Origin of the sequence: Kluyvera sp. NPDC087067 (genome assembly GCF_044745165.1) — a bacterium.
Classification (GTDB): Bacteria; Pseudomonadota; Gammaproteobacteria; order Enterobacterales; family Enterobacteriaceae; genus Kluyvera.
Genome location: NZ_JBIUZS010000010.1, coordinates 1 through 57,671 on the forward strand (window position 1 = coordinate 1; position 57,671 = coordinate 57,671).

Sequence of the window (57,671 nt, forward strand, 5' to 3'; positions counted from 1 at the left end):
TATGAACCTAAGGCCTGATACGGCATGCGGACTGCTGGCAGGGAGAACTGGCCGGTCCTCTCTGCACAGGAAGGATAATACAAGGCCTGATAAGCGAAGCGCCATCAGGCGGAGATTAAACGCCGTAGCCCATCATCTTCAGCAGATTTTGCGCATGCTGCACCGCATCCTGACGATGCGCCACGCCGAGCTTCTGATACAGATTACGGATGTGGGTTTTGATGGTGGTTGCCGCCACGTCCAGCTCTCCGGCAATCTGCTCGTTGCTGTAGCCCGAGTAGATAAGCCCCAACACCTGCCATTCGCGCTGAGTGAGCGGACTGGTGCGGATGAGTTCAGGAACTTCCGGGTGATTAAGCAGACGCTCGACAAAGCTCTCGTCGAAATGGGCAAATTTATGGCGGTGATGCTGGTTAATCTCACGCAAAATGCGCTGGGCGCGGTGTTGTTCAAGTTCCGGCAGCGTATTTAACTGAATCAACTGGCGCAACTGCTGCGCCATGGCCTCACCTTCAATGACAAAGTGGCTGATAAAACCGGTTCGATTAGCCAACTGCAGGGCTTCCAGCAACACGCGCTGGGCCTGATTTTTGTTGCCTGACTGCCAATAAAGCTGGTTTAACAACAGAAGGTTGCGGTTGAGATCGCTCATCAGGCGCAAAGAGCGAGCGTTTTCGTTTAGCTCCTCAAGCACCATCTCAGCGGAGTCAAACTCACCGAGTAAAATCTGCACCCGGGCAATATTACGCCACTGGCCTTGCAGGAAATGGTTGTTGGCAAATTCGGGTTTCGGCGTATGACGCAGCCAGTTGGCGGCCGATTTTTTGTCGCCGACCATCTGCCAGTAAATCACCCGAACCTTATCCGCGTTGGACACCCAATCGCTATGATAAGCGCCGTTGCCGAGTAAATTCTCCAGACGATTCAAGTGATTCCGCGCGTTATCTAAATCGCCGCGCGCTAACGAACACTGTACCAGCAAACTTAAACATTGCAGCTGCTGCTGCGGCTGGAAGGTGCGCAAAACCTCAATACCGGTACGCGCCGCGGTTTCGGCTTCGTCCAGACGCGCCCAGGCCCACAGCAACTGTGAACGAATACGCAGTAAAAATTCGTGCATAGGCAGCTGTTCAAGATGCTGCTCGTGGATCAGTTGGAAGCCTTTTTCCTGGCATTCCCAGGCGGCCTGCAAGAAGCCCTGGGCAAACAGAATCTCGCTTTGCTGGATGAGGCTCCACAGCGCGTAGTGCCAGATATCATGGCGACGCGCCATCTGTTCTGTCTGCTGCATCACGGCGATAGACTGGCCCAGCAATCCTTTACAGTGCAGTACTTCGCCATGCACCGACGTGGCAACGATACGGCTGTAGAAATTCGCCAGCGGCAGCTCTTCAAGCGCCACGTTGGACAGCCGTTCAGCTTCTTCCTGATCGCCATCGTTGATAGCAACCTGCGCACGCAGGGCATTGAAATCACCGTGCAACGAGGCGTCCATTTCTGAGGTCATCTCTTGTTCGGCGCGAGCCAGCAGCGTATTCACTTCGCTGTAACGGTGTTGGCTTTGCATCAACCACGCCTGCAACAAGACCAGACGTGGGTTTTCCAGCAGGCTTTCCCACGGCAGGGCCGAGAGCGACTCTTCGAGCAGCGCCAGCTCGCTGTGGTGGAACAGTCCCCACGCGTGATTTAACAAGATATCACGCAGCATTTTCGGATCGCCCGCGGCCAGCGCGTGATGAATAGCTTCGCTTGGGAAGCCTTGCGCCATCCAGCTTTCGGCGGCTGCGCGATGGATATTCGGCAGTTCAGCCGCCAGTTCCCACTGGCAGCGCTGGCGCAGGAAGCTGCAAAACAGTGGGTGGTAGTTAAACCACTCGCCGGAGTTGTCCATGCGCTGAATAAATAGACCCTGGCGCTCAATCTCTTCAAGCCGCATCTGACCATTCTCTTCGCCGGTGACGCGAGCGATAAGTGAGTCGTTCATGGAGCGCAGCAGGGAGCTTTTCAGCAAGAAATTGCGGGTGTCCTGGTCAACGTTATCGAGGACTTCATCCACCAGATAATCGGACAGGTGGCTGGCATTAATGCCCGCCAGACGACGCGCAGAGTGCTGCGTAGCGTTATTACGCTGACGTGCAGATAAGGCAATTAACTGCAACGCCGTGGCCCAGCCCGCAACGTCGTCGCACAGACGGCTGCTTTCCGCCGCTTCAATCGGCGACGCTAAGCGGCAGTCAAAAAATTGTTTGGTTTCCGCATGGGTAAAGGAGAGCTGTTGGCTGCCCACCTCAAGAAGCTGATCGCGTACGCGAAGATTAGCGATGCCCAGTTGCGGCAGATTGCGCGACAGCACAACCAGTGTCAGATTCTCCGGCTGATGGCGCAGGAAAAAGCGCATCGCATCGTGAATAACGGGATTGGTTATCAGATGGTAATCATCAATGACTAAATACAGCGGGCGCTGCCATTCGCTAAGTTCGATGAAAAGCTGCGAGAAAAGCGAACTCAGGCTCGCGTACTGGCGCTTTTGCACCATATTTTCGCTGGCCTCACAATGTCCGCCGGTGGCCTGCTGGATAGCGGCTATCAGATAGCTGGCAAAACGCTCTTGCTGGTTATCGCCCTCATCAAGCGAGTACCAACCAAGATCTTTCATCCCTGCCGCCCATTGCGAAACGAGCGTTGTTTTTCCATATCCAGCCGGACTGGTTATCAGCGCCAGACGATAATTGTTCGCGCCGGAAAGTTTCGCCAATAGTCTCTCACGAACAACGGTGTGCTCGAGACGGACTGGTCGACTTAATTTTGACGGAATCAACATAGCTAATCACTTCACTGTGAGGATTGGGAAAAGGGATTTTTTCGCGCTTCGTAATTAATGCATACAAAGGTCGGTCAAATGGCTATGTATTGCAAGTTATGTCCTGTTTGGATGCTTGCGAATTTGCTATATGTCACAATTCTAAATATTTACTACCAACATCGTAGAAAGTCTCTCAGTACGCGGAAATTCAGGTTTCCGTAACTGCTTGTCATGATAGGTGAAATCAATTTTTTTCGACTATTGTGAATAGAGTGACTAAGAACTTACTGTATCTAAGATAATTTCCGCAGAAACAATGCGTATTAATTTGTTGCTTATTTTAGCCTCGCAATAGTTTCCTTATTTACATATATATCGCAAAACACCATTTCATTTCATGAGCGACTGCGAAGATTTTTTTAGCGCAATCTCCGACACTGAATGGGAAGACTGGGGCGGTTGTGAGGATTAAAAAACAACCACTTCTACCGCTGATGAGCTAAGTTATAGTGGCGTTGATCACACTTTTCGCTCATCCCTGCGACTCCTCCCCGGCTAATCCGGGACAGGATGAGGAAGTCGCGTAAGCGCCCCGGCACACTAGCGCTAATGTTTATGTAAAAAGGATTCTAATTCGCTATGTCACAGCCTACTTTCAATCACGATTCATTCCAGGCTGCCCTGACGCGTCAGTGGCAGCGATTTGGCCTGCAAGCCGCATCCGAAATGACGTCTCACCAGTGGTGGCAGGCTGTGAGCGGCGCGCTGGCGGAACAGCTTTCTGCGCAGCCGGTGGCGAAGCCGGAAAAAGGCCAGCGCCATGTGAACTACATCTCGATGGAGTTTTTGATTGGCCGTCTGACCGGCAACAATCTGCTCAACCTCGGCTGGTATGAAGGGGTTAGCGAAGCGCTGAAAGGCTACAACATCAACCTGACCGACCTGCTGGAAGAAGAGACTGACCCGGCGCTGGGTAACGGCGGTCTGGGCCGACTGGCGGCGTGCTTCCTGGACTCAATGGCGACCGTCGGCCAGTCTGCTACCGGTTATGGTCTGAACTACCAGTACGGCCTGTTCCGTCAGTCCTTTGACGACGGTCACCAGATGGAAGCACCGGACGACTGGAAGCGCGGCAGCTATCCGTGGTTCCGCCATAACGCGGCGCTGGATGTGCAGGTTGGCATCGGCGGCAAAGTCGTGAAAGGGGAATGGCAACCGGCCTTTACCATTATCGGTGAAGCCTGGGATCTGCCGGTGCTCGGCTACCGCAACGGCGTCGCACAGCCGCTGCGTCTGTGGCAGGCCACCCATGCGCATCCGTTCAATCTGACCAAATTCAACGACGGCGATTTCCTGCGTGCGGAACAGCAGGGCATCGACGCCGAAAAACTGACAAAAGTGCTCTATCCGAACGACAACCATACGGCAGGTAAAAAACTGCGCCTGATGCAGCAATACTTCCAGTGTGCGTGCTCGGTGGCGGATATTCTGCGTCGTCACCATCTGGCAGGCCGTAAGCTGCATGAGCTGGCTGACTTTGAAGTCATTCAGCTAAACGATACTCACCCAACTATTGCCATCCCAGAACTGCTGCGCGTGCTGATTGACGAGCACCAGATGAGCTGGGACGATGCCTGGGCTATTACTAGCAAAACCTTCGCCTACACCAACCACACTCTGATGCCAGAGGCGCTGGAGTGCTGGGATGAGAAGCTGGTCAAAGCGCTGCTGCCGCGCCACATGCAGATCATTAAAGAAATTAACGATCGCTTTAAGAAACTGGTCGATAAAACCTGGCCGGGTGATGAAGCGGTTTGGGCGAAGCTGGCTGTAGTACACAGCAAGCAGGTGCGTATGGCGAACATGTGCGTCGTCAGCGGTTTTGCCGTCAACGGCGTGGCCGCGCTGCACTCGGATTTGGTCGTGAAAGACTTGTTCCCGGAATATCATCAGCTTTGGCCGAACAAATTCCACAACGTCACCAACGGCATTACGCCGCGCCGCTGGATCAAACAGTGCAATCCTCTGCTTGCCGCGCTGCTGGATAAAACGCTCAAGAAAGAGTGGGCGAACGATCTGGACCAGTTGATCCATCTGGAAAAATACGCTGACGACGCCAAATTCCGGCAGAAATACCGCGATATTAAGCTGGCGAACAAACAACGTCTGGTCAGCTTTATCAAGGCGCGTACCGGTATTGAAATCACCACCGACGCTATTTTTGATATCCAGATCAAGCGTTTGCACGAATACAAACGTCAGCACCTGAACCTGCTGCACATTGTGGCGCTGTATCAGGAAATTCTTCAGAACCCGCAGGCTGACCGCGTACCGCGCGTGTTCCTGTTTGGCGCGAAAGCGGCACCGGGCTACTACCTGGCGAAGAACATTATCTTTGCTATCAATAAAGTGGCTGAGATTATCAATAACGATCCTGCGATTGGCGATAAGCTGAAAGTGGTCTTCCTGCCGGATTACTGCGTATCGGCAGCGGAAATGTTGATCCCGGCCGCCGATGTGTCTGAGCAGATTTCTACCGCGGGTAAAGAGGCCTCCGGCACCGGTAATATGAAGCTGGCGCTAAACGGCGCGCTCACCGTCGGGACGCTGGACGGCGCGAACGTCGAAATCGCCGAGCAGGTGGGCGACGAGAATATCTTCATCTTCGGTCATACTGTAGAGCAGGTGAAGGAGCTGAAGGCAAAAGGCTACGATCCGCTGAAATGGCGTAAAGCGGATAAACAGCTGGATGCGGTATTGAAAGCGCTGGAAAGCGGGAAGTTTAGCGACGGCGACAAACATGCATTCGACCAGATGCTGCACAGCATCGGCAAACAAGGCGGCGACCCGTATCTGGTGCTGGCTGACTTTGCGGCCTATGTGGAAGCGCAGAAGCAGGTTGATGTGCTGTACCGCGATCAGGAAGCCTGGACGCGTGCCGCTATCCTGAACACCGCGCGCTGCGGCATGTTCAGCTCCGATCGCTCTATCCGCGATTATCAGAAACGTATCTGGCAGGCAAAACGCTAAGGACAGGCCATGGAGAGCAAACGCCTCGATAATGCCGCGCTAGCGGCAGGGATTAGCCCGAACTATATCAATGCCCACGGTAAGCCGCAGTCTATCGGTGCCGACACCAAACGGCGTTTGCTTGACGCTATGCATCACGGTGCCGACACCTCTGTAGCGGCGATGCCGGTACCTAACGTGATGGTCTGGACTTACGGTAAGAAAATGGCGCTGCCGGTGGCGGGAAAAGGCGAGTTTAGCTGGATCCTCACCACCGAAGAGGGCAAGCAGCATCAAGGACGCGTGGCGGGCGGGAAAAACCTCAACCTGCCAACTCGCCTGCCGGAAGGGTATCACTCATTAACGCTGACGCAGAATGATGAGCGTTGGCACTGTCGGGTGATTATCGCCCCCGAACGTTGCTATGAACCGCAGCCGCTGAAAGAGGCGAAAAAGCTGTGGGGAGCTTGCGTGCAGCTTTATACCCTGCGCTCAGACAATAACTGGGGCATCGGTGATTTCGGTGACCTGAAGGCGATGCTGCCTGAAGTTGCTAAGCGCGGCGGCGCGTTTATCGGCCTCAACCCGATTCACGCGCTCTATCCGGCGAACCCGGAAAGCGCTAGCCCTTACAGCCCGTCGTCGCGTCGTTGGATGAACGTTATCTATATCGACGTCAACGCGGTTGAAGATTTTGCGAAAAGTGAAGAGGCGCAGGCGTGGTGGAAGCTGCCGGCAACGCAGGAGAAACTCAGCGCCGCGCGCGAAGTGGCGCAGGTGGATTACACGGCGGTTACAGAGCTGAAAATGACCGCGCTGCGGCTGGCATGGAAGCGCTTTGCCAAACGCACCGATGAGCTGATGACGACTTTCCGCTACTTTGTCGACAAAGAAGGCGAGAGTCTCTACTGGCAGGCGGCGTATGACGCGCTGCACGCCCATCACGTGAAAGAAGATCCGATGCGTTGGGGCTGGCCGGCATGGCCGGAGGCGTATCAGACGATTGAAAGCCCGGAAGTGCACGCATTTTGTCAAAAGCATGCTGACGAAGTCGATTTCTACCTGTGGCTACAATGGCTGGCGTACACCCAGTTTGCCGAATGTTGGGCAATCTGTCAGCGCGATGAGATGCCGATTGGCCTCTATCGTGACCTGGCGGTGGGCGTGGCGGAAGGCGGCTCGGAAACCTGGTGCGACCGTGAGCTTTACTGTCTGAAAGCTTCCGTCGGTGCGCCGCCGGATATTCTCGGGCCGTTGGGGCAAAACTGGGGACTGCCGCCGATGGATCCGCATATCATCACCGCGCGGGCCTATGAACCGTTTATTGATCTGCTGCGCGCCAACATGAAAAACTGCGGCGCGCTGCGTATCGATCATGTGATGTCGGTACTGCGTTTGTGGTGGATCCCTTACGGTGAAACGGCTGACCACGGCGCTTATGTGCAGTACCCGGTCGACGATCTGCTGTCGATTCTGGCGCTGGAAAGCAAGCGCAACAATTGCATGGTGATAGGCGAAGATCTGGGCACGGTGCCGGTTGAGATCGTCAGCAAGCTGCGTAAAAGCGGCGTCTACTCATACAAGGTGCTCTATTTTGAGAGCGACCAGGAGAAAAACTTCCGTGCGCCGAAAGCGTACCCGGAACAGTCGATGGCCGTGGCGACCACGCATGACCTGCCGACGCTGCGCGGCTACTGGGAAAGCGGTGATCTGATATTGGGAGAGGCGCTGGGTCTGTATCCCGATCCCGATGTGCTGACCGGTTTGTTTAAAGACCGTGAACTGGCTAAGCAAGGGTTGCTGGACGCTTTACATAAATATGGCACGCTGCCAAAACGCGCGGGTCACAAGGCGTCATTAATGTCGATGACGGGGACGTTGAGCCGAGGTATGCAGCGTTATATCGCCGACAGCAACAGCGCGCTATTAGGTTTACAGCCGGAGGATTGGTTGCAGATGGCCGCGCCGGTGAATATTCCAGGCACCAGCGTTTCGTATCCTAACTGGCGGCGTAAGCTCACCTCCTCACTGGAGGCGATGTTTGCCGATGATGGCGTCAATAAGTTGATTAAAGATTTGGATAAGCGCCGTAAAGCGGCAAGCAAGAAGAAGTAATTCATACCCCGGCGTCACAGCGCCGGGATACGTATAACGTATTGATTGTTTTTGTAGGCCGGGTAAGGCGAAGCCGCCACCCGGCAAAACGGCGAACACAATCGCAAAAAAGGTTTGTCATCAATCATAATGCCGGGACAAGCCCGGCATTATGCTATTCAGAATCGGTGGCGTTAAACCACCATCCCCAGCAGTAAACAACCCACCAGACCACATACCGAAATAATGGTTTCCAGCATCGACCACGACTTGATGGTCTCACCGATGGTCAGGTTAAAGTACTCTTTGAACAGCCAGAAGCCTGGATCGTTCACGTGGGAGAAGATAACGGAGCCGGAACCGACCGCGATAACCATCAGTTCAGGGCTCACACCAGTGGTGGCAATCAGCGGTGCCGCGATGCCGCCTGCGGTGATTGCCGCAACGGTCGCTGAACCTAGCGCAATACGCAGAACGGCGGCGATAGACCAGGCCATAAACAGCGGAGACACGTTGGATTCGTGCATGATAGAGGCGATGTATTTGTCGACGCCGCTATCAACCAGAACCTGTTTGAACGCACCGCCACCACCGATAATCAGCAGCATCATGGCGATGATTTTAATGGAGGAGATCAGCGTATCGTTGATGTCATCCATTGAACGGCCACGGTTCAGACCGAAGGTGAAGATAGCAATCAGTACCGCAATCAGTGTCGCCATTACCGGGTCGCCGAAGAATTCAGCGGCAGGCAGCAGGGCGTGACCTTTTGGCAGCACCATTTCAGCCACGGCGCGCAGCGCCATCAGAATAACCGGAACCAGAGAAGTCCAGACGCTCACGCCGAAGGACGGCATTTCAGCATCGGTGAAGGTTTTCGGGTTGTGCAGACCTTCAGGAATTGGTTTGTCGATCCCTTTCAGGCAGCGCGCATACACCGGGCCTGCCAGAATGACCGTAGGGATAGCCAGCAGCGTTCCGTACAGCAGGGTTTTACCCATATCCGCGTGGAAGATGGTGGCAATCGCAGTTGGGCCCGGGTGCGGCGGCAGGAAGCCGTGGGTCACGGAGAGCGCAGCGGCCATTGGCACACCAACGTACAGCAGCGGAATACGTGCGTTTGCAGCGATGGTAAAGACCAGCGGCAGCAACAAGACGAAGCCCACTTCATAAAACAGCGCAAAGCCGACGGTGAAACCGGTCAGAACGACGGCCCACTGGATATGCTTGCGACCAAATTTTTCGATGAGCGTGGTGGCAATGCGTTGTGCGCCACCGCAGTCGGCGAGCATTTTGCCGAGCATGGCGCCGAAGCCCATAATCAGCGCCAGACTGCCGAGGGTACCGCCGACGCCGTTTTTAATGGAGACGATCACTTTGTCCAGCGGCATGCCCTGCATTAATCCAACGGCGAGTGCCACCAGAACCAGTGCGATGAAGCCGTTCATTTTGAAACGGATCATCAACAGTAATAAGAGGATAACCCCGATTGCTACGATGATTAATGGCATAATTTTTCCAGCCTTTAATTTGTTATGGGTAACGTCACTGTTGTTGCGACAATGTCCAATTGTCCCTACAGAGGGAATTAGTATTAATTGCTTCGCACCATCGTCATGTTGTATCGCCTGGACAAAGCGTCGCTGGCTATTATTTAACACGATGGCGTATGGCGGGATGATACGGGTAACATGCCGGTCTTGAGAATATCCCCGTGTGTACAAATGTTAATTATGCGACGTTAGTCAAACTATTGGCTGGAGTTTTGCAGGTTTGCGGAAAGATAAAAGTGAGGAATGTTGCGCGGTAACATGGGAAATGGGGGGGCTGAGCTGCCCCGGCGTCACTGCGTTCGGCCGGGCTACATAAGGCAACCCCGGGGTCGGCATAAATGCCTCGCCCGGGCTACGATCACATGTAGCCCGTCCAAGCGTAGCGCCGCCGGGACGAGCGCGGCGCTAACTTAGTAGTAAGAGTGCTCGCCGCGCTGGTGTTCGGTGAGATCGCGCACGCCTTTCAGTTCCGGGAACTCAGCCAGCAGTTGCTTCTCAATACCGTCTTTCAGGGTGACATCAATCATCGAGCAACCGTTACAGCCGCCGCCAAATTGCAGAATGGCATAGCCATCGTCGGTGATTTCCATCAGCGACACGCGGCCACCGTGACCGGCCAACTGTGGGTTTACCTGCGATTGCAGCATGTACTCAACGCGTTCCATCAGCGGCGCATCGTCGTTTACTTTGCGCATTTTGGCGTTTGGTGCCTTCAGCGTCAGCTGAGAACCTAACTGGTCGGTGACGAAATCAATTTCCGCATCTTCCAGATACGGAGCGCTCAGCTCATCGACATAGGCGGTGAGTTGTTCAAATTTCAGTTCGGTATCGCTTGCTTCCACCGCATCCGGCGGGCAATAAGAAACGCCGCATTCTGCATTAGGCGTACCTGGGTTAATCACGAATACACGGATCTGAGTCCCTTCTTCCTGATTAAGCAGAAGTTTGGCAAAGTGCGCTTGCGCAGTATCGGAAATACGGATCATAGCTTTGACCTAATAGTTGACTACTTTAGTTGGTTATAATACGCCCATCGCAGGGGGTCTACAAGGTGCGACACAGACACCATACCTGAACGCTCGCCGCGCCATTTCGCAAAAGCAGGCGGCAAATTTCGGCCACGGTGCTGCCTGTCGTGACCACATCATCCACAATAACCATATGGCGACCCTCCACCGGCAATTCAAGCCGGAAGGCATTTTTCAGGTTGTGTTTACGAAGCCTGGCGCTCAACTGATGCTGGGCGGCGGTGGGGCGCACACGCGTGATCGCCTCGGGCTGATACGCCGTCGGCAACCATTTTGCCAGCGCCTGGCAAAGCAATTCGCTTTGGTTATAGCCCCGTCGCCAGTGGCGTCGTTGCCATAGTGGCACGCTAATCAGCCGCTCGGGCGCAGGCAGCCCTGCGTGTTGGCGAACGGCCAGTAACAGCAGGCGCGACAGCGCAGGAGCCAGCTCGGCTTTACCGCTAAATTTGAAGTGATGAATCAGTTGGCTAAGCGGTGGCAGATAATCATTAATGGCCACCAGCCGCTGCCATGGCGGCGGCTTTTGCAGGCAGCGTCCGCAAGGAGAACGAGCGCTTGCCGAGGGCAATCCGCACCGTGGGCAAACGCACATCTTGCTAAATAGCGTTGTCGAACAGCGCGAACAAATCCCCCATGCGGGTATCGCCAGCGGCATTTTACATAGCCAGCACAAGCCGTGCACTGTTAGCATTATCTCTCCTTGATGTGAAAAAAGAGAACAATAGCGGATGAAAGACATTTGGTGGCAGACCATTGGCGAAGGGAATTGTCATCTTGTGCTGCTGCACGGATGGGGGCTGAATGCCGAGGTCTGGGATTGCATAACGCCGGAACTTAGCGCGCACTTTACCGTGCATCTGGTCGACCTGCCGGGCTATGGCCGCAGCGTGGGGTTCGGTGCACTTTCACTTGAGGAGATGGCGGAGCAGCTTCTGGCTCACGCGCCACCGAAAGCTATCTGGCTGGGCTGGAGTCTGGGCGGGCTGGTGGCCAGTCAGATGGCGTTACGCCATCCTGAGCGCGTGATGGCACTCGTCACCGTGGCATCGTCACCGTGTTTTAGCGCCGATGCAGACTGGCCGGGCATCAAACCGGAAGTGCTGAGCGGTTTTCAGCAGCAATTGAGCGACGATTTCCAGCGCACCGTCGAACGTTTCCTGGCGCTGCAAACTATGGGTACCGAAAGCGCTCGTCAGGATGCGCGCGCGCTGAAAAAAACGGTACTGTCGCTGCCAATGCCTTCCACAGAAGTGCTTAACGGCGGGCTGGAGATTTTGAAAACCGCTGACCTGCGTCAGCCGTTGACTACGTTGTCTGCGCCTTTCCTGCGGCTTTATGGGCGTCTTGATGGTCTGGTGCCGCGTAAAATTGTGCCCATGCTGGATGCATTATGGCCGGCCAGCGAGTCGGTAGTATTTGAGAAGGCTGCCCATGCGCCGTTCATCTCGCATCCACAGGATTTTTGCGCTGCCTTGATGACATTGAAGCAACGGTTAAATAATTAATTTTAATGGATCATGGCAAAACAGGGTTTCCTGGCAATACTTAAGTGGTTGCGATAGGTGATTAACTCACCTGGACGCCGCAATCATAAAAACAACACTTATGGAGAGTAGAAGCTATGAAACTTGTTACAGGTATTGTTACATCTCTGGTGATTGGCTCCCTGTCGTTTGGTGTATTCGCAGCGCAGGAAATTACCAAAGAAGACGTTGCCAAGATGAATCTGACGAAAATCGGCGATATCACGACGTCGAAAACCACGTCACCAAGCGATGCGAAAGCGGATTTATCGAAAAAGGCAGATGAGCTGGGCGGGAAGTACTACGTCATCATCGCCGGTGAGAAAAACGAGAAAACCGTTCACGGCAACGCAGACGTTTACAAATAGTGTCGAACATTTTCTCCCCGGCGTTATGCCGGGGAGATCGCTTAACGTAATGCCCACCACTGACGCAAACAGGCTTTTCCTTCCGGGCAACTTTTACAACTGCCAGTCAGGCAACCATCCGGTTCTTCGTCAATTTTGACCACTTTTCCCATCGCTTCCAGGCGGCTTAACATGGCGTCGACCAGCGCCTGCGGCGTATGCAGTTGCGCGCTGAGCTGTGAAGCCTCCATGCGTCCTTGCAGTGCCAACATATCGCGTACTTCGATCAATGACGCCATTTTGCCTCCTAGTGGCAATCGCCAGACGGGCTGGCACAGCATGAAGTCGGCGTTTTACGCGCCGTCAGCAGGGAAACTTCCACGCGGCTGCGGGCGCGACGTAACAGGCCCAGCAGTACCACGTTGAACAGAATCACCGCCAGAATACAGACCAGGCTGTAACGTGGATGCTGACTAAAGCTCACTGTCTGGTAGTACAGCGTTGAGAGCGAATAGGCGATATTCAGACCCCAGAGAATGGAGAATGTCATCCAGCCACGGCTCGACTCGCGGGCAATCGCCCCCATCACCGAAATGCACGGTACATACAGCAGCACGAAAATCAGGTAGCTGTATGCCGCGGCAGCGCTGCCAAACTTACTGCTCATCACGCCCATGGCCCCGGTTTCCATCACGCCATCGCCTTTGCTGGCTTCGATTGGGTTCGCCAGTACGCTCAGGCTAAAGGTGTCTTTCAGCCCCTGCCAGGTTTCATCTGCCGCTTCTAACAGTTCTTCACCGAGATTGAATTCCTGTGGGTTAAACGCTTCATTCTGGATGTTTTCGGCGGTGTAGAGGGTATTGAGCGTACCGACAACCACCTCTTTCGCCATCGCCCCGGTAAACAGCCCCACGGTGGCCTGCCAGTTATCGTCATGGACGCCGATAGGTTTAAAGACCGGCGTAATCGCCCGGCTGACGGAAGCCAGCGCGGAGTCGTTAATGTTGTCAACAATCTTGCCGCTAAACGAGAAGCTGTTCAGCGCGCTCAGGAAAATACTGACGATAACGATAACTTTACCCGCGCGCAGCACGAAGCCTTTCAGGCGTTGCCAGGTCTGGATAATCAGGCTCTTTACGTGCGGCACGTGGTATACCGGCAGCTCCATAACAAACGGCGAGGCTTCGCCACGCATAATGGTGTATTTGAGCATCAGGCCGGTCAGGATAGCGATAGCGATACCCAGCACGTACAGCGAGAATACGACCAATGCGCCGCCCTGGCCGAAGAAAGCCGCGGCGAAGACGGCGAAAATAGCCAGACGCGCGCCGCAGGACATAAACGGCGCCATCATGATGGTCATCAGACGCTCACGCGGAGCATCCAGGGTACGGGCGCCCATCACCGACGGGACGTTACAGCCAAAGCCGACAATCAGCGGAACGAAAGATTTGCCCGGCAGACCCAGCGACTGCATCAAACGGTCCATAACGAACGCCGCACGTGCCATGTAGCCGGAATCCTCCAGGAAGGAGAGGAACAGATACATCATGCCGATTTGCGGCACGAGTGGCAGCACGGTGTTAATACCGCCGCCAATCCCCTGGGCGAGGAATACGGTGAGCCAATCAGGGAAGTGCAGGGTGTAGCCAATCCACTGAATACCATGGATAAACAGGGCAACCGAGCCACCATCAAAGATAGGCTGTAGCGCGCCGCCGATGTTAATCGCCAGTAAGAACATCAGATACATGACGAACAGGAAAATCGGTAATCCCAGCACGCGGTTGAGGACGATTTTGTCCAGCGCGGCGGTAAAACGGCTAGGTTCGGCGGTGAGGGTGTTACTCACGGCGTCACAAATCGCGGCAATGCTCTGATAACGCGCATCGGCGATATGCAGCGCCGGGTCGTCGAGTTCCTCACTCAGGTTAGCGAGTGAGATGTCCAGTTTGTGTGCGGCGTCACCTGCATAGGCGCGGCTATAAATATCGCCTTCCAGCATTTGCAATCCGAGCCACTGGCGCTGACGTTCCGGGATATCTTGCGCCATCTCGCGGGCCAGATTATCGGCTTCACGCAGCAGCGGCTTTGGATAGTGCACCAGCTCCAGCGAGACATTTTCCTGATGGCGATCGATGGCTATTTTCAGCGCTTCCAGGCCGCGACCACGGGTTGAGACCAGCGGGATAACCGGGCAACCCAGACGAGCGGAGAGGGCGTCGACGTCGATGCGGATTTGTTGCTTCTCGGCAATATCCAACATGTTTAGCGCAACCACGCAGGGGATCCCCAGCTCAAGCAGTTGTAATGTCAGATAAAGATTTCGTTCCAGGTTGGAGGCGTCGACCACGTTTATCAACAGGTCGGCATCGCCGCTCAGAATGTAATGGCAGGCGATTTGTTCATCCAGCGAGGTTTGTGAGGAGATAGTGGTGAGCGAATAGGTGCCTGGCAGGTCCACCAGCGTGGCCTGATGGTCAGTCGTTGTAAAAGCCCCTTCTTTGCGTTCAACCGTTACCCCCGCCCAGTTGCCCACACGCTGGCGCGCGCCGGTTAACTGATTAAATAGGGTGGTCTTGCCGGAATTAGGATTGCCAATTAAACCAATGGTTATTTTTTTCATATTTCAGACTCTTAGTACCGGGCTAGGGTTATTGCGTGACGGCTTCTAATTCAATAAGCGCGAGATCTTTCTTTCGCAATACCAGGCTTACGCGACGGGTTTCAATATGAATAGGGTCGCCGAGTGGTGCAACGCGAACCACATTAAAGGACGATCCCGGCAGCATGCCCAGGGACAGCAGTTTCTGACGATAAGCTGGGCTAATTTCGCGGGAGAAACCGACAATCTTCCACGCAGTATCAGGTGTAAATTGCATATAACCTACTTGTGTGTCGCTAGCTGAACGAGGGGAGCACCGCGCGCTGCCAGGCGGCAACCGGGGCGTCGTCAACGAATATAGAGATAAAGCCTACTGGAAGTGATGATAATGAGAATGGTTTTTATCATCAATACATATTATGCGATCGGTGAGGATTTCGAGTGAAATTTGCACTTTTTTTGATATGACGCAAGCAACCCATTGTAGCTGTAAATGAATTAAATATTATTTTCTTCGCTTAATGTTTAATTAAGGTTTCATTGGTTAATAAAATAAAACGCGATGGAGCTTATTATTAAAAGCCTATAAAAAAATGAATTGTAGGATGAGATATATTGCGGTAGCCCGGGCGAGGCGTTTTAACGCCGACCCCGGGGAGGCTCTGGAGCGTTTCCCGGCGTCGCTACGCTCGGCCGGGCTACTTGATACTATTTAGTCGTTGTAGGCCGGATAAGGCGCAGCCGCCATCCGGCAATCCGTATTGCCCGATGGCGCTACGCTCATCGGGCCTAAAAGGGTTAGCGTTTTTTACCCATCGCGGCGGCAAGTGCATCCATCATCGCGCTATTACCGGCAGGCTGTGCTTCACGACCGCGTGGTTTAGCGGCTTTTGCGGCCGGACGATTATTGCCCTGGCTGCGTTCGTTACCGCCTGCGCTGCGACGGGCATTGGTTTCGCCCGGCTGCTCGTCCAGACGCATAGTCAGTGCGATGCGCTTACGTTGCAGATCAACTTCCAGCACTTTCACTTTGACGATATCGCCCGCTTTTACCACGGTATGGGGATCTTCAACGAACTTATCCGCCAGCGATGAAATGTGTACCAGACCATCCTGATGCACGCCGATATCAACAAACGCGCCAAAGTTGGTCACGTTGGTCACGGCACCTTCCAGTACCATTCCCGGCAGCAGATCGTTCATGGTTTCCACGCCATCGGCGAACTTCGCGGTTTTAAACTCAGGACGCGGATCGCGACCTGGTTTTTCCAGCTCTTTGATGATGTCGGTGACGGTGGGCACACCAAAACGCTCGTCGGTAAACTCGGAGGCTTTCAGGCCGCGCAGTTCGTCGCTGTTACCCATCAGATCTTTGAGCGCCTGCTGGGTGGCGGCCAGAATGCGTTCGACCACCGGATACGCTTCCGGGTGAACGGTTGAGGCATCCAGCGGGTTATCGCCGTGGTTGATACGCAAGAAGCCGGCGCACTGCTCAAAGGCTTTCGGCCCTAGGCGGCTGACCTTCAGCAACTGCTGACGGTTCTGGAACTGACCGTTCTCGTCACGCCAGGCGACAATATTCTGCGCCATCATGCGGGTTAAGCCCGCCACGCGGGTGAGCAGCGGTACGGAGGCGGTATTGAGGTCAACGCCTACGGCGTTCACACAGTCTTCCACTACCGCGTCCAGCTTACGTGCCAGTTGAGTCTGGCTGACGTCGTGCTGATACTGGCCAACGCCGATCGATTTCGGATCGATTTTCACAAGCTCCGCCAGCGGATCCTGCAAACGACGGGCGATAGACACCGCGCCACGCAGGGAAACGTCAAGGTCAGGGAACTCCTGTGCAGCCAGTTCAGAGGCAGAATAGACGGACGCGCCCGCTTCGCTGACGATCACCTTCTGAGCGGTGACTTTCGGGAACTGCTGCTGGACATCGAGGTAGAAGCGTTCGGTTTCGCGTGAAGCGGTGCCGTTACCGATAGCCACCAGTTCCACGTTATGCTTTTCGCACAGCGCGGCGACGACCATTGCGGCTTTCGCTGCCTGACCGGTATGTGGATAAATGGTATCGGTGGCGACCAGTTTACCGGTGCCATCAACCACCGCCACTTTGACGCCGGTGCGCAGGCCAGGGTCGAGGCCCATCGTGGCGCGCAGGCCAGCCGGGGCGGCCATCAGCAGGTCGTGCATATTGCGGGCGAAAACGTTAATCGCTTCGTCTTCCGCGCGCTCGCGCACGGTGCCCATCAGCTCGGTTTCAAGGTGCATCAGTATTTTGATACGCCATGTCCAGCTGATCACCGCTTTACGCCAGCTGTCCGCCGGGGCGTTGTTCAGACGCAGGCCGAGGTGATCGATAATAATCTGTTCGCAGTAGCTCTCTTTTGGCGGCTCGTCGAACTGCGGGTCAGCATTTAAAGAAAGCTGCAGCACACCTTCATTGCGTCCGCGGAACATCGCCAGCGCGCGGTGAGAAGGGGTGGTAGAAATCGGTTCGTGATGGTCGAAGTAGTCGCGGAATTTTGCGCCTTCCTCTTCTTTGCCGCTGACCACGGTGGCGACCAGATGGGCGTTTTTCCACAGGTAGTCACGTACTTTTGCCAGCAGCGCCGCGTCTTCAGCGAAACGCTCCATCAGAATATAGCGCGCACCATCGAGGGCGGCTTTGGTGTCGGCAACGCCTTTATCGGCATCGATAAACTTCTCAGCTTCCGTTTCCGGCGTGTGGGACGGGTCGTTCCACAGCAGGTCGGCCAGCGGTTCCAGACCGGCTTCAATGGCTATCTGTCCGCGCGTGCGGCGCTTTTGTTTGTAGGGCAGGTAGAGATCTTCGAGCTCGGTTTTGTTCAGCGTACCGTTGATCGCTTTTTCAAGCTCTTCGGTCAGCTTGCCTTGTTCACCGATCGATTTCAGGATGGTCTGACGACGATCTTCCAGCTCACGCAAATACCCCAGTCGGGTTTCCAGATTACGCAGTTGCGTATCATCCAGACCGCCTGTGACTTCCTTACGATAACGTGCGATAAACGGCACGGTGTTCCCTTCATCAAGCAGGCGAACGGCGGATTCCACCTGTTCTGCTCTGGCCTGAAGTTCACCCGCAATAATGCGGCAGAGCGAATCATTCAACATGGCTTGGTTTCACTGTTAGGTCATAAAATCAGGGGACAGTTATACGGATTGACCGGCAAAAATGCCAGTCGTCAGCCGGGGCTTCGGAATGTTCCGGCTCATTTCACGTATTCAATTTCGTTCACATACCAGCTGGCTTCCCCCGCCGGTGTGTTCACTAAGGCGAGATCGCCCACCTCTTTTTTCAGCAGCGCGCGGGCCATCGGCGAGTCGATGGAGATATAATCTTTACGGCCAAAAATTTCATCGTAACCGACAATACGAAAACGCTTGGTTTCACCGTCGTCGTTTTCAATTTCAACCCACGCGCCAAAAAACACTTTGCCTTCCTGCTGAGGTGAATAATCAACAATCCTCAGGTTCTCCAGACATTTGGTTAAATAACGCACGCGGCGATCGATTTCTCTCAAGCGTTTTTTATTATATTGATAGTCCGCATTTTCACTGCGATCGCCGAGACTGGCGGCCCAGGTCACTTTTTTGGTGACTTCCGGGCGTTCTTCGCGCCAAAGATAATCCATCTCTTTTTTGAGCTTTTCGTACCCTTCACGGGTGATCAACGGTGTTTTCATCTTTTAGTGCTTACCTGGCTGTCGAGTAATCAATGCGCACAATACGTATTACGCCAGCATACCGACAGAATAAATAATGTGTACTAAGATTCATTGTATACTTAACTTGCTGTTAAATATGCTTTGTAACAATTTAGCCTGGAATATATACCAGATTTTGCTGGTCGTACGTTCAGGCTTTTTTGAGAATACGTACTAATTAATTGTTGCGAACCTTTGGGAGTAAAAACAATGCAAGAGAATTATAAGATTCTGGTTGTGGATGACGACATGCGCCTTCGCGCGCTACTGGAGCGTTACCTGACCGAGCAGGGCTTCCAGGTTCGAAGTGTCGCTAACGCCGAACAGATGGATAGATTGCTGACGCGCGAATCTTTCCATCTGATGGTGCTCGATTTAATGCTGCCTGGCGAAGATGGCCTGTCTATTTGCCGTCGTCTGCGTAGCCAAAGTAACCCGATGCCGATCATTATGGTGACGGCGAAAGGGGAAGAAGTTGACCGTATCGTTGGCCTGGAAATTGGCGCCGACGACTACATTCCAAAACCGTTCAACCCGCGTGAACTGCTGGCCCGAATCCGTGCGGTACTGCGTCGCCAGGCCAACGAGCTGCCGGGCGCACCTTCTCAGGAAGAAGCGGTGATTGCCTTCGGTAAGTTTAAGCTCAACCTCGGCACCCGCGAAATGTTCCGTGAAGATGAGCCTATGCCGCTGACCAGCGGTGAATTTGCCGTGCTGAAAGCGCTGGTAAGCCATCCGCGTGAGCCGCTGTCTCGCGACAAGCTGATGAACCTGGCGCGTGGCCGCGAATACTCAGCGATGGAGCGTTCTATCGACGTACAGATCTCGCGTCTGCGTCGCATGGTGGAAGAAGATCCGGCGCACCCGCGCTATATTCAGACCGTCTGGGGTCTGGGCTATGTATTCGTCCCGGACGGTTCTAAAGCATGAGGCGACTGCGCTTCTCGCCACGAAGTTCGTTTGCCCGCACGTTGTTGTTGATTGTCACTCTGCTGTTTGTCAGCCTTGTGACAACCTATCTGGTCGTGCTGAACTTTGCGATTTTGCCAAGCCTGCAGCAGTTTAATAAGGTTCTCGCTTACGAAGTGCGTATGCTGATGACCGATAAACTGCAGCTGGAAGACGGGACGCAGCTTGTCGTGCCGCCGGCATTTCGCCGCGAGATTTATCGTGAGCTCGGTATCTCACTGTATTCTGATGAAGCCGCAGAGGAAGCGGGGCTTCGTTGGGCGCAGCACTATGAGTTTTTAAGTCAACAGATGGCCCAGCAGCTCGGTGGGCCGACTGAAGTTCGCGTTGAAGTGAACAAAAGCTCCCCGGTGGTCTGGTTAAAGACCTGGCTGTCACCCAATATCTGGGTGCGCGTGCCGCTGACCGAAATCCATCAGGGCGACTTCTCTCCACTCTTCCGTTATACCCTGGCAATTATGCTGCTGGCGATAGGCGGCGCATGGCTGTTTATCCGCATTCAGAACCGACCCTTAGTCGATCTTGAGCATGCCGCGCTACAGGTCGGCAAAGGGATTATTCCGCCGCCGCTACGTGAATACGGGGCGTCGGAGGTGCGTTCGGTGACCCGCGCCTTTAACCATATGGCCGCAGGCGTGAAGCAGCTCTCAGACGATCGCACGTTGCTGATGGCCGGGGTGAGCCACGATTTACGTACGCCGCTGACGCGCATTCGTCTGGCGACCGAAATGATGAGCGAACAAGATGGCTATCTTGCTGAATCAATAAACAAAGATATTGAAGAGTGCAACGCCATTATCGAGCAGTTCATTGACTACCTGCGTACCGGTCAGGAGATGCCGCTTGAGTTTATCGACCTTAACGCCGTGCTCGGCGAAGTGATTGCGGCGGAGAGTGGCTACGAACGTGAGATCCAGACTGATCTGCTGGAGGACGATATTCCGGTGCGCGTGCATCCGCTGTCCATCAAGCGTGCGCTGGCGAATATGGTGGTGAATGCGGCGCGATACGGTAACGGCTGGATTAAAGTCAGCAGCGGTCGTGAAGCCCATCGTGCCTGGTTCCAGGTGGAAGATGACGGCCCGGGTATCAAGCCTGAGCAGCGTAAGCATCTGTTCCAGCCGTTTGTTCGTGGCGACAGCGCTCGTACCATCAGTGGTACAGGATTGGGGCTGGCAATCGTGCAGCGCATTATCGACAACCATAACGGACTGCTGGAGCTGGATACCAGCGAACGGGGTGGATTGCTGATTCGAGCCTGGCTGCCGGTGCCGCCAAGTCGTGTGCATGGGCCGACGAAAGAGAGCTAATAAAAAAACCGCTGGGGAGACCCGGCGGTTTTTTTATGTCGGCACTGCGATGGTCTACACCTGTAGGCCTGATAAGCGAAGCGCCATCAGGCGAGCCGGTGCAAATTGCCGGATGGCAGCATTGCCTTATCCGGCCTACTTGATTACAGCTTCGGACCCGCGGTGACCAGCGCTGCGCCTGCTGGCGTATCGGTATACTTCTCGAAGTTTTCGATAAACAGATGCGCCAGTTTCTCAGCTTTCTCTTGCCACTGCTCCGGTGAACCATAGGTGCTGCGTGGGTCAAGGATATGGGTATCAACGCCCGGCAGCGAGGTTGGGATCTGCAGGTCAAACATTGGCAGGGTGAACGTTTCCGCATTATCCAGCGAACCATCAAGGATGGCGTCGATGATTGCGCGTGTGTCTTTAATCGAGATACGTTTACCCGTGCCGTTCCAGCCGGTGTTAACCAGATACGCTTGCGCGCCCGCGGCCTGCATGCGTTTCACCAACACTTCAGCGTACTGCGTTGGGTGCAGCGACAGGAATGCTGCGCCAAAACAGGCGGAGAAGGTTGGGGTTGGCTCGGTTACGCCACGCTCGGTGCCCGCCAGTTTGGCGGTGAAGCCGGACAGGAAGTGGTACTGCGTCTGGTCGGCGGTGAGGCGTGAAACCGGTGGTAACACCCCGAAGGCATCGGCGGTCAGGAAGATGACTTTCGTGGCATGACCCGCTTTCGACACTGGCTTGACGATATTGTCGATGTGGTAAATCGGGTAAGAGACGCGAGTGTTTTCGGTTTTGGAACCATTGTCGAAATCAATGGTGCCATCTTCACGTACTACCACGTTTTCCAGCAGCGCATCGCGGCGGATGGCGTGATAGATATCCGGTTCTGCCGCTTCGGAAAGCTTAATGGTTTTCGCGTAGCAACCGCCTTCAAAGTTAAACACGCCGTCATCGTCCCAGCCGTGTTCGTCATCGCCAATCAGACGACGCTTTGGATCGGTGGAGAGCGTTGTTTTACCGGTGCCGGACAAACCAAAGAACACCGCCACGTCACCTTTCTCGCCAACGTTCGCCGAGCAGTGCATGGAGGCAATGCCTTTCAGCGGCAGCAGGTAGTTCATGATTGAGAACATCCCTTTTTTCATCTCGCCGCCGTACCAGGTACCGCCAATCAGCTGGATACGCTCTGTCAGGTTAAACGCGACAAAGTTCTCCGAATTCAGACCTTGTTCTTTCCACTGCGGATTAGTACATTTCGCGCCGTTCATCACGATAAAGTCTGGCTTGAAAGTCTCAAGCTCTTCGTCGGTCGGGCGGATAAACATGTTTTTGACGAAGTGCGCCTGCCAGGCCACTTCAGTGATAAAACGCACGGACAGCCGCGTGTCTTCGTTTGCGCCGCAGTAGGCATCCACGATGAACAGGCGTTTGCCGGAAAGCTGTTGGGAGACAAGACCTTTCAGATGTTGCCAGATTTCAGGTGACAGAGGTTTGTTGTCATTTTTGCCGTTACCCTTATCAGACCACCAGACGGTGTCACGGGTTGTCTCATCGCGAACGATGTATTTGTCTTTCGGAGAGCGGCCTGTAAAGATGCCGGTATCGACAGAAATTGCACCCAGGGTCGTCAATACACCACGTTCATAACCTTCCAGGTTAGGATCGAGCTCTTCTTGATACAATGTATCGTAGTCGGGGTTGTAGACGATATCCTGTGCGTCATTGATACCATAAGCCTTGAGGTCCTGCGGGGTTATACCGTTGCGCATTTCACTGCTCCTTAGCCAATATGTACTGCCACAAATTCTATGTGTATTTTGGGGTTGTTGACCGCGACCAGGCTCATAGATTTACGTATCCCGACAAACGTCTTACTTACGAAAACATTGTGACTCCTGTCACGAAGCGGCAGGGATTATGACAGGAAAAGCCGCATATTTGGCGTGAATGTTCTTAAATGGTTAAAAAATAGTTCGATTTACGACATAAATGTGAAATCAATCTCATTTATGAAAGAAAACTACGTAATGCTTTCATGCATTAAAACGATTCACCTCGCTGAGCATAATTCGTTTTATTGGTGCTGGTGGATACGCAAAAGAGCGTAATTAATGACCGCAGAAACGGGAATCTCGATATGGATGCTGTAAATTCTCTTTCCTCACCTACCCGTTGGGGCATGGTGCTAACCGGGTTGGTACAAGGTTTTTTGTGCTATTTACTGACGGTTTACCTGATACCCAAGCACAGCGGATGGATGTTTTATGCGTTGCCGGGAAGCCTGGCATTATCTTCTGTGGTGCTGTTCTCCGTCGTCTCTTTCAAACAGCGGGCGCTATGGGTCTGGTCGGCGCTAATCCTGGCGGTGGTTTTGGGGATGGGCGGCTGGCTTAAAAGCAGCCTTAGCGCTGAAGATAGCTGGCGGCAGTACGCTATCCTGTGGAACTACGGCTGGTGCCTGATACTCATGATGCTATTAGTCCTGCCGTGGATGCAGTACCGTCTGCAAGCAGAGCCCGGCGTGACCCGTTACGCCCATTTTTATACCCAGCAGTGGCAGAACATATTAACGCTTTTGCTGATTGCCATTGCCAATGGCCTGGTGTGGCTGATTTTGCTGCTATGGAGCGGCCTGTTTAAGCTAGCCAATATCGAATTTTTCAATAAGTTGTTCTTTGAAACCGAGTGGTTTGTCTACCTGGTGATTGGTCTGGTGACGTCGCTGACGGTGATTCTCGCGCGTCAGCATCCACGGCTCATCGTCGCCATCCAGAAATTGCTGACGTTGATTGCGACCGGCCTGTTGCCGCTGGTCTCGCTATTGGTGCTGCTGTTCCTGCTGACACTGCCGTTTACGGGGTTGTCGGTGATTTCACAACGTATCTCGACCGCCGGTCTGTTTTCGGTGCTGGCGCTGATTCAGCTGCTGTTGACGGCCATGGTGTGGGAACCGCACAAACCGCAGCTTGGCTATCCACGCGCGTTACGCTATCTCATCCAGACGGCGATAATAGTGACGCCTGTCTATCCGCTGCTTGCCGGATGGGCGCTGTGGCTGCGCGTTGGGCAGTACGGCTGGAGCGCCGAGCGTTTGCAGGGTGCACTGGTGGTCATCGTGCTAGTGGTCTGGTCAGTGGGTTATCTGATAAGCCTGCTGCGCCATCGCCAGAATCCTTGCGCGTCTATGGGCAAGATACATCTGGGCGTGTCGCTACTGGGATTAACCCTGCTGGTACTGTTACACACGCCAGTGCTTGATAGCTGGCGCATCAGCGTCAACAGCCATATGGCTCGCTATCACAGCGGTAAAATCAAAGCCGATCAAATCAGCCTGTATATGCTTTCGCACAGCGGTAAGCCGGGCCGTGAAGCGATGCTGGCGCTCCAGAAAGATCCTGAGTTTATCAAAGATGCTAAACGCAAGCGTGAGCTTACCCAACTGCTTAACGGCGATCTCGGTACGGCACAATTAACGGCAGCGATGCTGGCGAAAAATGTGATGGTGACCTCGGGCAGTCTGCCGCCGGATAAATCGTTGTGGGATGCAGTTATTGGACTGCATTACAGAGTGGAATCATGTCGTGAGACAGATAGCTGTGTGCTGGTAAGCCAGGATTTGAATGGCGACGGGCAGCCAGAGCAGGTGCTGTATGCGTTTGGTGACAATGCGCTGCTGGTTTTCAGCCGGGATGAAAGGGGCTGGGAATTTAAAGCCGAGACGACCCTGCCTGAAGGCGTGACGAAAGCGGTGCTACTGAAGGCGGTACGCGAAGGGAAGGTTGGGGCAAAACCAAAAGCCTGGCGCGATATCACCTTAGGGGATGAGACCGTGGTGCTGGAATATCGGCGGTAGTGTAAGGGCTTCCCGGCGTCACTGCTTTTGGCCGGGCTACCGATTGATGTAGGCCGGATAAGGCAAAGCCGCCATCCGGCAATGTGCGCGGTTATGCCTGATGGCGCGTAGCTTATCAGGCCTACATGTTGTCAATGCCCACAGTATCTACACGTATGGTAGCCCGGCTTCGCTGCGCGCCGCCGGGAGAGACTTCAGACTTAATGAACCTGCGGATCCGCCGGAGAGGCGTTATGGCGGATCTCGGCAATATTCATCGCGTTGAAAACGTAATGGCTATTACAGTAATCGCAGTGCATATCGATCTCGCCTTCTTCTGCCAGGATGCTGTTGATTTCTTCATCCGGCAGCGTTCTCAGCGCCTCTGCGCAACGTTCGCGTGAACAGGTGCATTTGAACTCTACGTCCTGCGGATCGTACAGCGTGACTTCTTCTTCGTGGTACAGACGCCACAGCACATCGTTTGCCGGCAGCGTAAACAGCTCTTCGGCTTTGATGGTGTCGGTCAATGCCGCCAGGTGTTCGAAATCTTCCGGCTGGGCGTTTTGCGCTGGCATCACCTGCAGCAGCATACCGCCCGCAGCCGGTTTACCGTCTGACTCGCCGGTACGAATGATAAGGCGCGTTGGCAGCTGTTCGGAACGCTGGAAATAGTCTTCCAGGCAGGCCGCCAGGGTATCGCCTTCCAGACCCACCACGCCCTGATAACGCTCACCTTCCGCAGGGGAGATCGTGATTACCAGATAGCCGTTGCCGACCAGCGTTTTCAGCGAGGCGTCTTCCGGGATTTCGCCCTGCACGCGCGCGACGCCGCGCAGCTGCTGATGATTGTTGCCGTTTATCACCGCAAGCGTCATCGGACCATCGCCCTGCAACTGGACGGTAATATCGCCATCAAATTTCAGCGTCGCGGTCAGCAGGCTGGTGGCCACCAGCAGCTCTGACAGTACGTTTTTCACCGGCTGCGGATAGCTATGGCCTTCCAGAATTTGTTCGAGCGTTTCGGAAACGGTGACTAGCTCGCCACGCACGGCATAGTTTTCAAACAGATAGCGATGTAATTGATCGTGTTGAGTCATAATTTTCTCTCTTGGGTGACCGTTATTCGCGGTCACCGTGTTTAAATCTCATCAGGTCGCGCCGCTCTTTTTTGTCCGGGCGTCTGTCTGGGTGCGGCATCGTCAGCGCGTTGAGCTTGCGCGCCAGCGCGACTTTTTCGCGCTTCTCGATACTTTCAGCCGTCTCTTCGTAAAGCTCTACGGCTTCGGTTGCCGGGCGCCGTTGCTCCGTGATGGCTTTAATCACCACGGTGCGTTCATCGTTCCCTTGACGAAGCGTGAGCTGTGCGCCCAGTTCAACCACTTTGCTGGGCTTACTGCGTTGCCCGTTATAGTGAACTTTACCGCCTTCAATCATTTCTCGTGCCAGCGCGCGCGTTTTATAAAAACGTGCGGCCCACAGCCATTTATCCAGCCTGACGCCTGCGGTAGGTTTCTCTTTCATGGTCACTCCTTGCCTATCCCATTAGGCTATTTTATTCGCCATTTTTGCGCGCTGTCCGGCGCCAAACTGGCTTCAACAATTACGCCTAGTGGGACAGGCGTTAATTGAGGGGATCAAACGACGGTAATCGTTAAGCGCGGGATGACGCAGATACTGCTTATCCGCAAGACCGGAGTCGGGATTGGTGACGCCGAGGCAATAGCGGATCCCAAAGTGGGCGGCAGCATCCAGAATCGGCTCGCTATCATCGATAAATAACGTACGCTCGGCTTCCAGACCCGTTTTTTCCTTCACCGCCTGCCATAACCGCTGATCCTCTTTCGGATAACCAAATGTATGGGTGGAAAGTAATAAATCAAGGTGTGCATCAAGGCCAGTATGTTTAAGTTTCACGTCCAGATTATGTGGGTGCGCATTGGTCAGCAGAATGCGCCGCTTGCCCTGGGCCTTCAGCGCATCAAGGAACGGGATCGTGTCATCGCGCAGTACCGCGCGTGGCCCTTGCTCTGTGGTCATCGCACAGATATCCAAATCCAGACGCTCGCTCCAGTAATCCAGACAGTACCAGTTTAGCGTATGTTGCACTGCTCGGTACTCCTGGCGGATAGCCTCCTGCGCCGCCTGTGGGCTAATTCCCAGCTTGGCACCGTAGGTTTCAGGCACCAGTTTCTGCCAGAAATAGTTGTCGAAGGCGAGGTCGAGAAGGGTGCCATCCATGTCCAGAAGAACGGTATCCACCTCTTGCCAGGCGATATCAAAATGCATGGTGAAACTCCAGACGGAAGAAATGCGCGACAGAGTATCATACCCTGTCGCGCGATGGTCGTTACTGGGACAGGCTGTTAAAGCTGTCCGGTGCGGATATCATGACGGGGTTGATGCAGCTTTCGTAATATTTCTGAATATCGGCCAGGCGTTCACGATGGCGCTGATAGCGGCGCACTGCCTGGACACCGTTATAAATTGCGCACACCGTCATTGCCAGCATGAGCAGCGTTATCTCAATGTAATGCCACAGCCCGCTGCTATCCGGCATGCGATGCAGGTTGATGTGCTGGGTGCCGTTAGCGTCGGTAAAGATATTGGTGACAATTCCTTCGGCCTGGAATGGCGTGTGCATCAGCATCCCCGCCAGCCGCTGAAACTCCTGCCACTGCTCTCGCGCCGGGTAGTCGTAGAGCGTGGTGGTGGGATACGGCTGAGTGACCATATCGCTGCCTTCATCACTGGTGATGAGGAATCCCCCCGGCGCCGGGCTATTTAAGGCCTGCGCCGCGCGGGCGGTTTCGCGCAGAATGAACGGCGCGGTGGACGTATCGACCAGATTATCAAGTGACTCAGCGCTAACCGGACGGAGCAGCACGTTCACGCCGTCAAGCTTGCCTGAATTGGCGCGCTTCACCAGCGTCTCCCAGTCGCGGGTATTGCCGAGGTTAACTAAGGCATTTTTCAGGCGAATACAGTCATCGGCGGCGGCGCAAAGATCTTTGGTTTTCAGCACGATGTCGGCAAAGTCATCCAGCAGCACCATCCCTGATTTCTGAATAGCAGAGCGCAGCGCCGGGCTGACGCGAGAGTCATCATCCGGGGTTGGATGCAGCTGTCGGCTAACCGCCTGTACTAACGCTGTGGCCTTGTTAACGCTTTCGGACTCAGGAAGCGGCAGGCGAGGAGCGTCATTCCAGATTATCTGCGAGCAATCAAAGGGCAGGAACGGCGAGTTTTCCTGGGCAGTCCAGGTGCCTGGCGAATGAATATTACACATGCCAACGCCACGAATCTGCAGCGTATCACCTACGCGTACGCCAGCTTGTGCCAGTTGGCGTACGTCTTTGGCTTCAATGGTTTGTGCGCCTTTAAGCCAGGATACGGTGAACTTAAACGGCATATTCAGCGGTACGCTGACCCACATCATCACAACCACCAGTAGCGCGCCACAGGCAATCACCGTACTGCGCAGCCAGTGCTGAAGCGGGAAATTTCTGACTTCATCATGTAAAGAGAGAAAACGGCCCTGGCGGACAACGTGCCTATCGAGATAAATATCGATATCGGTTTTCTGCCCCAAATCCTGGGCGACATACGGCTGCCAGTGACGAGGATAGATAAGGTCGATGATCCCAAGCGAGATGTTGTTGATCTGCTCTTGATCGTTTTCGCCAAATAACCCCCACCGTTTCGGGGTGCCGCGCAGGCAGTGGATCTCGCGTAACGACGATTTGGTTGGCGGCGCAAACAGCCCCCACATAGCGGCGCCGAGCAGCAATACGGCGCAGCCGATGATCCACGGTGAGAACACGGCGGGTGAGATCAGGCTGCAATAAAACAGCAGGAAGGCGGCAACAATCAGCAAGGCTTCACGCAGACCGTCAGGGCGGCTGAGCGCGTGCTCCTCGTGGGTTTCCTGACGGATGTTGAGCAGTTCAATCTGCTCACTTTCCTCACCCCGAATGGAGGCCTGAGTCGACGAGGAGGTTTCCAGCGCCAGCGGTTTATTTTCTGGCGAATAGGTTTTGAGCGAGTGACCGTTTAGCGCGATAACCAGCGGCATATCATCGGTGACAACCAGTTCAATACTGTTTTCGTCAGTAATGTACTGTTCCCAGAACGGCGGTAAATGCACTTCGACCGAGTCGAGGAAATAGCGCCATTTATTCGGATCGTCAGTGGTGATGCCGTAGCGTGTAATCGCGCGGGTCAGCGAAAAGACGGTATGGCTCTGCGCGCTGAGCGTCAGCACAGAAGGGGCGACAGCCGATCCAGAAGCGGGAACTTGCCGGCCTCGGTTAAGCTCATCAAGGTAGTTTTCTACGCCCTGGCGTTCATCATCGGTCAGCTTACGCGTCGTAGCGCCGGGGAAGAGGTGCAGCCACGGCAATTGAAGGCGCTTATTCCGTTTACGCAATAGCCAGCCGACCAGCACGGCGCAGATCAGTATCGCTACGGTAGAGATCATCAGTGTGCCCATGCTTTTCCCATCATACTTATTTTAGAGGTCTCTTAAGTTGCCTGCTTTCGTATAAACCATTGGCACGTATTACAGAGGTCACAAATTGAGCCTATAGACTCTCGCAACACGTAAGCATAACAAACCCGTAGCAACACGAATATCAGTTAATTCCCAATTGTAATTCAACCCCTTGACATTTATCCAGAAATGAGAGATGAGAAGTTAAAGGTTGCAATAATGTAAATTAAACGCTTTATGCATTGCTGGAAGTCAATACCTATCGCACAATGATAAAAGTCACTACAGCAAAGATCCCGGCCCAATGAGCAAATCATTACAGAAACCCACCATCCTTCATGTTGAAACCGTCGCGAAGTCTCGCCTTTTTAATGTGGAAAGCGTCGACTTAGAGTTCAGCAACGGCGTACGTCGTGTTTATGAACGTATGAAACCCTCTTCCCGCGAAGCTGTGATGATCGTGCCGATTATCGATGATCATATTATTTTGATTCGCGAATATGCCGTGGGTACGGAATCCTATGAGCTGGGGTTCTCAAAAGGTCTCATCGATCCCGGTGAAACGGTGATGGAAGCGGCCAACCGTGAACTGAAAGAGGAAGTGGGCTTTGGCGCGCACCAGATGGTGTTCCTGAGAAAGCTGAGCATGGCGCCGTCCTATTTTTCCAGCAAAATGAATATTGTGGTGGCAGAAGATCTCTACCCGGAATCGTTACCTGGCGATGAGCCCGAACCGCTGCCACAGGTGCGTTGGCCGCTCTCGAACCTGATGGCCCTGCTGGACGACCCGGACTTTAGCGAAGCCCGTAACGTTAGCGCGCTGTTTTTACTGCGCGAGTGGTTGCAGGCGCAGGGCCGGTTGTAAGCGGACTCGCAGTAAAAAAGGCGCCAGCGGCGCCTTTTCTATTTTGAGCAAAGCCCTGACATATAGTGATTAGAACAGCTCGTGGGTTTCCCCGTTATCAATCACCTCGGTACCCACCTCGTGAACGGCCTGCTGTGTCGGCTGCGTTCCTTCAATAAAGTACTCCTGGCGACTGCTGCCCCCATTGGCTAGCTGTCCTGTGTTCCGGTCGATATTGACGGTCACGATGCCCGGCGGTGGCGTCAGCGGTTGCTCAGGTACGCCGGCGAGAACCTGCTTCATAAAGGCGTCCCAGGCCGGCTGGGCGCTCTTAGCACCACCTTCATAGCCGGAAATTTGATCTTTAATTGCCCCGGAGGCGCTGGTGCGGCCGAGGTCACGACGGTGATCGTCAAAGCCAATCCATACGGAAGTCACCACACCCGGGCCATAACCGGAGAACCAGGCGTCTTTCGAGCTGTTGGTGGTCCCCGTTTTCCCGCCAATATCGTGACGCCCTAAATCACGCCCGGCGCGCCAGCCGGTGCCTTGCCAGCCCGGTTCGCCAAAGATATTGGTGTTGAGCGCGCTCTTAATCAGGAACGACAGCGGCGTGTTGATAACGTGCGGTGCGTACTCTTGCGCGCCAACCTGCGCCACTAACTGCTGGTTTGCTTGCTCAAGTTCCGGCATCGGTACCGTTGAGTTCTGCGGTGTTTGCGACACGGCAACATCTTCCACGTCTTTATTTTCGAGGACGTTAGACTTTTGCGTATCGCCATAGATAACCGGGATATTGCATTCAGGGCAGGCGATTTTTGGCTTCGCCTCAAACAGTACGCCACCCTGATCGTTTTCAATTTTGCTGATGTAGTACGGGTCGACCAGGAAGCCGCCGTTGGCCATGACGGAGTAGCCACGTGCTACCTGTAACGGCGTAAACGAAGCGGAGCCCAGGGCCAGCGACTCAGTATGGACGATGTTCTCAGCCGGGAAACCGAAACGCTGCAAATACTCTGCGGCATAATCGACGCCCATCGCGCGCATGGCGCGAACCATGACGACGTTCTTCGATTGCCCCAGCCCCTGACGTAGACGAATTGGCCCTGCATATTGAGCCGGTGAGTTTTTCGGTTGCCAGTCAGAACCCGCGCCCGCATCCCAGCGTGAAATCGGCACGTCGTTGAGCATACTGGCAAGGGTTAACCCTTTGTCCATCGCTGCGGTGTAGAGGAAAGGTTTGATATTCGAACCGACCTGGCGCAGCGCTTGCGTGGCGCGGTTAAACTTGCTCTGGTTAAAGTCGAATCCGCCGACCAGTGCGATAATGGCACCGTTTTGCGGGTTAATTGACACCAGTGCGGAGTTCACATCAGGAATCTGCCCCAGCCACCAGCTATCCCCGTTCTGACGCACCCAAATTTGCTGCCCGGCCTGCACAACATCGGTGACTTTACGCGGGGTTGGCCCCTGCGCGGTATCGGAACGGTAAGGACGCGCCCAGCGTATGCCTTCCATCGTCAACGATACCGAGGTGCCGTCGCTTAACTGGACGGTAGCTTCCTGTGGATTTGCTGCGGTCACTACGGCGGCGACGAACGGGCCGTAAGAAGGCAGAGGACGTAAGGATTTGCTGATTTTCTCGCTATCCCATGGCGCTTCACCGGCTTTCCACAACACGTTTGATGGGCCACGGTAGCCATGGCGCATATCGTAGTCCATCACGTTATTACGCAGCGCCTGTTGAGCGGCCTGCTGATTCTTACGGGTGATGGTGGTGTAAACGCGGTAGCCATCTTCATACGCCTGCTCGCCGTACTGTTTAACCATATCCTGACGAACCATTTCCGTCAGATAAGGCGCTGAGAAGGCGATTTCAGGTGCGTGGTAGTTAGCAACAATCGGCTGGCTACGCGCCTCGTCGTACTGCTGCTGGGTGATATAGCCTTCACTCAGCATACGCGAGAGCACCACGTTACGACGTGCGGTTGCGCGGTCAAGCGAGTAGAGCGGGTTAAAGGTCGATGGTGCTTTCGGCAGACCGGCAATGACCGCTATTTCGCTTAAGCTAAGCTGATCGGCAGGCTTACCGAAATAGACCTGCGCCGCCGCGCCAACGCCATAGGCGCGATAGCCGAGGTAGATCTTATTTAAATACAGCTCAAGGATTTCATCTTTACTCAGCATTTGTTCAATGCGAATCGCAAGGAACACTTCCTTGATTTTACGCATCAGCGTTTTTTCAGGGCTAAGGAAGAAGTTACGCGCGAGCTGCTGAGTAATGGTACTGGCACCCTGCGAAGCATGGCCGTTGACCAGCGCGACGCTGGCCGCACGGAAAATACCAATGGGGTCAATGCCGTGGTGCTCGTAGAAGCGGCTATCCTCGGTGGCAATAAACGCTTTCACCATCACCGGGGGGATGTGGTCAAGCGTCATCGGAATACGACGTTTCTCGCCGTATTGCGCAATCAGCTCGCCTTCCGCGCTATAGACCTGCATCGGCACCTGTAGGCGCACGTCTTTGAGCGTCGCCACGTCGGGCAACTGTGGCTCAATATATTTGTAGAGGCCATAAATCGAGCCTGCTCCCAGCAGAATGCAACAGACTGCAAGGATGATTAAATACTTTACGAACTTCACCGGAGAATTCCCATTGAGTGTCATTTGGGCAGTTTATAAACAAACGCGCGGTAGTATAAAGGCAAGCCTGGATCATTGATATAGCCGTCACCACGATGGTGGCGTAAGGATAATCGTGAAATGGCTTTCAAATGCTGGCAGTTAGGTCTACATCTTCAGCAAGATAACGTCTATATCGTTGCCCTGCAGCGCACGCGCTGTGGCTGGGCATTAAAGCGCTGGTGGCAACTGCCGCTGCCCGCGGCAATTTCCCCCGAACCCACGGATGAGGCCCTGATTGCGGCCCTTATGCCGTGGCGACGACAGCTCCCCAGGCAGCACACGGTAAGTATCGCTTTTCCCGCCAATAGAACCTTACAAAAAATGCTGCCACGGGCGGCGATGACATTAAGAGAAAAAGAGCAAAAGCAGTGGCTTGCCAACGCGATGTCGCAGCAGCTGGAGATGGCCGCCAACACGCTGTGCTTTGACTATCATCTGGCCGAACCGCAGCAGATGTGGAACGTCACGGCGGCCCAGCAGCACGATGTTTCACGCCTTCAAAGGCTGGCGCAACGGCTGCAATTGCAGATAGTCGCTATCACCCCGGATGCCTGCGCGTTGCAGACTTTGCTGCCTTTTGTGCAGGTGAGTGATGCGGTGCTGGTTTTATCTGAAAACGCACAGTGGTTGTGGGCCAGCCGGGAAGCGTGGGGGCACATGCCGCATCAGGAGGCACCTTCATTGACCCGGCTGGGTGAGCGATTAGGCATTGAAGCCCATCAGTTGGTGTGCTGCGGTTCGGCGATAGATGCGCACAGCTATTTTGACCCGTGGTCGCCCATCATCCAAAAGCAGCCGCCGTTACCCGTCAATGACGCTCCATTCGCCGTCGCCATTGCGCTGGCTATGGGGGCGTCATGGTCATGAAGGATCCCGTCAATTTTCTGCCCTGGCGGCGCACGCGATTTCTCCGACGCCTTCGTGGCTGGGCAATATGCGTTTGCGCGGTCTGGCTGGCTTGCGGCGTGGTGGCATGGGCTGCCTCGGCGCATTGGCAAGGAGAGCGGCGCGTTCATGAGATACATAAGCAGATGGAGCACCAAATGACTCAGCAGCTTGCCGGGCGGGTAAAGTTGCTGAACGCTCAGGTGGCGCAGAACGCCCAGCTCCGCCAGCGTCAGGCGCACAGGCAGAAAACGCAGGCCTGGTCGTCGCGACTCACGCAGCTTGCGGACAAGCTGCCTGCGCAAGCGTGGCTAAAGGCCTTAAGTTACCGTGATGGCGTGCTCGCTTTAAGCGGAACCATCGCCCAGTTTGCCGCGCTTAACACGATGGACGATAGCATGCAGTCCGTTTCAGGATTTGCCCGCGGAAAGGCAGAAAAAATCCAGCGGGATAGCGCGGGCTATTGGATGTTTGAGTATCGGCTGCGCGAGGATGCCGGACATGAAAATCCCTGACGGCTGGCGGCAGTTATCACCTACAGCACGCGTCATTGTCGCTGCGCTGCTGGCGATGATTCTCGCTATTTATGCCTGTTTTCAGGCGGCATCCCAGGCGTATCTCCACGCGCAAAAAAGCCGGGAAGTGAGGCAAATACAGCATACGGCGATGATCTCAGGCTGGCAGCAATGGCTTTCGCTACGGGATACAGCGGAGAAGTCCATGCAGTCATTGGACAAAATGATGCCTTTTTCTCCCGTCTCCTTCCAGCAAGCCGGTGCCCGATTGCTCAGCTGGTTGCCGTCGGCCAAAGGAGGCGAAATGGTACTGGAGATTGCCTGGCAGCAGGTGCCATCCACCTTCGCGATGTTAGCCGAGCGCGATATGCAGGTTGTGGGCTTTGCCCTGGTCGCTGAAAACAACGTGCTGCGTTTAACACTCCAGTTGGTCGCTGATGATGAACATTAACTGCGCGCGTTTTTTGCTACTGATTACCCCACTGCTGTGCGGAATGCGCGACCCTTTTGCGCCGATGGCTGATCGTTGCCATACCGCGGAGCTGTCGCAGTGGCATTACCGGGGTATTGCGCAATCGTCCGGGCGGCTGATTGGATTTGTGCAAATGCGCGAGGGGAAATGGCTGCGAGTAGAGCAGGGACAAACGATAAATTCAGATTGGCTGGTGAGCGGGATGACGCCGGAGAGTCTGAGCGTTGAAGCCGGTCAGGGCTGTGAGCCACAGCGCTGGCAATGGAAAAGAGAAGGAACCAAACATGATAAAAAGGATGAGCCTGCTGATACTGCTGGGGTGGCCGCTATTGGGTCTGGCGAAAAACATCACGCTGGTGGTGGACGACGTCCCGGTGGCGCAGGTGCTACAAAGTCTGGCCGACCATGAACAGAAAAACCTGGTTATTGCTCCCGATGTGCAGGGTGTGGTCTCGCTTCAACTGCGCAATCTCCCATGGAAGCAGGCGCTGCAAACGGTGATCAATAGCAGTGGTCTGCTATTGAGTCAGGAGAGTGGCGTGCTGTACGTTCATTCGCCGCGCTGGCGTGAGGAACAGCAGGCACAGGCACAGGCTGAAAAAGAGCGGCGCCAGCAGAGCAGAGCGCTGCACAGTCGCAGTTTGGTATTACATCATGCGGATGCCGGTGAACTGGCAAAAGCGGGTGAAAAATTGCTCAGTAAGCGCGGGTCACTCACCGTGGATAAGCGCACCAATCGGCTTCTTGTACGTGATGACGACCACCACCTCACCGAGTTCGCCACATGGGCTAAGGAGATGGATCTTCCGGTCGGGCAGGTTGAGATAGCCGCTCATATTGTCACTATCAATGAGACTAGCCTGCGAGAGCTGGGGGTGAAATGGAATCTTGGCGAGGGGAGCGCGGCGCCTGGCGCCGGAAAATTCACCACGCTCAGCGGTAATTTGGCGGTTGCCGACGCGACCACGCGCGCCGGTTTTAATATTGGACGCATTAACGGTCGTTTGCTGGAGCTTGAACTGTCGGCGCTGGAGCAAAAACAGAAGGTGGATATCATTGCCAGCCCTCGGCTACTGGCGTCGCACCTACAGCCTGCTAGCATTAAGCAGGGCAGCGAGATCCCCTATCAGGTTTCCAGCGGCGAAAGCGGTGCCACCTCGGTAGAATTTAAAGAGGCGGTGCTGGGTATGGAGGTGACGCCGACGGTTTTGCAAAGCAACCGCATTCGGTTGAAGTTGCATATCAGCGAAAATATGCCCGGCCAGGTTCTCCAGCAGGCAGATGGCGAAGTTCTGGCCATCGATAAACAGGAAATCGAAACCCAGGTTGAAGTGCGCAGCGGTGAAACGCTGGCGTTAGGGGGGATCTTTTCGCAGAAAAATAAAAATGCGAGCGACAGCGTTCCCTTTCTTGGCGAGATTCCATTGCTTGGGCATCTTTTCCGCCGCGATGGGAAGGATAATGAACGACGTGAGCTGGTGGTATTTATCACGCCACGTATTATTTCTGCACAGTAGCGGTAAATAAACGGGAGAATTTGGGGGGTAAGATACGCCCCGGGTTTGACGTGGCGTCATATTTAGCATACAAGGAGTACCGATTTGAGAGTCAACGAGCTCCACTCCTTCTCCAGCAGTCTGCTGATTTAATCTGTTGCCAAACCAGCCGGAGTATTGAGATAATTTTCAGTCTGACTCTCGCTCTATTGCATAAGAGGTTTCAGTTCATGTCCTGCGGCGTGCGAAGTTATGCGGCGCGGATTTATCATTAACGAATAGTCTTAGTAGTACCAAAAAAATGGCAGAGAAACGCAATATCTTTCTGGTTGGGCCCATGGGTGCCGGCAAAAGCACCATTGGGCGCCAGCTAGCTCAACAGCTCAATATGGAATTTTACGATTCTGATCACGAGATTGAGAAACGAACAGGCGCTGACGTGGGCTGGGTCTTCGATGTCGAAGGCGAAGAAGGTTTCCGTGACCGTGAAGAAAAAATCATCAATGAGTTAACGGAAAAGCAGGGTATCGTTCTGGCGACAGGCGGTGGCTCGGTAAAATCACGTGAAACGCGCAATCGTCTCTCCGCTCGTGGCGTCGTTGTTTATCTGGAAACGACTATCGAAAAACAGCTAGCACGCACTCAGCGCGATAAAAAGCGCCCGCTGCTGCAGGTTGAAACGCCGCCTCGTGAAGTGCTTGAAGCGCTGGCTGATGAACGTAATCCTCTGTATGAAGAGATTGCTGACGTCACCATCCGCACAGACGATCAGAGTGCAAAAGTTGTCGCCAACCAGATTATTCATATGCTGGAAAGCAACTAATACTGGCCCGAATGGTAGAACGCCAGCGAATATAAGTTACTAAGGTGGACGTCGCGTTATGGAGAGACTTACTGTCACCCTCGGGGAACGTAGTTACCCGATAACCATCGCGGCTGGTTTGTTTAACGATCCAGCTTCCTTCTTACCGCTCAAGTCTGGCGATCAGGTTATGCTGGTCACCAACGAAACGCTGGCACCACTCTACCTGGACCAGGTTCGCTCCGTGCTGGAGCAGACCGGCGTGAAAGTTGATAGCGTCATTCTGCCGGACGGCGAACAGTATAAAAGCCTGGCGGTGATGGACTCCGTCTTTACCGCGCTTTTGCAAAAACCGCATGGTCGTGACACAACCCTCGTCGCTTTGGGCGGTGGTGTGATTGGCGACTTAACCGGTTTTGCCGCAGCGAGCTATCAGCGCGGCGTACGCTTTATCCAGGTTCCTACCACCTTGCTATCGCAGGTGGATTCTTCGGTTGGCGGCAAAACAGCGGTCAACCACCCTCTCGGTAAAAACATGATCGGCGCATTCTGGCAGCCAGCCTCCGTGGTGGTTGACCTTAATTGCCTCAAGACATTGCCGAAAAGAGAGCTCTCCTCTGGCCTGGCCGAAGTGATTAAATACGGCATCATTCTTGATGCGCCGTTCTTCGACTGGCTCGAGAGCAACATCGATGCGCTGATGGCGCTGGATGAAAAAGCAATGGCGTACTGTATCCGCCGTTGTTGTGAGCTAAAAGCCGATGTTGTCGCCGCGGACGAGCGCGAAACCGGGTTACGTGCTTTACTCAATCTTGGGCATACGTTTGGTCATGCTATCGAAGCCGAAATGGGCTACGGTAATTGGTTACATGGCGAAGCGGTTGCTGCGGGTATGGTGATGGCGGCATATACCTCCGAACGTCTGGGACAGTTCGACTCTCAGGATACGCAGCGAATTATCACCCTGCTTAAGCGTGCAGGACTGCCGGTTGCGGGTCCGAAAGAGATGTCTGCAGAAGCGTATCTGCCGCACATGATGCGAGATAAAAAAGTCCTGGCGGGCGAAATGCGGTTAGTACTGCCGCAAGCCTTAGGGAAAAGTGAGGTGCGCGGTGGCGTCTCTCACGATGTGGTTCTTGGTGCTATTGCTGATACTCAGCGGGCGCAACTATAAGAAAGGTCTAGCCGCATTTACGCGGTGTTTTAACTTCAGGCGATGTGCAAAAGTCGTAGCATAAGCCTTTTAGTGGGGTGTTAAATGGATGAATTTAAACCAGAAGACGAGCTGAAACCCGATCCCAGCGATCGTCGTACTGGTCGTTCTCGTCAGGCTTCCGATCGTGACAGCGATCCGCAGATCAATTTTGATGATGTGGAACTCGATGCCGACGAGCGTCGCCCTTCCCGTACTCGAAAAGCGCGTGAAGAAGACGAGCCAGAGGACGAATACTATGAATCCGATGATGACGGTGAGGCTGATGACGAAGTTGTAGAGCGTCGTCCACGTCAACGTAAAAATGCGGCACCACGTAAACCAGCTTCTCGTCAGTACATCATGATGGGGCTGGGGATCGTGGTATTGCTGGTGCTGATTGTCGGCATTGGCTCAGCATTAAAAGCGCCGTCGTCGTCAAACGATCAAAGTGCATCAGCCGAAAAGAGCATCTCTCTTTCTGGTGATGCTGCCGATCAGGCTAATGCCGCAGCACCTGCGCCGGGAACTAACCCGCAGCAGGATGTTTCTTTACCGCCAATTTCCTCCACGCCGACTCAGGGCCAGGAAACCGCAGCACCCGACGGCCAGCAGCGCGTTGAAGTGCAGGGCGACCTGAACAATGCGCTGACTCAGCAGCAGGGCCAGATCGACAACGCCGTGGTGAATTCTACGCTGCCGACCGAACCTGCTACCGTTGCGCCAATTCGTAACGGCGCGCGTCCGGCTGCTACGGCACAGGAAACCCCACGTCAGACAGCCGCCACGCCGCGTCCTGAACGCAAGCATGCGGTGATTGAATCAAAACCACAGCCAACGGCGACGGTGAAAACCCCAGCCGCTCAGAGCAAGCCTGTTGCGCAGAGCAAACCGGTAACCACGGCGCCTAAGCAAACTGAAACTGCGGCGGCTCCGGCTAAAGCGCCAGCAGCGCAAGCGACTAAACCGGCTGCAACGACGGCTGCACCTGCCGCCACGGCTGCGACGACGGCACCCGCTGCGACCGCTACAGCGACGCCAGCTCCTGCTGCTGCCGCGACCGGTAAGTCTGCGGGCGATGTCAATTCACTGAAATCCGCATCGGGTTCCCACTACACCCTGCAGCTCAGCTCCTCTTCCAACTACGACAACCTGAACGGTTGGGCGAAGAAAGAGAATCTGAAAAACTACGTGGTGTATGAGACGTCCCGTAACGGTCAGCCATGGTATGTCCTGGTCAGCGGTATTTACGCCTCTAAAGATGAAGCGAAACGTGCCGTAACCACTCTGCCAGCTGACGTACAGGCGAAGAACCCGTGGGCGAAACCGCTGCGTCAGGTTCAGACCGACCTGAAATAATCGCCGTTTCTTGACAGAAACCGTCCCTTCGCGCAGCCTTGTGGCCGCGCGAAGTGGATGTAGAAGCGCAGTATGCTGTCGGAGCTTTTTCCACAGCCGGAGACAGTGTAATTAGTCAGGCCGCATGAAAAAAAATCGCGCTTTTCTTAAATGGGCGGGGGGAAAGTACCCTCTACTCGACGATATAAGACATCATCTGCCCGTCGGCGATTGTCTGGTTGAACCTTTCGTTGGTGCTGGATCGGTATTCCTGAATACCGATTTTTCGCGTTATATCCTGGCTGATATCAACAGCGACCTCATTGAACTCTATAAAATAGTTAAAACGCGCGCCGATGAGTACATCGAGCAGGCGCGGGTGATGTTTGTGCCTGAAACAAACAATGCCGAAAGCTATTACCTGCTGCGTGAAGAGTTTAACCGCAGTAGCGATCTGTTCCGACGCGCCGTACTGTTTTTATACCTGAACCGCCACGGCTACAACGGCCTGTGTCGCTATAACCTGCGCGGCGAATTTAACGTCCCGTTTGGACGTTATAAAAAACCTTACTTCCCGGAAGCCGAGCTCCGCCACTTTGCCGTGAAAGCTCAGCATGCAGAGTTTTACTGTGAATCGTATGAAGCCTGTATGGCGCGCGCCGATGAGCGTTCCGTCGTCTATTGCGATCCGCCTTACGCACCTTTGACGGCGACGGCGAATTTTACCGCTTACCACACCAACAGCTTCAGTCTTGAACAGCAGGCTTTTCTGGCGCAAAAGGCAGAAGATCTGGTGTCTCAACGTATTCCGGTGCTCATTTCCAATCATCGTACCCCGATGACGTTAGATTGGTATAAAAACGCGGCAGAAACGTATACCGTACAAGTTCGACGCAGCATTAGCCGTAACGGCGGCACGCGTAAAAAGGTGGAAGAGCTGCTGGCGCTGTATCGGCCACCAGGAAAAAAATAACGTTACTAGCCTAATGGGATAGGCTTTGAGGAGATGCGGATGAAACAGTACCTTATTGCCCCTTCAATTTTGTCGGCTGATTTTGCCCGTCTGGGGGAAGACACTGCCCGTGCGCTGGCCGCTGGGGCAGATGTGGTTCATTTCGATGTTATGGATAACCATTACGTGCCGAACCTGACCATCGGCCCGATGGTGCTAAAATCGCTGCGTAATTATGGCATCACCGCACCTATTGACGTGCATCTGATGGTGAAGCCGGTCGATCGCCTGGTCCCGGATTTTGCCGCCGCAGGTGCGAGCATCATCACCTTCCACCCTGAAGCCTCCGAGCATGTCGACCGTACCTTACAGCTAATTAAAGAAAATGGCTGCAAAGCAGGCCTGGTATTTAACCCAGCCACTTCGCTTAGCTATCTCGATTATGTAATGGATAAGCTCGATGTGATCCTGCTGATGTCGGTTAACCCTGGCTTTGGCGGACAATCCTTTATCCCTCACACCCTGGAAAAACTGCGCGAAGTTCGTCGCCGTATTGATGAATCCGGCTATGACATTCGTCTGGAAGTGGATGGCGGTGTGAAAGTGAACAATATTCGCGAAATCGCGGCGGCAGGGGCGGACATGTTTGTCGCCGGTTCCGCGATTTTTGACCAACCAGACTACAAAAAAGTCATTGATGAAATGCGCAGTGAACTGGCAAAGGTAAGTCATGGATAAATTACAGACCATTCGCGGCGTCGCGTTTGACCTTGATGGCACGCTGGTAGACAGCGCGCCAGGGCTTGCGGCGGCGGTTGATAACGCGCTGTACGCGCTTGAGCTGCCGGTTGCCGGTGAAGAACGGGTGATTACCTGGATTGGCAACGGTGCCGACATATTGATGGAGCGAGCGCTGAACTGGGCTCGCCAGGAGCGCGCCACCCTGCGTGCTTCTCAGGGCAAACCGTCCGTCGATAGCCACGATATTCCGCAAGATGAGCAGCTCCGTATGCTGCGTCGTCTTTTTGACCGTTATTACGCCGACTTCGCTGAAGAGGGCAGCTTCCTGTTCCCGCACGTGCAGGAGACGCTTGCTGCGCTGCATGACAGCGGATTACCGCTGGCGCTGGTGACCAACAAACCGACGCCGTTTGTGGCCCCCATTCTTGAGTCGCTGGGGATTGCGCGCTATTTCTCCGTCGTCATCGGTGGTGATGATGTGCAGAACAAAAAACCGCATCCTGAGCCACTGTTGAAAGTGGCTGAGAAACTGGCGTTGACGCCAGAAGCGCTGCTGTTTGTGGGCGATTCTCGTAACGATATTCAGGCAGCCAAAGCGGCGGGCTGCACCTCCGTCGGTCTGACCTACGGCTATAACTACGGCGAAGCGATTGCAAACAGCGAGCCGGACGTTATCTTCGACCACTTTAATCAACTTTTGCCCGCTCTTGGGCTTGCGAATAGTGAACATCAGGAATTGAACAATGACTAAGCCCATCGTTTTTAGCGGCGCGCAGCCCTCAGGTGAACTGACCATCGGTAACTACATGGGTGCATTGCGTCAGTGGGTTAACATGCAGGATGATTACCACTGTATCTACTGCATCGTTGACCAGCACGCGATCACCGTGCGTCAGGATCCGCAGGCGCTGCGTAAAGCAACGCTGGATACGCTGGCCCTGTATCTTGCTTGCGGTATTGATCCTGAGAAAAGCACCATCTTCGTGCAATCCCACGTACCTGAGCACGCGCAGCTTGGCTGGGCGCTGAACTGTTACACCTATTTCGGTGAACTGAGCCGCATGACCCAGTTCAAAGATAAGTCCGCTCGCTACGCAGAAAACATCAACGCCGGCCTGTTCGATTATCCGGTGCTGATGGCGGCAGATATTCTGCTGTATCAGACCAATCAGGTTCCGGTAGGTGAAGACCAGAAACAGCACCTGGAACTGAGCCGCGATATCGCTCAGCGCTTCAATGCGATTTACGGTGATGTATTCAAGGTTCCTGAGCCGTTTATTCCGAAGTCTGGCGCACGCGTAATGTCCCTGCTGGAGCCGACGAAGAAGATGTCCAAGTCGGACGATAACCGCAATAACGTGATTGGCCTGCTGGAAGATCCTAAATCGGTCGTGAAGAAGATCAAACGTGCGGTTACCGATTCCGAAGAGCCACCTGTAGTCCGTTACGACCTGAAAGAGAAAGCGGGTGTTTCTAACCTGCTGGATATCCTTTCTGGCGTCACAGGGCAGAGCATTCCAGAGCTGGAAAAGCACTTTGAAGGCAAGATGTACGGCCACCTCAAAGGGGAAGTCGCAGAGGCGGTGTCGGGTATGCTGACCGAGCTACAAGAGCGTTATAACCGCTATCGTAACGATGAAGCATTCCTGCAAAAGATTATGAAAGACGGCGCGGAGAAAGCGAGCGCACATGCATCGAAAACGCTAAAAGCGGTGTATGAAGCCATTGGCTTTGTCGCTAAACCGTAATCGATTTTACGCATAAAAAAACCGGGATATTCCCGGTTTTTTATTATCGAAATAAATACAGGTTCGATTAGTTAGTGGAAGCTACGTCGCCACAGCCGCCAATAATTTTAGAAATAGAAATAGCTGGGTGCAGCAGATAATCATAAGAACAGGTTTTGTTTTTATTCTGAATAGTACCAGTACAAGCGGTCAGAGTAGACAGCGCCAGCACTACAGCCGCAGCTTTGAGCATGTTTTTCATTGATAATCCCTTTAAATTAAATAAATTTATTTATGCATAATTCCGTATGCTTTAAAAACACGAATGAATTAAGCTGATGATATATAAGCGCAAAATCAAACATTGTGTCAATCAAGTCAGACGTTTGATTAATTAAAGGATAAATTTAGAAGAACTAATAATGAGAAATAGATAAGTTAAAACAAGAGGGAAGCGTGCTATACGCAAAGGTATAGCACGGAAAAAAGTCTGAATTCAGATTAATGATGGGAGAACCAGTTGAGCTTATTACGCAGGCCAACTACGCGACCAACGATAATCAGTGCCGGGCTTGCCATCTGCTTTGCCAATTCGCCTAACTGTGAAAGTTCGCCATCAACAACGCGTTGAGTAATTGCCGTACCGTTTTCTACGATAGCCACCGGCATATCGGCCTGCATTCCGTACTCAATCAGCTTCTGCTGGATAGTGGCCGCCTGATTGAGCCCCATATAAAACACCAGCGTCTGTTTTTCTGCCGCCAGATTTTCCCAATCCAGTTCGCCACCGGTTTTCAGGTGTCCGGTGATAAGGCGCACGCTTTGCGCATAATCACGGTGGGTCAGGGGGATACCGGAGTAGGCTGAACAGCCAGATGCCGCGGTAATGCCGGGAACGACTGAGAAAGGAATACCGGCTTCGCACAGCGTTTCCAGCTCCTCGCCGCCGCGTCCAAAGATGAACGGATCGCCCCCTTTCAGGCGCACGACGCGTTTCCCTTTTTGCGCTTCATTGAGCAGGATCTGGTTAATCTCATCCTGCGGCACACAGTGATAGCCCGCGCGTTTACCCACGAAGATGCGGTCGGCATCGCGGCGAACCAGATTCATAATGTCGTCGGACACCAGACGATCGTAGACCACCACGTCCGCTTGTTGAATTTGCTGTAAGCCTTTTAACGTCAGCAGCCCAGCATCGCCGGGGCCGGCGCCCACCAGCACGACTTCACCGCGATGATCCAGCGGCGCATTCAGTAACTGCTCGGTGATCTCGGTGACGGCCTGCTGATCCTCGTTTGCCAGTGACTGCGCCAGCCGGTCGTTAATAAACAGTTTTTCCCAGAAGCGGCGGCGTTCACCCATACTGGCGAACTGCTTTTTCACTCGCGAGCGTAATTGTCCGGCATAGAGCGCAACCTTGCCCAGGTGCTGCGGCAGAATTGACTCCAGCTTCTCGCGTAGCAAACGCGCCAGCACCGGCGAGGTGCCGCCGGATGAGACGGCGACCATCAGCGGTGAACGGTCGATTATCGACGGCATAATGAAGCTGGCGGCTTTCGGCGCATCAACCACATTACAGAAGATACGGCGGGATTCGGCTTCGTCGCTCACTAACTGATTGACCGCATCATCGTCGGTGGCGGCAATTGCCAGCCAGCAAGAGTCGAGCAGCGCAGGCTGAAAATCACCGGCTACAAGCGTCAGCATTCCCGCCTCTGCCCAAACGTGAAACTGCGGAACGTATTCCCGTGCGTTTACCGTCAGACGTGCCCCAGCATCAAGCAGCAGACGCGCTTTACGCTCAGCGACATCACCACCGCCGACCAGCAAACAGTCACGATCGCGCAGTTGGCAAAAAATGGGTAAGTAATCCAAGGGGCAACCTCACGGAATAGAGAAATTCGGGGGGATAATAATGCGGGTAAGGATAACAGCAGTTATCGTATGGAATATACGATTTTTCCCGCTGTTATCCCCTTAGGGTCATAAGTTTTCGTTATTACTTATGTCCAAAACGATCAGGCCCTTAACTGTACCTGACCGTCTTTAACGCGAACATCATAATGAGCGACGGAGTGACTTTCGTCCTCCATGCACAGACCGTCACTTAAACGGAAACGCTGTTTTTTCAACGGACTGGCGACCCACAGCTCGCCCTGGTGTTCGGCAATCAGGCCGCGAGACAGCACGCTCGACTCAAAGAACGGGTCGATGTTGCTGATGGCGAATACCTGGTCGTCGGCGTAGGGGCGGAACACGGCAATCTGTTTATCGCCCAGCAGCGCACAAACGCCAGTTGCGGGCAGAATCGCGTCAATTTTGCAGATATTTATCCACTGGCTCATGCGTTTTCCTCCACCAGAGTAACCGGAATGCGTTCATACGGCGTGGCCGGACGGTGCTGTTCACGCTCGGCGACCACCTGGACGTTCGGGTCACGCTGTTCGCTGTTGATAAAGTGTTTGAAACGAACCTGTGCGGCCGGAGAGTTCACGGTTTCCGTCCACTCACAGGCAAAGGCGTCACGCAGGCGGGCGATCTCTTCTTCCAGATGCTGATTCAGGCCCAGCTTGTCGTCGATGATCACCGAACGCAGGTACTCGATACCGCCTTCCAGATTGTCCAGCCATGGCGCGGTACGCGTCAGCTTATCGGCGGTACGGATGTAGAACATCATGAAACGGTCGAGATACTTGATAAGCGTATCGCGGTCGAGGTCAGCCGCCAGCAGGTCCGCGTGGCGCGGTTTCATGCCGCCGTTACCGCAGACGTACAGGTTCCAGCCTTTCTCGGTGGCGATAATGCCCACGTCTTTACCCTGAGCTTCCGCACATTCACGGGTACAGCCAGAGACGCCAAACTTCATCTTATGCGGCGTACGAATGCCTTTGTAGCGGTTTTCCAGCTCAACCCCGAAGCCTACGCTGTCGCCGACGCCGTAACGGCACCACGTGCTGCCTACGCAGGTTTTGGCCATACGCAGCGCTTTCGCATAGGCATGACCGGTTTCGAAGCCCGCTTCAATCAGCTGACGCCAGATTTCTGGGAGATCATCTTTTTGCGCACCGAACAGACCAATACGCTGAGAACCGGTGATTTTGGTGTACAGGTTAAATTCGCTGGCGATACGGCCAACGGCAACCAGCCCTTCCGGGGTAATTTCGCCGCCCGCAGAACGTGGGATAACCGAGTAGGTACCGTCTTTCTGGATGTTTGCCAGGAAGTTGTCGTTACTATCCTGCAACGGCGCGTGCTGTGGCTTGAGGATATATTCATTCCAGCAAGAGGCCAGCAGAGAACCGACGGTCGGTTTACACACTTCACAACCGTAGCCTTTACCGTATTTTGCCAGCAGTTCGTCGAAGGTTTTGATGCCTTCCACGCGGATAAGGTGATAAAGCTCCTGGCGGGTAAACGCGAAGTGTTCACACAGATTGTTGTTCACTTCGATGCCCTGCTTCGCCAATTCGGCGTTAAGCACTTGGGTCACCAGCGGGATACAACCGCCGCAGCCGGTACCGGCTTTGGTTTCTGCTTTGAGCGCGGCGACGGTGTGGCAACCTTTGTTGATGGCGGCAATCAGCGCGCCTTTGGTGACATCGAAGCATGAGCAAATTTGCGCGCTGTCCGGCAGTTTATCAACGCCGATAGAGGGCTTACCGCCGCTCGCATGGGCGGGCAGAATCAGCGCATCTGGGTTTTCCGGCAGTTCAATGGCATTCAACGCTAGCTGAAGTAGGTTGCCGAAGTCGCTGGTGTCACCCACCAGTACCGCGCCAAGTAATGTTTTGTTGTCCGGGCTGACGATAAGACGTTTGTAGACTTCTTTGTTTTCGTCGAGGTACACGTAGCTGCGCGCGCCCGGCGTACGGCCGTGTGCATCGCCAATACCACCAACGTCAACGCCCAACAGTTTCAACTTGGCGCTCATATCCGCACCCTGGAAGCTGTTTTCGTTGCCGAGGATATGGTCAACGGCGACCTGCGCCATTTTGTAGCCTGGCGCAACCAGGCCGTAGACGCGGTTTTTCCAGCTTGCGCATTCGCCGATAGCGTAGATATCCGGGTCAGAGGTCTGGCAATTGTCGTTAATCATGATGCCGCCGCGCTGGCCGACTTCCAGACCACATTGCGTTGCCAGTTTATCGCGTGGGCGAATACCGGTAGAGAAGACGATAAAGTCGACTTCCAGCTGGCTGCCGTCGGCAAAGCGCATGGTTTTACGCGCGTTTTCGCCTTCCTGAACGATCTCTTTGGTGTTTTTATTGGTGTGAACTTTCACACCCATGCTTTCGATTTTGCGCTTAAGTTGCTCACCGCCCATCTGATCGAGCTGTTCTGCCATCAGCATGGGGGCAAATTCGATAACGTGCGTTTCGACACCGAGGTTTTTCAGCGCGCCTGCGGCTTCAAGGCCGAGCAGACCACCGCCGACGACCGCACCGCGTTTGCTTCGGCGCGCGCAGGCCTCAATGGCGTTTAGATCTTCAATGGTACGGTAAACGAAGCAATCCTGAGTTTCAGACCCTTTAATCGGCGGAACCCACGGATAAGAGCCGGTCGCCATGATCAGTTTGTCATAAAAGACGGTACGACCCGCGCTGGAGTGGATCACCTTCTCTTGACGGTTGATGGTGATCGCGCGTTCGCCGACCAGCACTTTTACACCGTGCTTCTCATAGAAGCCTTCACGAACCAGTGACAGTTCTTCTGCCGTGTGGTGAGAGAAGTAAGATGAAAGGTGGACACGGTCGTAGGCGATGCGGGGTTCTTCACAGAAGACGGTAATATCAAGCTGGCTTGCGTCGGTTTTATCGAGAATGTCCTCGATGAAACGGTGGCCGACCATGCCATTACCGATAATTGCGAGTCTGACTTTGCTCATTTTTGCCTCGATTTCTATTCTAATACTGCCTACCTTAACGATTCAGCTATGGGGATTATTGATTCAAATCAATTTAGCCTTTGCCTACCCCTTAATGAGTAGGGTGATGATTTTTAAGTGGTTTTGTAAGTTGCGGAAAATACTCAACTTTATTGGTGGGTGTTTTTTGAGCGGAAAGTTTGAAAAAACGGCAGGAGGGAGGGCTGTTTGTTGGGGCGGGGTAGGGTTCCGTCCACCTTACGTTGGGCAGAACATGTCGCACTATCTCCTGTGAACGGGTTAAGGGGGGCGGCCGCGCCCCCCTTAACAATCCCCGCGGCCCCGCAGGGAAATCGGTGCTTCGCACTGCGCTCGCCTCCGAACTCCAGCCTGCGGCACGGCGAAACTCGAGATTACTCGTCCCATCCCTGGGACTCGCCCTTCGGGCCAACGCAAGCGTTGTTCAAAATTGCTCCCGGCAATTTTGTCCTGTCTCGGTTCGCCTCAGTCCGCCATCCGGGCGGACTGACCTTGTCTTCCGTTCTCCGACTCGCCGATTTCAGCGGGGACTCATCGGTTTCAGAATGATTGGGGGTGGTTGTTAAATTAAGGGCAAGACGGAGCAGTTTGAGAATGATTGGTTTTAGCTTTTAACATTAAAGACCGCACGGACTTGGGTGGCGTCTAAATCGCCGAAGCGTTCCCTGTAGGCCGGGGCAGCCCACATGGATGTGGGCTGAGGGTGCGGTTTACAGGGATGTAAACTCGCGCCCGACCCGAGCCGGAAGGGATAAGCTGAGGGAACCGCGCAGCGGCGATTTTGCCGCCAGAGCCTGGGGGTGCAGGGGGCGGCGGCGATTGGCCGCCCCTTGCGCGCTCCCGGCGCCCGCGCATTCTATATGGCAATCACTGGAAGGGAGCGCAACAGGGTGCTAATCCGAAAAGGATCACCTCGTAAATTAGTGCGAAGCCCCCACCGCATGCTGACGGTGACGGCTCACAAACCCAAGCACCAGACACATCACAAACACCACAGCATACAAAGCATTCGCCGTCGTCAGCGCCGCCAGCGGCCCGCTGCTCGCCACAATCGGCCCGGTAACAACAAACGTCAGCATCGTGCCGATGGTGCCGCAGGTCAGAACGAAGTTAACCAGTTTGGGTGAGGCCACTTTGGTCTGCAAAGAACCGAGCGTAATAATTGAGGTGTAGATAGCGCTAGAGAAGAAGCCCAGCGTCAGGATAAACCACGCCAGATGCTGCGGTTCACCATGGTTGAACAGATACATCATCACTGTCGCAATACCCGCCAGCACCGTCAGAATACGTTGCAGGTCGAAGAAGCGCAGAATAAAGCTGAACGCCCACATACCGAACATATAAGACATCCAGAAATCGCTCACCAGCTTACCGGCATCGTTCAGGCTCATGCCCAAACCCTTGGCATATTCTGGCACCCACGAGATAAAGCCCAGCTGGCCCAGGATATAGCACAGCGCAGCAATAGACAGGAACAGTACGCCGATACCCCACTTTTCTTTCGCAACTGGCTGGTCATCCTGCTGTGCTTTCTTGCCCAGTACCGGGAAGTCACAGCCAAAGGTCAGAATAAAGATAGCCACGTAAATCAGGCCAATGCAGGCGTAAACCCAATACCACTCAATGGTACGTGCCAGCAGCCAGGCAGCCAGCATCGGGAAAATCATCCCGGCCATGCTAAAGAAGGAGTCGGTAAACAGCAAACGCGCACCGCGCTGACGACCTTCATACATATGGGTAATCAGGAACGTACCGATGGACATGGTGATACCGCTGACCAGGCCCAGCACGAACATCGCTGCGGAGAACAGTGCCAGACTATGGCTGGTCATCAACCCGGCCACTGCCAGCACCATCAGAATAAAGCCAAAACGCAGCTGCGTTTTCAGCGGAACGATTTCCATTAGCCAGGCATTCAGGAAAATCGAGATCAGGATCCCAGCGTTCAGGAAGGTAAAGGTGTTACTCATACTGGAAACCGGCAGATTAAAATAATCGGCAATGTTTCCCATCACCATCCCGGTGACAATTACCAACGCACCGGTGAGGGCGTAGGAGAAGAAGCTGATCCATGTGAGCTTGATACGGTTGCTGTTAGTCATGACTGGCCTGTGAATAGTTGTGTAAAACGCGTTGACTCTGCGCTGAGCGGGCAGATTTTATGCACTGTGGTGACGTATTCATAGTTTTATTACGCAAACGTTGGCGTATTACACTTTTCTCTGTGATCCAGATCACAAAATAAATGCGACAATTCTTAGCTTGATCATTATGAAGGTTACATACATGTAAACTTTGGTAAAGCACTGGCCTGTGGGCCTAAGCCTCTTTAGAATCAAGCCACTTGCTTCCCAACTGCACTCGTTAAAGGATTTCTCATGCTCAAATCAACTCTGGCGGCCGTGGCGGCTGTTTTTGCTCTCTCCGCGGTGGCTCCTGCAGCTTTAGCAGCAACCAATGACCCGCATGTTTTGCTGACCACCTCGGCTGGCAACATCGAGCTGCAATTGGATAGTCAGAAAGCGCCAGTCTCCGTTGAAAACTTCCTTAAGTATGTCAACAGCGGTTTCTATAACAACACCACGTTCCACCGTGTGATCCCGGGCTTTATGATTCAGGGTGGCGGCTTTAACGAGCAGATGCAGCAGAAGCAGCCTAATCCACCGATTAAAAACGAAGCGGATAACGGTCTGCGTAATACCCGCGGCACCGTCGCGATGGCGCGCACCGCTGACAAAGACAGCGCGACCAGCCAGTTCTTTATCAACGTGGCCGACAATGCTTTCTTAGATCACGGTCAGCGTGATTTTGGCTACGCCGTATTCGGGAAAGTGGTTAAAGGAATGGATGTGGCTGACAAAATTTCCCAGGTTCAGAGCCATAACGTAGGGCCGTACCAGAATGTACCGTCTAAGCCTATCGTTATCCTGTCGGCAAAAGTCCTACCGTAAGCCATAGCGGGCGGCGTTACGCATGAGGCTGCCGCCCATATCGCTAAAGCAGTAAGCTCCCGGTAGAATGGCGGCAGATAAACGACCGGAGCCGCCATGATCCTGCTGATTGATAACTACGATTCCTTTACCTGGAACCTCTACCAGTATTTTTGCGAGCTGGGGGCCAGCGTAACGGTCAAACGTAACGACGATATCTCCCTTGATGACATCGCGTCGCTCTCTCCGCACAAAATCGTTATCTCCCCCGGCCCCTGTACGCCAGATGACGCCGGTATCTCTCTGGATGTGATTCGCCACTATGCGGGAAAAATACCGCTGCTCGGCGTTTGCTTAGGCCACCAGGCCATCGCGCAGGCCTTCGGCGCGCGTATCGTTCGTGCGGCGAAAGTGATGCACGGCAAAACCTCACCGATTACGCATCAGCAGCAGGGCGTGTTTCGCGGCCTGAATAACCCGCTGACCGTCACGCGTTATCACTCTTTGCTCATTGATCCTGAGACATTGCCCGATTGTTTTGACGTCACCGCCCGCAGCGCGGCGGGGGAAATTATGGGCATTCGCCACCGGCAGTGGGATCTGGAAGGCGTGCAGTTCCACCCGGAGAGTATTCTCAGCGAACAAGGGCACGACCTGCTGGCAAACTTTCTCAATCGATAGTCGTTGCCATTGTGTGATTTTTTATGCATATTTTGTGGATAGATTCTCACAATCAACGCTGCATCGCTTGAAGAAGGGCATGACATGGAAACCAAACAATCTGCAATCACCCGCGCGACCTTCGACCAGGTCATTTTGCCCATTTATGCACCGGCGGAATTTATCCCGGTGAAAGGCAAAGGGAGCCGCGTGTGGGATCAGCAAGGCAAAGAGTACGTTGATTTTGCCGGCGGTATTGCGGTGACGGCGCTGGGTCATTGTCACCCGGCGTTGGTTGACGCGCTGAAAAGCCAGGGTGAAACGCTGTGGCATACCAGCAACGTTTTTACCAATGAACCTGCGCTGCGTCTGGGCCAGAAGCTGGTGGACGCCACCTTCGCTGAGCGCGTGGTGTTTATGAACTCCGGCACCGAGGCAAACGAAACCGCCTTTAAGCTGGCACGCTACTACGCCTCGACCCGTCATAGCCCGTATAAAACCAAAATTATCGCTTTCCATAACGCCTTCCACGGACGCTCGCTGTTTACCGTTTCCGTGGGCGGTCAGCCAAAATATTCCGACGGCTTTGGCCCGAAACCGGCCGATATCATCCACGTGCCATTTAACGACCTGCATGCGGTTGAAGCGGTGATGGATGATCACACCTGCGCCATCGTGGTCGAGCCGATTCAGGGCGAAGGCGGCGTGCTGGCGGCGACGCCGGAATTCCTGCAAGGCCTGCGCGCGTTGTGTGATAAACATCAGGCGCTGCTGGTGTTTGATGAGGTGCAAAGCGGCATGGGCCGTACCGGTTCTCTGTTTGCCTATATGCACTATGGCGTAACGCCGGATATCTTAACCAGCGCCAAAGCGCTGGGCGGCGGCTTCCCGGTGAGCGCGGTGCTGACCACCGAAGACATTGCCAATGCCTTCCACGTCGGTTCACACGGTTCTACCTATGGCGGTAATCCGCTGGCCTGCGCCGTTGCCGGTGCCGCGTTCGATATTATCAACACGCCAGAAGTGCTCAACGGCGTGAATGCAAAACGTGAACGGTTTGTTCAGCATCTGCACCAGATTAACGCGAAGTATGATGTGTTTAGCGACGTGCGCGGCATGGGGCTATTGATTGGCGCCGAGCTGAATGCGAAGTACAAAGGTCGCGCGCGTGATTTCCTTTACGCGGCGGCTGACGTCGGCGTGATGGTGCTTAACGCGGGCCCGGACGTAATGCGCTTTGCGCCATCGCTGGTGGTGGAGGAAGTGGATATCGACGAAGGGATGCAGCGCTTCTCGCAGGCCGTGGCGAAAATCGTCAGCTAGCTCGTCGCTTTAACCAGCCGCCATGCCGTGGGCGCTGACGCCACGCCACCGAAGAGATGGTGTGCATGGTGTTGAGATGCCCCAGAATACGCTGGAGATGCTGTTCCATAGTGCTTAGCGCGCCGTGGGACAGCGCGTCCGGCGACTCCATAATGTTCACCTCTCCGCCGCTTCCCGCTTCATCGTACTCCAGACGTTGCTGGCAGCGCTGTAGGGCAATTTCGCACGACTCCAGATACTGTTGCGCTAAATCGGGTGTCAGCATGTTGTGTTCGCGCGCAAGCGTCGTCATGGCGTTGATGTGCTCAACGATAAACTGACTGTGAGTGACCCACAGCTTCATGTCTTCCAAATAGCGTGAGTTAAAGCCCGGCTCCTGCATGGCCTGGTTTAAGGTGTTAAACAGCGTATTGTGCGCCTGGTTGACGCGCATGCGCTGATAAGCAAGCTTAGGCGCCTGCGGGTCGGGGCTTAGGATCAGACGAATGGCGTCCTGATCGGCTTCCAGCGCCGCCTGGGCATTTTGCCGTAGCTGACCGCTTTGCCACTGCGGCCATAACCAGAGCATGCCGCCGAACGCAATCAGGCAGCCGATGATGGTGTCGATAAAGCGGGCAACAATAAACTGTTCGCCGTTAAGCGTGAGGATTTGCAGCGTGTATACCGCGGTGACCGTAAAGCCAACGGTGGCCCAACCGTAGCTGCGGCGAATAATCAGGTAGCTGACGAGCGTGATAATCAGCATCCCGGTAAGCGCGAGCCCCTGCGGCGCGTGGAAGTGCAGGGCGATGGCGGCGATCACCAGGCCCGCCAGGGTGCCCGCCGCACGGTGGAAAATTCGCACGCGGGTAGCGCCATAACCGTTTTGCGTCACCAGCAGCACCGTCATCAGGATCCAGTACGGTTTTGGCAGATGCAGCGCCGTGCCCATCAGGCTGGCGATACTCAGCATCACGCTTAGCCTCCCGGCGTTGCGTAGCGCGGGCGATTTTAGCGACAGGTAGCTTTTAATGGCCGGGAACAGCGGCAGGCGGCGTTCCTTATCCGCCATCAGGTCGCGCGGGTAGAGCGGACGCTGGGCGCGCAGGACTCTGGCGATTCGGCTAAAGTGCCAGGCGCAGAACTGGCCGACCGGGTTATCAGGATGCTGGGCGGCGATTTTTTCCAGCGCGCCAATCTGTTTTTCCATCGTGAAGCGGCTGGGGTAACGGTGATAGAGAATATCATCCGCGAGTACGCGCAACCGTGCCGCGACGGTCTGCGCGTTCCAGCGGATCACTGCTTCCGCGTGGCTGCGTTCCACCAGTTTTTGCACCTCTTCTGGCTGATGCAAACTCACCGAGATATGTTCTTGTAAATCTAGCCCTACCTGAAAAGCGCGCAGCAGGCGCTTGTAGTCATTGTGTCGGTTTGCCGCCAGCATATGAAGTTGCTGATAGCATTGGGAAATGAGATCCACCACCTTTTGCTGACGGTTTAGCAACGGCGGCAGCGCGGTGCTGGGGTCCGTATGCTGAGTCAGCAGGCTGTATTTGGCTTCGCAGTATTCGGCGAGCTGGCGATAGAGCAGGCTTAGCGATTCGCGCAGCGGCTGTTCGCGCCACATCCAGAACCACCACCAGTTGAATAAGCCATACCACAGCGTGCCAAGCGCATACAGCAGCAATGGCTGCCAGATAGGCATGTTACCGGCGAGGCTTAAGGTGAAAATAGCCGCAATCAGCGAGGCGGGGAGCAATCGCCCGTGTAAGGCGCTGATCTCTGCCGTTACGCCCAGCAGCAGCGCCAGCCCGGTCAGAATGAACGGCAGTGGAATGTGATGCGCCAGCAATAGCTGTACGGCGAGGCTGCATCCGGCAAACAGGCAGCCGCCGATAGTCAGGCGTTTGAAAAAACGCTTATGGGGCGTATCAAGACCTGCGATGTTGCAACACGCGGGAACCAGTGAGAACAGCAGACCTTGCTGAAGATGGCCGAAGAGTAGGCCAATGGCGACCGGCAAACATAACACCAGCGTTTGCCGCAGTGCATAGTTGACTTCCGGGTGGTAAATCAGCCTGCGCCACATGAGGGAAAACAAAAACGGCATACTGCGTGAGCACTATGCCGTTTTGGCTGGATCAGCGAGTACCGTAGACGACAATAGTTTTGCCGTGAGCGGAGATCAGGTTTTGATCTTCGAGCATTTTCAAAATACGGCCCACGGTTTCGCGGGAACAACCGACGATCTGACCGATTTCCTGACGGGTGATTTTAATCTGCATACCGTCTGGGTGAGTCATGGCGTCCGGCTGTTTAGCCAGATTCAGCAGAGTCTGGGCGATGCGTCCGGTCACGTCCAGGAATGCCAGGTTGCCCACTTTTTCGGAGGTAATCTGCAGACGACGTGCCATTTGCGAAGACAAACGCATCAGGATGTCTGGGTTTACCTGAATCAGCTGGCGGAATTTTTTATAAGAGATTTCAGCAACTTCACAAGCGGTTTTTGCCCGTACCCACGCGCTGCGTTCCTGGCCTTCTTCAAACAGGCCCAATTCGCCGATAAAGTCACCCTGGTTGAGGTAAGAGAGAATCATCTCTTTACCTTCTTCATCCTTGATGAGTACTGCCACTGAGCCTTTGACGATGTAATACAGCGTTTCAGCTTTTTCACCCTGGTGAATCAGCGTGCTCTTCGATGGGTACTTATGAATATGGCAATGAGACAAGAACCATTCGAGAGTCGGGTCTGTTTGCGGTTTGCCAAGCACCATGCGCGGTTATCCTCTGTTATAAGCTCTTCCCAGCGGCAAAAACATTGCAGCCACTGGTTGCAATAGTATCCTTCCCGTTACCTGGGAAGTCGGCTGTCGAATCGTGCCGCAGCCAGTAATGTGATGTCCTCTGCATACATGCAGTACGTTTATGTATTACCGTAGCATCCTGACTGTTTTAGCATAGCTTTAGGCGCGTGTCTCCTGGTGTCTCGCTTCAGCATGACGGCGATCGCCTTCCATTGCGAGAATTGTTATGTACGCGTAATCTGAGAAGAAAATTGCAACCTGGGAGTTAAATAATATGCAAGCGCGTGTGAAATGGATTGAAGGCTTAACCTTCCTCGGAGAGTCTGCTTCAGGCCACCAGATTTTGATGGACGGCAACTCGGGCGATAAAGCGCCAAGCCCAATGGAAGTCGTCTTAATGGCCGCCGGTGGCTGTAGCGCAATCGATGTGGTTTCCATTTTGCAAAAGGGCCGCAATGACGTCTCAGATTGTGAAGTGAAGCTGACTTCTGAACGCCGTGAAGAGGCACCGCGCCTGTTCACACATATCAACCTGCACTTCATTGTGACGGGGAAAGATCTTAAAGACGCTGCGGTTGCTCGTGCCGTCTCACTGTCCGCTGAGAAATACTGCTCGGTTGCGCTGATGCTCGAAAAAGCGGTGAATATCACTCACTCTTATGAAGTGATCGAGGGATAACGACTCTGGGGTCAGAGCAAATGCCTCGTCCGGGCTACCGACTGTTGTATCCGGTATTGTGCTCGGAATTGCCCGATGGCGGCTTCGCCTTATCGGGCCTACAAGTTGCTAATATCCACAGTATTTACGGTGTAGGCCGGATAAGGCGAAGCCGCCATCCGGCGAATTGTGTGCTTGTGCCTGATGACGCGATGCTTATCAGACCTACTGATTGCATACGAAATGTAGCCCGGCCAAGCGCAGCGCCGCCGGGACCGCCGTTTAGCTTCTTCCTTCCATCAATCGCTGCACCAGCGGCATCATGATGAGCTCCATCGCCAGCCCTAGCTTGCCGCCGGGAACCACCAGCGTATTCATATGTGAAATAAACGACCCTTGCAGCATCGCCAGCAGCCACGGGTAATCGATGTTATCAAGATTACGGAAATGAATGACCACAAAGCTCTCATCGAGCGAGGGAATACTTTTGGCGGCGAAGGGATTTGAGGTATCGACCGTTGGGACGCGCTGGAAGTTGATATGGGTGCGGGAGAACTGCGGCGTAATGAAGTTGATGTAGTCCTCCATTGAGCGCACCACGGAATCCATCACCGCCTCACGGGAGTGACCGCGCTCGCTGGTGTCGCGGATCATCTTTTGGATCCACTCGAGGTTCACAATCGGCACCACGCCAACCAGCAGATCAACATGGCGTGCCACGTCATGCTGCGGTGTCACCACGCCGCCGTGCAATCCTTCATAGAACAGCACATCCGTCGGCTCGGGCAGCGGCTGCCAGGGGGTAAATGTTCCCGGCACCTGATTCCACGGTACGGCTTCGTCGTAGGTGTGCAGATACTTTCGTGATTGCCCTTTGCCGGTCACGCCGTAATCGCGGAAGGTTTGTTCCAGCAGGCCAAAGTCATTGGCATCCGGGCCGAAATAGCTGATATGCCGACCGGCATCGCGGGCCTTACGGATAGCCATATCCATTTCAGGACGGGTATAGCGGTGAAAGCTGTCGCCTTCAACTTCTGCCGCACGCAGGTTGAGCTGAGCAAAGATTTTACGAAATGCGAGGCTGGTGGTGGTGGTTCCCGCTCCGCTGGAGCCGGTCACGGCAATAACTGGGTGTTTGGCAGACATGCGAATAACTCCTTAACAGACTACAGAAAGCCGTCCGGCTTCCTGCAATAAGTATAGTTAACCGCGAAATTGGTTACGGGGCATGATGTTGACGGTCTCGTGAAGCTCAGACCACACCAGCACCGCTTCGCCTGTTTGTAACTGATGTTTTACGTCGGCGACCTTTTGCGCAAGTGAGCGCTCATATTCACCATAATCAGTGCCTTCGCGCAAGACAAAGCTTTCAATCAACCTATCCAGCGTTTCGGGGTCAAGGTCCTGCCAGGGGATCATCATGCTTTCACTCCTAACCACGTCATAAGCCATGCGGGGATGCGTTTTTCCAGCCACATTTC

General features: G+C 54.3%; 49 protein-coding genes (1 of these 49 running past the window's edge). 24 read left to right on the top strand and 25 right to left on the bottom strand.

The genetic code is table 11. From position 1 onward, the window contains the following. Positions 1 to 115: 115 nt before the first annotated feature. Positions 116 to 2,821, bottom strand: a complete 2,706-nt coding sequence (gene malT, locus ACIPDS_RS19780; RefSeq protein WP_166515434.1) for an HTH-type transcriptional regulator MalT — start codon at positions 2,819 to 2,821, stop codon at positions 116 to 118. 621 nt (positions 2,822 to 3,442) lie between these two features. Here malT and malP point away from each other — a divergent pair. Together malP and malQ are read left to right on the top strand one after the other, a co-directional pair. Next, complete coding sequence (gene malP, locus ACIPDS_RS19785) at positions 3,443 to 5,833, top strand: maltodextrin phosphorylase (protein WP_400739499.1); 2,391 nt, start codon at positions 3,443 to 3,445, stop codon at positions 5,831 to 5,833. A 9-nt stretch (positions 5,834 to 5,842) separates the two neighbouring features. Further along, on the top strand, positions 5,843 to 7,927 hold the full coding sequence (malQ, locus tag ACIPDS_RS19790) for a 4-alpha-glucanotransferase (protein WP_166515436.1): 2,085 nt from the start codon (positions 5,843 to 5,845) through the stop codon (positions 7,925 to 7,927). 173 nt (positions 7,928 to 8,100) lie between these two features. Here malQ and gntT read toward each other — a convergent pair whose 3' ends face one another. From gntT to gntX, 3 genes are all read right to left on the bottom strand, one after another. Beyond that, a complete protein-coding gene (gntT, locus tag ACIPDS_RS19795; RefSeq protein ID WP_062775637.1) occupies positions 8,101 to 9,417 on the bottom strand; it encodes a gluconate transporter in 1,317 nt (438 codons plus the stop codon). Positions 9,418 to 9,869: 452 nt separating this feature from the next. Then, positions 9,870 to 10,445: a Fe-S biogenesis protein NfuA gene (nfuA, locus tag ACIPDS_RS19800; protein ID WP_166515437.1), complete on the bottom strand. Its 576-nt coding sequence runs from the start codon at positions 10,443 to 10,445 to the stop codon at positions 9,870 to 9,872. Between the two features lie 58 nt (positions 10,446 to 10,503). Further along, complete coding sequence (gntX, locus tag ACIPDS_RS19805) at positions 10,504 to 11,178, bottom strand: DNA utilization protein GntX (RefSeq protein ID WP_400739505.1); 675 nt, start codon at positions 11,176 to 11,178, stop codon at positions 10,504 to 10,506. Positions 11,179 to 11,215: 37 nt separating this feature from the next. Here gntX and bioH point away from each other — a divergent pair, with 37 nt between their 5' ends. Next, positions 11,216 to 11,992: a pimeloyl-ACP methyl ester esterase BioH gene (gene bioH / locus ACIPDS_RS19810; protein WP_400739508.1), complete on the top strand. Its 777-nt coding sequence runs from the start codon at positions 11,216 to 11,218 to the stop codon at positions 11,990 to 11,992. A 116-nt stretch (positions 11,993 to 12,108) separates the two neighbouring features. Further along, positions 12,109 to 12,378, top strand: coding sequence for a YdgH/BhsA/McbA-like domain containing protein (locus ACIPDS_RS19815; RefSeq protein ID WP_166515440.1), 270 nt, complete (start codon positions 12,109 to 12,111; stop codon positions 12,376 to 12,378). Between the two features lie 41 nt (positions 12,379 to 12,419). On the opposite strand, the gene feoC is transcribed toward ACIPDS_RS19815, so the two are convergent. The 5 genes from feoC to greB form a co-directional block, all read right to left on the bottom strand. Beyond that, positions 12,420 to 12,656 (bottom strand): [Fe-S]-dependent transcriptional repressor FeoC, encoded by a 237-nt coding sequence (gene feoC / locus ACIPDS_RS19820; protein WP_166515441.1) that lies wholly within the window; start codon positions 12,654 to 12,656, stop codon positions 12,420 to 12,422. 8 nt (positions 12,657 to 12,664) lie between these two features. Next, the gene (feoB, locus tag ACIPDS_RS19825; RefSeq protein WP_400739513.1) at positions 12,665 to 14,983 is read right to left on the bottom strand and encodes a Fe(2+) transporter permease subunit FeoB; all 2,319 of its coding nucleotides are present in this window, start codon (positions 14,981 to 14,983) and stop codon (positions 12,665 to 12,667) included. A 28-nt stretch (positions 14,984 to 15,011) separates the two neighbouring features. Next, the gene (gene feoA / locus ACIPDS_RS19830; RefSeq protein ID WP_166515443.1) at positions 15,012 to 15,239 is read right to left on the bottom strand and encodes a ferrous iron transporter A; all 228 of its coding nucleotides are present in this window, start codon (positions 15,237 to 15,239) and stop codon (positions 15,012 to 15,014) included. 521 nt (positions 15,240 to 15,760) lie between these two features. After that, positions 15,761 to 18,097 (bottom strand): Tex family protein, encoded by a 2,337-nt coding sequence (locus tag ACIPDS_RS19835; protein ID WP_400739516.1) that lies wholly within the window; start codon positions 18,095 to 18,097, stop codon positions 15,761 to 15,763. Between the two features lie 98 nt (positions 18,098 to 18,195). Next, a complete protein-coding gene (greB, locus tag ACIPDS_RS19840; protein ID WP_166515445.1) occupies positions 18,196 to 18,669 on the bottom strand; it encodes a transcription elongation factor GreB in 474 nt (157 codons plus the stop codon). A 231-nt stretch (positions 18,670 to 18,900) separates the two neighbouring features. Between greB and ompR the strand changes: the two genes are divergently transcribed. Together ompR and envZ are read left to right on the top strand one after the other, a co-directional pair. Next, on the top strand, positions 18,901 to 19,620 hold the full coding sequence (gene ompR / locus ACIPDS_RS19845) for a two-component system response regulator OmpR (RefSeq protein ID WP_001157751.1): 720 nt from the start codon (positions 18,901 to 18,903) through the stop codon (positions 19,618 to 19,620). Next, positions 19,617 to 20,969 (top strand): two-component system sensor histidine kinase EnvZ, encoded by a 1,353-nt coding sequence (envZ, locus tag ACIPDS_RS19850; protein WP_400739549.1) that lies wholly within the window; start codon positions 19,617 to 19,619, stop codon positions 20,967 to 20,969. The genes ompR and envZ overlap by 4 nt, the downstream gene beginning before the upstream one ends. Positions 20,970 to 21,112: 143 nt before the next feature. On the opposite strand, the gene pckA is transcribed toward envZ, so the two are convergent. Then, entirely contained in the window at positions 21,113 to 22,729 is a 1,617-nt protein-coding gene (pckA, locus tag ACIPDS_RS19855) for a phosphoenolpyruvate carboxykinase (ATP) (protein WP_400739552.1), read from the bottom strand. Positions 22,730 to 23,097: 368 nt separating this feature from the next. Between pckA and ACIPDS_RS19860 the strand changes: the two genes are divergently transcribed. Further along, positions 23,098 to 24,813, top strand: coding sequence for a DUF4153 domain-containing protein (locus tag ACIPDS_RS19860; RefSeq protein WP_400739555.1), 1,716 nt, complete (start codon positions 23,098 to 23,100; stop codon positions 24,811 to 24,813). A gap of 200 nt (positions 24,814 to 25,013) precedes the next feature. On the opposite strand, the gene hslO is transcribed toward ACIPDS_RS19860, so the two are convergent. From hslO to ACIPDS_RS19880, 4 genes are all read right to left on the bottom strand, one after another. After that, positions 25,014 to 25,892: an Hsp33 family molecular chaperone HslO gene (gene hslO, locus ACIPDS_RS19865; RefSeq protein WP_400739558.1), complete on the bottom strand. Its 879-nt coding sequence runs from the start codon at positions 25,890 to 25,892 to the stop codon at positions 25,014 to 25,016. A gap of 22 nt (positions 25,893 to 25,914) precedes the next feature. Beyond that, positions 25,915 to 26,316 carry a ribosome-associated heat shock protein Hsp15 gene (gene hslR / locus ACIPDS_RS19870; RefSeq protein ID WP_166515450.1) on the bottom strand — a complete coding sequence of 134 codons (402 nt, stop codon included), beginning with the start codon at positions 26,314 to 26,316 and terminating at the stop codon, positions 25,915 to 25,917. Between the two features lie 72 nt (positions 26,317 to 26,388). Continuing rightward, positions 26,389 to 27,081 (bottom strand): GMP/IMP nucleotidase, encoded by a 693-nt coding sequence (gene yrfG / locus ACIPDS_RS19875; RefSeq protein WP_400739561.1) that lies wholly within the window; start codon positions 27,079 to 27,081, stop codon positions 26,389 to 26,391. A 61-nt stretch (positions 27,082 to 27,142) separates the two neighbouring features. Continuing rightward, positions 27,143 to 29,284: an intracellular growth attenuator family protein gene (locus ACIPDS_RS19880; RefSeq protein ID WP_400739564.1), complete on the bottom strand. Its 2,142-nt coding sequence runs from the start codon at positions 29,282 to 29,284 to the stop codon at positions 27,143 to 27,145. A gap of 304 nt (positions 29,285 to 29,588) precedes the next feature. Here ACIPDS_RS19880 and nudE point away from each other — a divergent pair, with 304 nt between their 5' ends. Next, on the top strand, positions 29,589 to 30,149 hold the full coding sequence (nudE, locus tag ACIPDS_RS19885) for an ADP compounds hydrolase NudE (RefSeq protein ID WP_166515453.1): 561 nt from the start codon (positions 29,589 to 29,591) through the stop codon (positions 30,147 to 30,149). A 69-nt stretch (positions 30,150 to 30,218) separates the two neighbouring features. On the opposite strand, the gene mrcA is transcribed toward nudE, so the two are convergent. Then, complete coding sequence (gene mrcA, locus ACIPDS_RS19890) at positions 30,219 to 32,771, bottom strand: peptidoglycan glycosyltransferase/peptidoglycan DD-transpeptidase MrcA (RefSeq protein ID WP_400739568.1); 2,553 nt, start codon at positions 32,769 to 32,771, stop codon at positions 30,219 to 30,221. 120 nt (positions 32,772 to 32,891) lie between these two features. On the opposite strand from mrcA, the gene ACIPDS_RS19895 reads away from it, so the two are divergent. From ACIPDS_RS19895 to trpS, 12 genes are all read left to right on the top strand, one after another. Then, positions 32,892 to 33,680 carry a pilus assembly protein gene (locus ACIPDS_RS19895; protein WP_400739571.1) on the top strand — a complete coding sequence of 263 codons (789 nt, stop codon included), beginning with the start codon at positions 32,892 to 32,894 and terminating at the stop codon, positions 33,678 to 33,680. A gap of 176 nt (positions 33,681 to 33,856) precedes the next feature. Beyond that, on the top strand, positions 33,857 to 34,213 hold the full coding sequence (locus ACIPDS_RS19900) for a PilN domain-containing protein (protein ID WP_400739574.1): 357 nt from the start codon (positions 33,857 to 33,859) through the stop codon (positions 34,211 to 34,213). Further along, positions 34,200 to 34,664 carry a hypothetical protein gene (locus tag ACIPDS_RS19905; protein WP_400739577.1) on the top strand — a complete coding sequence of 155 codons (465 nt, stop codon included), beginning with the start codon at positions 34,200 to 34,202 and terminating at the stop codon, positions 34,662 to 34,664. The genes ACIPDS_RS19900 and ACIPDS_RS19905 overlap by 14 nt, the downstream gene beginning before the upstream one ends. Then, positions 34,651 to 35,094, top strand: a complete 444-nt coding sequence (locus ACIPDS_RS19910) for a HofP DNA utilization family protein (RefSeq protein WP_400739580.1) — start codon at positions 34,651 to 34,653, stop codon at positions 35,092 to 35,094. The genes ACIPDS_RS19905 and ACIPDS_RS19910 overlap by 14 nt, the downstream gene beginning before the upstream one ends. Further along, a complete protein-coding gene (hofQ, locus tag ACIPDS_RS19915) occupies positions 34,982 to 36,202 on the top strand; it encodes a DNA uptake porin HofQ (RefSeq protein WP_400739825.1) in 1,221 nt (406 codons plus the stop codon). Before ACIPDS_RS19910 ends, hofQ begins: the two co-directional genes overlap by 113 nt. A gap of 280 nt (positions 36,203 to 36,482) precedes the next feature. Next, complete coding sequence (gene aroK / locus ACIPDS_RS19920; RefSeq protein ID WP_062775673.1) at positions 36,483 to 37,004, top strand: shikimate kinase AroK; 522 nt, start codon at positions 36,483 to 36,485, stop codon at positions 37,002 to 37,004. Between the two features lie 58 nt (positions 37,005 to 37,062). Next, positions 37,063 to 38,157: a 3-dehydroquinate synthase gene (aroB, locus tag ACIPDS_RS19925; protein ID WP_400739584.1), complete on the top strand. Its 1,095-nt coding sequence runs from the start codon at positions 37,063 to 37,065 to the stop codon at positions 38,155 to 38,157. Positions 38,158 to 38,241: 84 nt separating this feature from the next. Beyond that, a complete protein-coding gene (gene damX / locus ACIPDS_RS19930) occupies positions 38,242 to 39,534 on the top strand; it encodes a cell division protein DamX (RefSeq protein ID WP_400739587.1) in 1,293 nt (430 codons plus the stop codon). Positions 39,535 to 39,658: 124 nt separating this feature from the next. Then, complete coding sequence (gene dam / locus ACIPDS_RS19935; protein WP_166515461.1) at positions 39,659 to 40,486, top strand: adenine-specific DNA-methyltransferase; 828 nt, start codon at positions 39,659 to 39,661, stop codon at positions 40,484 to 40,486. 39 nt (positions 40,487 to 40,525) lie between these two features. Beyond that, positions 40,526 to 41,203: a ribulose-phosphate 3-epimerase gene (rpe, locus tag ACIPDS_RS19940; protein WP_166515462.1), complete on the top strand. Its 678-nt coding sequence runs from the start codon at positions 40,526 to 40,528 to the stop codon at positions 41,201 to 41,203. Further along, the gene (gene gph, locus ACIPDS_RS19945) at positions 41,196 to 41,957 is read left to right on the top strand and encodes a phosphoglycolate phosphatase (RefSeq protein WP_400739592.1); all 762 of its coding nucleotides are present in this window, start codon (positions 41,196 to 41,198) and stop codon (positions 41,955 to 41,957) included. Before rpe ends, gph begins: the two co-directional genes overlap by 8 nt. Next, the gene (gene trpS, locus ACIPDS_RS19950) at positions 41,950 to 42,954 is read left to right on the top strand and encodes a tryptophan--tRNA ligase (protein ID WP_166515464.1); all 1,005 of its coding nucleotides are present in this window, start codon (positions 41,950 to 41,952) and stop codon (positions 42,952 to 42,954) included. The genes gph and trpS overlap by 8 nt, the downstream gene beginning before the upstream one ends. A gap of 67 nt (positions 42,955 to 43,021) precedes the next feature. Here trpS and ACIPDS_RS19955 read toward each other — a convergent pair whose 3' ends face one another. From ACIPDS_RS19955 to tsgA, 5 genes are all read right to left on the bottom strand, one after another. Beyond that, on the bottom strand, positions 43,022 to 43,195 hold the full coding sequence (locus ACIPDS_RS19955; RefSeq protein ID WP_166515465.1) for a DUF4223 family protein: 174 nt from the start codon (positions 43,193 to 43,195) through the stop codon (positions 43,022 to 43,024). A 239-nt stretch (positions 43,196 to 43,434) separates the two neighbouring features. Further along, positions 43,435 to 44,808 (bottom strand): siroheme synthase CysG, encoded by a 1,374-nt coding sequence (gene cysG / locus ACIPDS_RS19960; protein ID WP_400739597.1) that lies wholly within the window; start codon positions 44,806 to 44,808, stop codon positions 43,435 to 43,437. Between the two features lie 143 nt (positions 44,809 to 44,951). Further along, complete coding sequence (gene nirD, locus ACIPDS_RS19965) at positions 44,952 to 45,278, bottom strand: nitrite reductase small subunit NirD (protein ID WP_166515467.1); 327 nt, start codon at positions 45,276 to 45,278, stop codon at positions 44,952 to 44,954. Beyond that, a complete protein-coding gene (gene nirB, locus ACIPDS_RS19970; protein ID WP_400739601.1) occupies positions 45,275 to 47,818 on the bottom strand; it encodes a nitrite reductase large subunit NirB in 2,544 nt (847 codons plus the stop codon). The genes nirD and nirB overlap by 4 nt, the downstream gene beginning before the upstream one ends. Before the next feature lie 938 nt (positions 47,819 to 48,756). Beyond that, the gene (tsgA, locus tag ACIPDS_RS19975) at positions 48,757 to 49,938 is read right to left on the bottom strand and encodes an MFS transporter TsgA (RefSeq protein ID WP_400739604.1); all 1,182 of its coding nucleotides are present in this window, start codon (positions 49,936 to 49,938) and stop codon (positions 48,757 to 48,759) included. A gap of 276 nt (positions 49,939 to 50,214) precedes the next feature. Between tsgA and ppiA the strand changes: the two genes are divergently transcribed. The 3 genes from ppiA (at position 50,215) to ACIPDS_RS19990 (ending at position 52,749) form a co-directional block, all read left to right on the top strand. Then, complete coding sequence (gene ppiA / locus ACIPDS_RS19980; RefSeq protein WP_166515470.1) at positions 50,215 to 50,787, top strand: peptidylprolyl isomerase A; 573 nt, start codon at positions 50,215 to 50,217, stop codon at positions 50,785 to 50,787. Positions 50,788 to 50,883: 96 nt separating this feature from the next. Continuing rightward, complete coding sequence (pabA, locus tag ACIPDS_RS19985) at positions 50,884 to 51,447, top strand: aminodeoxychorismate synthase component 2 (RefSeq protein ID WP_400739607.1); 564 nt, start codon at positions 50,884 to 50,886, stop codon at positions 51,445 to 51,447. Between the two features lie 84 nt (positions 51,448 to 51,531). Further along, the gene (locus tag ACIPDS_RS19990) at positions 51,532 to 52,749 is read left to right on the top strand and encodes an aspartate aminotransferase family protein (protein WP_400739610.1); all 1,218 of its coding nucleotides are present in this window, start codon (positions 51,532 to 51,534) and stop codon (positions 52,747 to 52,749) included. Here the strand turns inward: ACIPDS_RS19990 and ACIPDS_RS19995 are convergent. Further along, on the bottom strand, positions 52,742 to 54,817 hold the full coding sequence (locus ACIPDS_RS19995) for a YccS/YhfK family putative transporter (RefSeq protein ID WP_400739612.1): 2,076 nt from the start codon (positions 54,815 to 54,817) through the stop codon (positions 52,742 to 52,744). The two genes, ACIPDS_RS19990 and ACIPDS_RS19995, sit on opposite strands and share 8 nt — an antisense overlap. A 52-nt stretch (positions 54,818 to 54,869) precedes the next feature. Continuing rightward, positions 54,870 to 55,502, bottom strand: coding sequence for a cAMP-activated global transcriptional regulator CRP (crp, locus tag ACIPDS_RS20000; protein ID WP_039332728.1), 633 nt, complete (start codon positions 55,500 to 55,502; stop codon positions 54,870 to 54,872). 304 nt (positions 55,503 to 55,806) lie between these two features. Between crp and ACIPDS_RS20005 the strand changes: the two genes are divergently transcribed. Beyond that, a complete protein-coding gene (locus ACIPDS_RS20005) occupies positions 55,807 to 56,211 on the top strand; it encodes an OsmC family protein (protein WP_166515474.1) in 405 nt (134 codons plus the stop codon). A 261-nt stretch (positions 56,212 to 56,472) separates the two neighbouring features. On the opposite strand, the gene ACIPDS_RS20010 is transcribed toward ACIPDS_RS20005, so the two are convergent. The 3 genes in view from ACIPDS_RS20010 to ACIPDS_RS20020 are tightly spaced (at most 57 nt apart) and all read right to left on the bottom strand, a layout consistent with a single transcriptional unit that may run on beyond the window. Then, positions 56,473 to 57,336, bottom strand: a complete 864-nt coding sequence (locus ACIPDS_RS20010) for a phosphoribulokinase (RefSeq protein ID WP_166515475.1) — start codon at positions 57,334 to 57,336, stop codon at positions 56,473 to 56,475. Between the two features lie 57 nt (positions 57,337 to 57,393). Further along, entirely contained in the window at positions 57,394 to 57,612 is a 219-nt protein-coding gene (locus tag ACIPDS_RS20015) for a YheU family protein (RefSeq protein WP_166515476.1), read from the bottom strand. Then, positions 57,609 to 57,671 carry the 3' portion of a hydrolase gene (locus ACIPDS_RS20020; RefSeq protein WP_400739617.1) on the bottom strand. 960 nt of this gene lie beyond the right edge of the window, so only the last 63 of its 1,023 coding nucleotides appear in the window; its start codon lies beyond the right edge, outside the window; the stop codon is at positions 57,609 to 57,611. The genes ACIPDS_RS20015 and ACIPDS_RS20020 overlap by 4 nt, the downstream gene beginning before the upstream one ends.

Coding starts and splice junctions, on each gene's coding strand:
- ACIPDS_RS19895 (WP_400739571.1), top strand. CDS start 32,892: ATGGCTTTCAAATGCTGGCAGTTAGGTCTACATCTTCAGCAAGATAAC.
- feoA (WP_166515443.1), bottom strand. CDS start 15,239: ATGCAATTTACACCTGATACTGCGTGGAAGATTGTCGGTTTCTCCCGC.
- ACIPDS_RS19955 (WP_166515465.1), bottom strand. CDS start 43,195: ATGAAAAACATGCTCAAAGCTGCGGCTGTAGTGCTGGCGCTGTCTACT.
- ACIPDS_RS20010 (WP_166515475.1), bottom strand. CDS start 57,336: ATGTCTGCCAAACACCCAGTTATTGCCGTGACCGGCTCCAGCGGAGCG.
- ACIPDS_RS19815 (WP_166515440.1), top strand. CDS start 12,109: ATGAAACTTGTTACAGGTATTGTTACATCTCTGGTGATTGGCTCCCTG.
- ompR (WP_001157751.1), top strand. CDS start 18,901: ATGCAAGAGAATTATAAGATTCTGGTTGTGGATGACGACATGCGCCTT.
- pabA (WP_400739607.1), top strand. CDS start 50,884: ATGATCCTGCTGATTGATAACTACGATTCCTTTACCTGGAACCTCTAC.
- nirD (WP_166515467.1), bottom strand. CDS start 45,278: ATGAGCCAGTGGATAAATATCTGCAAAATTGACGCGATTCTGCCCGCA.
- ACIPDS_RS19905 (WP_400739577.1), top strand. CDS start 34,200: ATGAAAATCCCTGACGGCTGGCGGCAGTTATCACCTACAGCACGCGTC.
- tsgA (WP_400739604.1), bottom strand. CDS start 49,938: ATGACTAACAGCAACCGTATCAAGCTCACATGGATCAGCTTCTTCTCC.
- ACIPDS_RS19910 (WP_400739580.1), top strand. CDS start 34,651: ATGATGAACATTAACTGCGCGCGTTTTTTGCTACTGATTACCCCACTG.
- pckA (WP_400739552.1), bottom strand. CDS start 22,729: ATGCGCAACGGTATAACCCCGCAGGACCTCAAGGCTTATGGTATCAAT.
- rpe (WP_166515462.1), top strand. CDS start 40,526: ATGAAACAGTACCTTATTGCCCCTTCAATTTTGTCGGCTGATTTTGCC.
- feoB (WP_400739513.1), bottom strand. CDS start 14,983: ATGAAAAAAATAACCATTGGTTTAATTGGCAATCCTAATTCCGGCAAG.
- nfuA (WP_166515437.1), bottom strand. CDS start 10,445: ATGATCCGTATTTCCGATACTGCGCAAGCGCACTTTGCCAAACTTCTG.
- trpS (WP_166515464.1), top strand. CDS start 41,950: ATGACTAAGCCCATCGTTTTTAGCGGCGCGCAGCCCTCAGGTGAACTG.
- hslR (WP_166515450.1), bottom strand. CDS start 26,316: ATGAAAGAGAAACCTACCGCAGGCGTCAGGCTGGATAAATGGCTGTGG.
- ACIPDS_RS20005 (WP_166515474.1), top strand. CDS start 55,807: ATGCAAGCGCGTGTGAAATGGATTGAAGGCTTAACCTTCCTCGGAGAG.
- nirB (WP_400739601.1), bottom strand. CDS start 47,818: ATGAGCAAAGTCAGACTCGCAATTATCGGTAATGGCATGGTCGGCCAC.
- ACIPDS_RS19990 (WP_400739610.1), top strand. CDS start 51,532: ATGGAAACCAAACAATCTGCAATCACCCGCGCGACCTTCGACCAGGTC.
- gph (WP_400739592.1), top strand. CDS start 41,196: ATGGATAAATTACAGACCATTCGCGGCGTCGCGTTTGACCTTGATGGC.
- ppiA (WP_166515470.1), top strand. CDS start 50,215: ATGCTCAAATCAACTCTGGCGGCCGTGGCGGCTGTTTTTGCTCTCTCC.
- ACIPDS_RS19995 (WP_400739612.1), bottom strand. CDS start 54,817: ATGTGGCGCAGGCTGATTTACCACCCGGAAGTCAACTATGCACTGCGG.
- bioH (WP_400739508.1), top strand. CDS start 11,216: ATGAAAGACATTTGGTGGCAGACCATTGGCGAAGGGAATTGTCATCTT.
- aroK (WP_062775673.1), top strand. CDS start 36,483: ATGGCAGAGAAACGCAATATCTTTCTGGTTGGGCCCATGGGTGCCGGC.
- ACIPDS_RS19835 (WP_400739516.1), bottom strand. CDS start 18,097: ATGTTGAATGATTCGCTCTGCCGCATTATTGCGGGTGAACTTCAGGCC.
- feoC (WP_166515441.1), bottom strand. CDS start 12,656: ATGGCGTCATTGATCGAAGTACGCGATATGTTGGCACTGCAAGGACGC.
- damX (WP_400739587.1), top strand. CDS start 38,242: ATGGATGAATTTAAACCAGAAGACGAGCTGAAACCCGATCCCAGCGAT.
- malT (WP_166515434.1), bottom strand. CDS start 2,821: ATGTTGATTCCGTCAAAATTAAGTCGACCAGTCCGTCTCGAGCACACC.
- dam (WP_166515461.1), top strand. CDS start 39,659: ATGAAAAAAAATCGCGCTTTTCTTAAATGGGCGGGGGGAAAGTACCCT.
- nudE (WP_166515453.1), top strand. CDS start 29,589: ATGAGCAAATCATTACAGAAACCCACCATCCTTCATGTTGAAACCGTC.
- ACIPDS_RS19900 (WP_400739574.1), top strand. CDS start 33,857: ATGACTCAGCAGCTTGCCGGGCGGGTAAAGTTGCTGAACGCTCAGGTG.
- ACIPDS_RS20015 (WP_166515476.1), bottom strand. CDS start 57,612: ATGATGATCCCCTGGCAGGACCTTGACCCCGAAACGCTGGATAGGTTG.
- malP (WP_400739499.1), top strand. CDS start 3,443: ATGTCACAGCCTACTTTCAATCACGATTCATTCCAGGCTGCCCTGACG.
- ACIPDS_RS19860 (WP_400739555.1), top strand. CDS start 23,098: ATGGATGCTGTAAATTCTCTTTCCTCACCTACCCGTTGGGGCATGGTG.
- hslO (WP_400739558.1), bottom strand. CDS start 25,892: ATGACTCAACACGATCAATTACATCGCTATCTGTTTGAAAACTATGCC.
- envZ (WP_400739549.1), top strand. CDS start 19,617: ATGAGGCGACTGCGCTTCTCGCCACGAAGTTCGTTTGCCCGCACGTTG.
- ACIPDS_RS19880 (WP_400739564.1), bottom strand. CDS start 29,284: ATGGGCACACTGATGATCTCTACCGTAGCGATACTGATCTGCGCCGTG.
- yrfG (WP_400739561.1), bottom strand. CDS start 27,081: ATGCATTTTGATATCGCCTGGCAAGAGGTGGATACCGTTCTTCTGGAC.
- hofQ (WP_400739825.1), top strand. CDS start 34,982: ATGAGCCTGCTGATACTGCTGGGGTGGCCGCTATTGGGTCTGGCGAAA.
- aroB (WP_400739584.1), top strand. CDS start 37,063: ATGGAGAGACTTACTGTCACCCTCGGGGAACGTAGTTACCCGATAACC.
- malQ (WP_166515436.1), top strand. CDS start 5,843: ATGGAGAGCAAACGCCTCGATAATGCCGCGCTAGCGGCAGGGATTAGC.
- greB (WP_166515445.1), bottom strand. CDS start 18,669: ATGAAAACACCGTTGATCACCCGTGAAGGGTACGAAAAGCTCAAAAAA.
- gntT (WP_062775637.1), bottom strand. CDS start 9,417: ATGCCATTAATCATCGTAGCAATCGGGGTTATCCTCTTATTACTGTTG.
- gntX (WP_400739505.1), bottom strand. CDS start 11,178: ATGCTAACAGTGCACGGCTTGTGCTGGCTATGTAAAATGCCGCTGGCG.
- crp (WP_039332728.1), bottom strand. CDS start 55,502: ATGGTGCTTGGCAAACCGCAAACAGACCCGACTCTCGAATGGTTCTTG.